Raw genomic sequence first — 48,179 nt, 5'->3', positions numbered from 1 at the left:
ATTTTATCATTTCTATATCTTCAGGACTAAATGTCCTACCTGAAAATGTTCTATTAGTATTGTTCATGACTTGATTACCTACCTCCCCCAAGTCTACTATACAATACTAATCTTGTACGTGTCCAACCCGGTTTTGCGAAAATATTTTTTTGCTACTCTCTATAACTCTTGTTTTCTCTTTCTTTTAAATTCGTGCTTCATCTCTGATGAAAAAATTGAAGATTTTTTGAAGATTTTTGTATTGACATATTTCATAGCCTGTGTTAAATTATCTTGTAATAATATTTTATTACACTATAATTGATATTAACAGCAAAGGCGCTGTGCGGATTTGCACTCAGCGCTTTTACTTTTATATTTTTAATTAGAATTGGGGGAAGTTTAATATGGCACAAGACACTACCTACAGGCTATTTATACCACCAGGGTACAAACCGAAAATGGGTATACTTGAAACAGAAAAAGCAATCAAAGAGCTAAAGGATTACTTTGAAACGGCACTGGCACAGGAACTGAATCTAATTCGTGTTTCCGCACCTCTTTTTGTTCTGCCCGAAACAGGCCTCAATGATAACTTAAACGGCGTAGAAAGGCCTGTGACCTTTGACATCAAATATCACAACGGGAAAACAGCAGAGGTTGTACAATCTCTTGCCAAATGGAAACGTTATGCATTAAAACGTTATGGAATTAAAGAAGGTTATGGACTTTATACCGATATGAACGCAATTCGCAGAGATGAAATTACCGATAACCTGCATTCGATTTATGTTGATCAGTGGGACTGGGAAAAGATTATCAGCAAAGCCGATAGGAACATAGATTTTCTAAAAATGATAGTAAGAAAAATATATTCCGTATTCTTAAAGACCGAATCCCGCATAACTTCAATGTTTCCACAGCTTGACTCATACCTGCCCAAAGAAATTACTTTTATTACCTCTCAAGAGCTGGAAGACAGATATCCCACACTTGAGCCAGCAAAAAGAGAAACTGCGGCAGCAGAAAAATATGGAGCAATTTTCATCATGCAGATAGGAGGAAAACTTAAATCCGGTATTCTCCACGATGGCAGAGCGCCCGATTATGACGACTGGTCACTAAACGGCGATATGGTATTTTACTATCCTGTGCTGGGCAGAGCATTCGAGGTTTCATCTATGGGTATAAGAGTGGATGAAAAATCTCTTGTTTCACAGCTTAAAGAAGCAGGCTGTGAGGAAAGGGCACAGCTTCCCTTCCACAAGGCGTTGCTTGAAGGAGAACTGCCTCTTACAATAGGAGGAGGGATAGGACAGTCAAGGCTATGCATGTTCTTCCTCAACAAAGCACACATTGGTGAAGTTCAAGTATCCGTTTGGCCTGATGATATGGTTAGCCAGTGTGAAAAAGCAGGTATAGCACTACTATAGTTCTCTTATAACTCTAGTAGAGAAGTACTGTAAAATAGTATACATATAGGGGCGCATTTTATTTTTATGAAGAAAATGCTTCCAGTAACTAAATGCTCCAAGTCTTAAGAGCCTGTAAATTCACTTCGGGGCAAATCAAACTTGCAAAATAATTTGAATGGAATTTAATAATATTTCAATGTAATTATTTTGCTCATACAGTTGATTTGCTTATCCCTCGTCGGATTAACAGGCTCTATAAGACTTTCCGCAATGTTACTTCCAGCATTTTCTTCAAAATTTGAAAATGCGCCCTACATATAGAGACGAGGTACTATAAAATAGTATATGGATTAACATGGAAGACAGAGAATATGTTTACATTTTCTCTGTCATTCCATCCTCAACCTATAACTTTTGAACCATGGCTTTTCTTTCAAAAGTATAGTAGGTATATGATATTGGACCTTCAACCCTTTTTTCGTAGGTTATAATAAAATCATCATGGTTAAAACTTGGGAAATAGGCATCTCCTTCAAAATATTTGTCAATTACCGTTAAGTAAATATATTTTGTATATGGCAAAGCTTCTTCATACAATTGAGCTCCGCCGGCAATAAATACTTCCTTTTCATTTTTTAGCAACTCAAAAGCCTCTTCAAGTGAATTTACAGTCATACAGTTTTCGGCAAAAAACTTTTTTGTTTTTGAAACAACAATGGTGGTTCTGTCTGTTAACGGCTTGCCAATCTCTTCAAAAGACTTTCTGCCGATTATTATTGTTTTACCAATTGTAAGTTCCTTAAAGCGCTTCTTTTCTCCTGGAATATTCCAGGGAATTCTTCCGTCTTTACCTATTACATTATTTTTTGAAACAGCAGCAATTATTGATATAATCACGCTTGTTACCTCCGAATTACAATATACGGCATACCCTTCTTGCTTTTCATAATTATATATTCTAATTATATATTCTAATTATATATTCTATATAATTATATAAGAATAACAATAATTTATCCAAATATTTAATTAAAGCAATAATGTATCATTTTATTGCTACCTTATAGCAATATATACAATAACACTATAATTATGCAAGATTGATTTGGTAAACTTGCATAATTATAGTGTTTATAACCAATATAACTAATTCTTATTGGTCTTTTTGCAATTTTTAGTTTGACATATTGCATATTTTGTGTTAAACTGGATTTATAATTAAATTTCAGCAAAGGCGCTGGTGGATTTTCCACCCAAGCGCCTTTTTTATAAGAGCAAAAAGTGCAATACCCAAATTGATAAATGCAAGTTAATCTTAAAACATTATTTTAAGAAAGCGAGGAGATAACACAATGAAAAAAGTAGAAATCATAATCAAACCGGAGCGTCTTGAGGAATTAAAAATCGTATTACAGGAATGCGGAATAACAGGGCTTATGATTAGTAATGTTATGGGATATGGGAACCAAAAAGGGTTTACCGCCCAATATAGAGGAACAACCTACACAGTAAACCTTCTTCCTAAAATCAGAGTTCAAACAGTAACAAGTGATACTATAGCTGAAAATATCGTAAAAGCTGTATGCAGTAAATTAGCAAAAGGCGATGTCGGCGATGGCAAAATATTTCTCTATGATGTTGCCGATGTAATAAGAATACGTACAGGAGAACGTGGAGAAAAAGCGCTCTAATAAACTTCGGTAAATATCAGCAAAAATTATTTCATTTCTATGAGAGATTGAAAATGTAAATGAAAGGGTGATTATTTATGAGTTTGGATTTTAACTATTTGAATATTTTGTGGACTTTGATTGCAGCTGTTCTTGTTTTCTTTATGCAAGCCGGCTTCGCAATGGTGGAAACCGGCTTTACCAGGGCAAAAAATGCCGGCAATATTATAATGAAAAACTTTATGGATTTTGCAATAGGTTCTGTTCTGTATTTTATTATAGGATTCGGGCTTATGTTTGGCGATAGTTTTCTTGGGCTTTTTGGTACAAATGGATTTTTTAACCCGGATAAAATTACAAACGTATCCCAGTTTTCCGAACTTACTCCAGGTGTATTCATATTTTTTCAAACCGTATTCTGTGCAACTTCTGCTACTATAGTCTCAGGTGCCATGGCAGAACGCACAAAATTTATTGCTTATGTGATTTATTCAGCAGTTATAAGCCTTCTTATTTACCCTGTCGTAGGTCACTGGGTATGGGGAGGCGGCTGGCTGTCCACTTTAGGATTTGTAGACTTTGCAGGCTCTACAGTAGTTCACTCCGTAGGTGGTTGGGCGGCACTGGTAGGTGCATCCATGCTCGGTCCTCGTATAGGCAAATATAACAAGGACGGCACAATAAATGTAATTCCCGGTCACAGCTTAACACTTGGCGCACTTGGTGCTTTCATTCTTTGGGTAGGATGGTTTGGTTTTAACCCAGGTTCAACTCTTGCTGCAAACGAAGAAATCGGCCGTATAGCAATGACTACCAACCTTGCTGCCGCTGCAGCCGCTTGTTCTACAATGACTATTACCTGGTTCAAATATAAAAAACCCGATGTAGGAATAACTCTCAACGGTGCGCTTGGGGGACTTGTTGCAATCACTGCGGGATGCCAGGTTGTTACCATGTGGGGTGCTATTATAATCGGCATAATGTCCGGTTTTGTTGTTACGTTTGGTATTGAGTTCATTGATAAAGTATTAAAAGTTGATGACCCTGTCGGGGCAATTACTGTACATTGTTTGAACGGTATTGCAGGAACCCTTTTTGTAGGATTGTTCGCAAACTACAAACCGGGAACAGCTAGCGCCATACTAGGTCTTTTTTACGGTGGAGGATTCAATCTTCTTGGAGTTCAAGCCCTTGGAGTTATCTCCGTTGCAGTGTGGACCCTTGTAACTACTTTTATACTTTTTACTGTTATTAAGAAAACAGTCGGTCTTAGAGTATCAAGGATTGAGGAGATCCAGGGACTTGATATTCACGAGCATGGCATTGAAAGTTATGCAGATTTTGTAAGCAGATTACAGTAAGTTACCGTAAGTTATTGTGGTAAAATTTTTTACTGTAAGCAAAGCCCCATGTTTACAATTAAAGATGTGTAGCCTTCCATTAGTTACTGTTGAGGCTGATGCTGCAAAGCATTGGTAAACCAAGGTGGTACCACGAAGCATAATCATAATACTCTCGTCCCCAGGATTATTCCTGGAGGTGGGAGCTTTTTTATAATTTGTTTGCGTGAACACTCCTGACTTCAGTCATGAATGAGATGAAACGCAAACTACTTGATTTTGTTCTTCCTATAACTATTGTTTTTACTATGTTTCAAGACTCATTATTCTTATAACAAGTTTTAAGATGAAAAAATATCGTAAATTTTATATAAAATCATTGAACATTGTTATTCATTTCTGTATAATTTAAATAATTCTAAATTTACTTTATGTAAACATTTATGATAAATAAAAAAACAAATAATTCTAAATTTGACTGGAGTGAATCATATGCGTCTTATAGATGGAGGTGTTACAGCCTCTGAAGGTTTTTTTGCCGCAGGAATAGCATGCGGCATTAAGAAAAACGGAAAGAAAGATCTAGCAATAGTCTGTTCCGAAGATATTGCAGCTGCAGCCGGTGTTTTTACTACAAACATTGTAAAAGGTCATTCATTACAAGTAACCATGGAACATATAAAAAGCGGTTATGCTACTGCTATTGTTATAAACAGCGGTAATGCCAATGCCTGTGTTGGCGAGCAGGGTTACAGGGATGCAAAAGAAATCGCTGAAATAACCGCGCAATATCTTGAATGTATGCCCGAAAATATTCTTGTCGGCTCCACTGGTGTAATAGGAGTGCCTTTAAATATGGAAGTTATTCGTCCCGCTATTGAAGACCTTGTTTCCAACATGTCACCTGATGGAGGCCATGATGCTTCAGAAGCGATAATGACTACCGATCTTATTTCCAAAGAAATTGCCGTTGAATTTAAAATACAGGGAAAACCTGTAATAATCGGCGGTATGGCTAAAGGTTCCGGAATGATTCATCCGCAAATGGCTACAATGATTGGCGTAATTACAACAGACGTCAATATATCAAGAGGACTTTTAAATAAAGCTTTAAGCGAAGTTGTAAACCATACATTTAACAGGGTTTCTGTTGATGGAGATACAAGCATCTGCGACATGGTAATTATTATGGCAAACGGAATGGCCGATAATTCCCCAATAATAAATGAAGATGGGGACTATAAGAAATTTAAAGATGCTCTCAACTATGTATGTACTGAACTTGCCCGGATGGTAGCAAAAGATGGTGAAGGAGCAACTAAATTTGTGGAAATAATTGCAGAAGGTGCAGCCACTGAAGAGGACGCGTACAAGATAGTAAGCGCAGTTGCAAAATCACCTCTTGTCAAAACCGCTTTGTTTGGTGAAGATGCTAACTGGGGAAGGATTCTTACTGCAGCAGGATATTCCGGTGCAGTCTTTGACCCTGAAAAGATAGACATTTATATAGGGGATTTGCTGGTGTGCAAAAATGGAGCTGCTGTGGGTTTTGACGAAGCCAGGGCTAAAAGCATACTTCAGCAAAAAGAAATTGTTATAACCTTAAAACTAAAGGAAGGTAAATTCTCCGACAAAATGTGGACTTGTGATTTGTCATATGACTATGTTAAAATAAATGGAAGCTACAGAACTTAAGTCACCTTTTTGGCTTTTGTAAGAAGTATTTTATGAATTATTTTGTTGATATAAATAAAAGGGGCTAAATAGCTAAATATTTTTAAAAAAATTGCTTATTTATTAGCCCCTTTTTATGGAAACATCTTCATAAAATAGAACAGCAATTAGTTATCAATCGTTTTTCTATTCACTTTTCGAATTTATTTATAATAGATAGTATAATACCAAAAAACTTTACCTCAAAACAAAAGTTTCAAATAAAAAAAGTAAAGCTAAAATGCACATTAATTAAGTTATACATAGATTTTTACTGAAAACAAAAAATATTTTATACTAAGGTATTGTATTTTGTAATAATCGTGCTAAAATATATCATATTCAGTTAAATAACGAGTTTTTGTGAAGGAGGTTGATAATGTAAAAATGAAAAAGAATAAAATAAAATTGTATGGATTCAATAACCTGACAAAAACCTTATCGTTTAATATGTATGATATCTGCTACACAAAATCGGTGTTAGACAGAAATGCTTATATTTCTTATATCGATGAACAATATAATGCTGAAAGGCTCACAAATATTTTAAAACACGTTACAGAAATTATTGGGGCGAATATACTAAATATTGCCAAACAGGATTATGACCCCCAGGGAGCCAGTGTTACAATACTTGTATGTGAAGAGCCTGTAAGTGTTATTTCAAATAATGATTATATTTCTCCGGATAAAAATGATTCTAATAGTAGTATCCTAGACGGTAATGGAACTAATAATATAAAGTGCGAGGCAGTAGTGGCCCATCTGGATAAAAGCCATATTACAGTCCACACTTACCCTGAATACCATCCTGACGGCGGTGTTTGCACGTTCCGGGCTGATATTGATGTTTCAACTTGTGGGAAAATATCCCCCCTAAATGCTCTTAACTACCTTATCAGTAGCTTTGAAGCGGATATCATGACTATTGATTACCGCGTTAGGGGTTTCACAAGGGACATAACCGGCAGGAAAATTTTTAACGACCATAAATTTAATTCCATACAAAATTATATTTCGGAGGATGTTCGTAACCGTTATTATATGATAGATGTAAATGTTTACCAAGAAAACATTTTTCACACAAAGTGCAAACTCAAAGAATTTGATCTTGACAATTACCTGTTCGGTTTCTCTAAAAAAGACATCCATCCTGGAGAAGCAAAAGAAATAACCCGCCGCTTACTCAAAGAAATGGATGAAATCTTTTACGGACAAAATATGACCAATGATTATTAGCGGACTGTCCTGAACCGGTGTACCCTGCAAAGCAATGCAGGTACACCGGAAGCAGGTTACATATTAGCTGCTTAGCTGCCTCTCCTCTTCGTATAGTAAGTATGAAGCAGTTCATGGGATCTATGTCCAAGAGGTTCCTTGAGAAATTCTTCGTAAAGTTTCTTTATAAATGGGTTTTCATGGGACTTTCTGAATTCTTTTCCTTCATCCTCCTTATATATTGCCTCCATCCTCTTTTTTCTGATTTCATCATTGGTGGGTCTAGGCTGGCCTCCCCCGCTGATACAGCCTCCAGGGCAACCCATCACTTCAATAAAATGGTACGGTGATTGGCCTTTTGCCACCTCTTCCATCAGTTTTTTGGCTCCTGCAAGGCCGCTGGTTACAGCCACTTTTACCGTTACGCCATTAAGGAATTCATATTCATCCAAAGGGTCCTCTATTTTAATTTCAGCAGTCTTAATTTGCTCCAATCCCATAATAGGGGTTACGTGGAGCTTATCGAAAGGGAGCTCTCTTCCGGTTACAATTTCATATACAGTCCTTAAGGCAGCTTCCATAACACCCCCGGTGGTTGCAAAGATATCTGCCGCTCCTGTTGAAAGCCCTAATGGATTGTCAAACCGGCTGTCTTCAAGTGTTTTAAAATCAATACCCGCTTCTTTTATCATTCTTGCAAGTTCCCTTGTCGTAATAACCGCATCTACATTAGGTACACCATTATTCACCATTTCAGGTCGGGTAATTTCAAATTTCTTGGCGGTACAGGGCATGACAGAAACTACGAATATGTTTTCAGGGTCTACACCTATTTTGTCTGCATAATAAGATTTTACAAGCGCTCCCATCATCATATGGGGCGATTTGCATGTAGAAATGTGGTCAAGTTCATCAGGAAAGTTGTGTTCCACATATTTAATCCAACCAGGACTGCAGCTTGTAATCATGGGAAACACGGCATGACCTCCCGAAAAGGCAAGCTTAAGCCTTTGTAGAAATTCGTTGCCCTCTTCTATTATCGTCAGGTCAGCAGTGAAATTTGTATCAAAGACATCATCAAAACCCATACATTTAAGGGCAGTTACCATTTTTCCGGTTACAAGAGTACCAGGCTCATATCCGAATTCTTCGCCCAGGGCTGCTCTTATGGCGGGAGCCGTCTGTATCACAACTCTTTTATTTTTATCATGCAAAGCTTCCCACACTTTCCCTATGGAATCTTTCTCCTGCAGCGCCCCCACAGGGCATACAACAGTACACTGCCCGCAGTAGGCACAATTTACTGAATTTAAAGGCAAATCACCGGCAGGAGCTATAACAGTCTTGAATCCCCTTTGCTGGACATTCAGTACGCCTACGCCCTGTATTTCATTACAAACGGTTACACACCTCCGGCACAAGATACACTTTGAAGTGTCCCTGGTTATGGAAGGTGAAGAATTGTCAATCTTCATCTTGGACTTTTCACCTTCAAACCTTGACTCGCTTATTTGTATAACCTCACCCAGCTTTTGCAATTCACAGTTTTGGTTTCTTGCACAATTAAGGCAGTCTTTTGGGTGGTCGGAAAGCATCAGTTCATATATTAGCTTTCTTGCCTTCCTTACCTTTTCCGTATTAGTCCTTACAACCATTCCTTCCCTTACTGTTGTTATGCACGAAGCCTGAAGGGTTTTTGCCCCCTCTACTTCAACTACGCATATCCTGCAGGAACCAACCTTATGAACACCCTCCAGGTAACAAAAACTTGGGATTAATATATTATGTTGTTTTGCAGCCTCAAGGATTGTAGTACCTTCTGGCACTGAAATCTTCTTGTTATTTATAATTAAATTTACCATAATTAAACCCTCCTGTCACATCTTAAGCACCTCATGGCTTCAGCAATAGCATTTAATTTATGGAATCCAACCGCAACTTCATCAAAAGATTTCTTGCGCTCTTCGGGAGCAAGGTATTTCATGGGGAACCTTTCATGCTCAACTATTTCCTCTTCACCCGAAGGTTTTGGTATTTCTATGTCTTCTCCGGTATTCAGGATCCCATTGCCGCCCAGGTATATATCTATGGATTTTGCCGCTTTTTTTCCATCGGCAATAGCCGTAATTACCACATCAGAACCCCTTACTACATCTCCGCCGGCAAACACGCCTTTCATCTTTGTCATCAGGGTCTCGCTATCAGTGACAAATGTACCCCACTTTGTAACCTCAACCTCGTCTTTATTTATAAATGGCAAATCCGAATATTGGCTTACAGCGGGAATTACCATGTCAACTTCAATTATGAATTCCGAACCCGGAATTGGTATTGGCTTTCTCCTGCCGCTGGAATCAAACTGTCCCAGCCCCATTCTTATGCACCGGACTTCTTGTACCCTATCTTTTCCGGTAAACTCCACGGGCGCTGCATAAGGTATGATGTTTATACCCTCTTCAATTGCATCCTTCACTTCCCTTTCATCCGCAGGCATGTCTTCTATGCCTCTCCTGTACAGGATGGTAACTTCTTTCGCTCCCAGCCGTACTGCGCATCTTGCTGCATCAATAGCCGTATTTCCTCCGCCTATAACAGCGACCTTGGCACCGACTTTGACATTCCTTCCTAAGTTTATATCCCTCAAGAATTCAAGGCCATGGTATACACCCTTCAAATCTTCGCCGGGGATGTCCACCCTTCTTGAGAACTGTGTTCCTGTCGCAATATATATTGCATCATGCCGCTCCTTGAGCTGGTAGAAGCTGATATCAACACCCACTTCAGTATTCAGGTGTATCTTTACTCCAACCTGCTCTATCAATTTTATTTCATGCTGAAGTATATGCTTTGGAAGCCTGTATTCCGGTATCCCAAAAGCAAGTATCCCTCCTGCAACACTTTGTGCTTCATAAACTTCTACATCGTAACCAAGCCTTGCAAGATAGTAACCGCAAGTCAGTCCTGAAGGTCCTGCACCAATAATACCGACGCTTTTGCCCTTTTTGGGGAATACTAAATCCATATACGGTTCTTCATGCATCATTACATAATCGGCAACATATCTTTTTAAATCGGCAATCGAAATAGGTTCATCAAGCTGCGCTCTTCTGCACCTGCTTTCGCACGGATGTGTGCAAACCCTTCCACATACCGCCGGAAAAGGGTTTTCCTTTCTTATAAGGTTGTATGCGTCCCTTATCCTTCCGGCAGCTATTAAAGCAATATACCCCGGTACATTTACTCCAGCAGGACATGCATTCTGGCAAGGAGAAATAAACAAATCAGCGCATACTCCTGCACGGCAATATTTATGCTTTATATGTTCCTCATATTCTTCCCTGAAGTTCCTAATGGTACTAAGCACAGGATTCGGCGCAGTCTGGCCCAAACCGCAGACGGCAGCCTCTTTTACCATATACCCGATTTCTTCCAGAAGCTCTATATCTCCTTCTCGGCCTTCTCCTTTTACTATCCTTTCCAGAATCTCCAGCATTCTTTTTGTTCCAAGCCTGCAAGGGACACATTTCCCGCATGATTCATCCTGTACGAATTCCATAAAGAACCTCGCCATATCAACCATGCATGTATCCTCATCCATGATTATTAGCCCGCCAGAACCCATGATAGTTCCTAGATTGGTAAGGGAATCATAATCGATTTGAGTGTTCAGGTGCTCTCTGGTTAAACACCCACCTGAAGGGCCTCCGGTTTGGGCGGCTTTAAACTCTTTCTTCTTTGGAATTCCTCCGCCAATGTTAAAAATAATATCGCCCACGGTTATGCCCATTGGCACTTCAACAATCCCGGTATTGTTTATATCTCCGGCAAGAGCAAACACCTTGGTACCTTTGCTTTTGTCTGTGCCATATTTTGCAAACCATTCGCTCCCCTTTAGAATAATTGGAGGGACATTGGCAAAAGTTTCAACATTATTGATAATGGTAGGTTTATCGAAAAGGCCTTTCTCAAATGGAAATGGCGGTTTTTGCCTGGGCTCTCCCCTGTTTCCTTCTATAGATTCCATAAGTGCGGTTTCTTCTCCACATACAAAAGCACCGGCACCAATCCTTATTTCAATATCAAAGTCAAATCCGCTCTGTAAAATATTTTCTCCCAACAACCCGGCTTCACGGGCTTTTTTAATTGCATCCTCAAGCCTCTCTACTGCAAGGGGGTATTCAGCTCTTACATACACATACCCTTTGCATGCCCCAATGGCATATCCGCCAATAAGCATACCCTCAATAACAGAATGAGGATCGCCTTCCAGTATGCTTCTGTCCATAAATGCTCCAGGGTCACCCTCATCTGCATTGCAAACAATATATTTAACACTGCCCTCAGCATTTAACCCTGACTGCCATTTTATGCCGGTAGGGAATCCTCCGCCTCCCCGGCCTCTTAATCCGGATTTTTTGATTTCTTCTACAACTTCTTCAGGAGACATCCCACTGAGTACCTTTGCCAATGCCATGTATCCGTCATTAGCTATGTACTCCTCAAGAGACGAAAAGGCTATATTACCGCAATTCCTTAAGGCGATTTTCACCTGGTCTTTAAAATAGTCTATATCTTTCAAGTATGGTATATATTCATTTTTCTTTCTATCAAAGTAAGTATTGTCTATCTTGATTTTACCGTTGACAAGGTGCGAAGACACTATATCCGGAATAATCGAAGGGTCCAGTTTGGTATAAAAAACTCCCCCAGGCATTACAAGCATAACCGGGCCTAAGTCGCAGGTCCCCATACATCCTGTTTCGGTCACAAGTACTTCATTTTGCATATTGTTTTCTTTCAAAGACTTAATCAGTGCTTCTTTAACAGCGTAGCAATTTGACGAAATACACCCTGCCCCTGAACATACCATTATTTTGTATTTGTACCGTCTTGTTTCATTAATGTAATTCTCCTTTATCTTTATCAAATCCTCTTTAGTTCTAATTAGAATAGTTTTTTGGCAATTATCCTTATTAATTTCCTCACCCATATATTCCTCTCACCCCAATCCATTAATAATACTTTTCAAGAATGGCCTCCAGCTTATCAGGATTAACCTGTTTATAAACCTTTCCATTTATTGTAATGGCAGGTGCAAGCCCGCACGCGCCCATACACCGCATGACTTCAAGGGTAAACTTTAAGTCTTCAGTTGTCTCCCCCACCTCAATTCCAAGAAGCTGCTTAAGCTTTTCTAGTATCTTCTTTCCACCTCTTACATAACAAGCAGTCCCAAGACATACCCTGATTGTATTTTCTCCTCGCGGTTTTGTAGAAAAAAATGAATAGAATGTCACAACTCCATAGACTTCCGACAGAGGTTTCCCAAGTTTATCAGCTATAAATTGCTGAAGTTCCATTGGAAGGTATCCGAAAATTCCCTGCGCCATATGCAGAATTGGTATTAAGCTGCCTTCTTTGTCCTTATACTCATCAATAATTTCACCTATCCTGGCATATTTTTCCCTGTCGGTTTCCTCTTTGCACTTACATAGTGCTAAATTATTATTTCTCATACAATCCCCCCATAATAGAAATTTTATGTCATGCTTAAATTGTTTGTATTATATTTAACATTGTTTGTATTATATTTAACATTGTTTGTGTTTTATTTAACAATATTAAGCAAAATTATAAAGTGTGTATGTAGTCATTTATAAATCAAGCTCCTCCTACACACCCTAAAAACATGCAAAATAATTAAAACTACTATCGTAAGTTAGTTATTACGTCTAAATTGTTAAAATTATAACATAGTTATACTAAACTGTTAAAATTATATCATACTTATTTATAAAGAATCAATAAATTTTGGGGAAAAATTGTGTTTATTTATAATAAAACTCAATGATTTTACATGGATTTAACATATAGTTAATACGACATTAACCTTCAATACATAAGCTGGATTCAGAAAAAAAATACTAAACTTTGTTTAAAGTTAGGGGGTATAAACTTATGAAAATGAAAAGAATATTAAGTATTTTAAATGGGAAATCCATTCTGAATGTAAAGCTAATATCAATTCTGGCCGCTGTAATAATTACATCAACAATTCTATTTGCCGGCTGTGATTTATCAAGTGAAGGCAGTAAAGAAAATACTAGCCAAAAAGGCACTCTTGAAATTATCGGTTCGACATCTGTACAACACCTTGCGGAAATTATGGCAGAAAAATTTAAGGATAAAAATCCCGATGTGGTAATCAACTATCAGGGTGTAGGTTCAAGCAAAGGAATACTTGCAGCTAAAGATGGCACAGGGGATATAGGAACATCTTCCCGTGAATTAAAAGAAGAAGAAAAAGGCTGGGGACTTAAAGAGTATGTGATAGCAAAAGACGGTATTGCCATTGCAGTTCATCCCGACAACCCTGTAAAAGAGCTGACAACAGAACAGGCAATTAAAATATTCAAAGGCGAAATAACCAACTGGAAAGAAGTTGGAGGCAGTGACAAAAAAATAGTAGTGTTAAGCCGTGAAGCAGGGTCAGGTACTAGAGGGGCTTTTGAAGAGTTATTAAAGATTGAAGACCAGGTTGTCAAAGAAGCTCTGGTTTTTGACGGCAATGGTCCAATGAAAGCTGCAATCGCAAGCAACCAAGATGCTATAGGTTATGTATCTTTCGGTTTCATTGATGGCTCAATAAAGACGTTGATAATTGATGGTGTAGAACCTTCAGTAGATAATGTTCTTGCCGGTTCATACCCGTTATCAAGGCCTTTTATAATGTTAACTAAAGGTGATGTACAAGGGCTGGCAAAATCATTTGTAGATTTTGTATTAAGTGATGAAGGGCAGAACATTGTAGAAGAAGAAGGCTATATTCCTGTCAACAAGTAGTAATAAGTAAAACAGGAGGAAATTTAATGAGCGTAACTAAAAACCTCACTGCAGTAAAAAAGAATATAACAACAGACAAAAATGAAGATAAATTTAACAGAAAAGGAAGAAAAACAGTTAAAGAAATTGTAAAAGAAATAATGATTGAAAAATTGCTGTTTTTCTGCGCATTTGTTTCTCTTTTATCTCTTATCCTCATAACAGTTTATATTTTAATTAAAGGAACCCCTATAATATTTAAAATAGGGTTCTTTAATTTTGTCTTCGGTAGGGACTGGAATCCAACTCCTGCAAATGGAGATGCGTCATTTGGAATTTTACCCATGGTTGCAGCATCCCTACTTGCAACTCTCGGTTCAGTGTTTGCAGGTACACTTATAGGAATATTTACTGCAATTTTCCTTTCCGAAATTGCGCCGGTTGTTATTGTTAAACTGTTTAAACCTGCTATTGAGCTTCTTGCCGGTATACCATCAGTTGTATACGGTTTTTTCGGCCTTGTTGTTATTGTCCCTTTAATCAGAACACACCTCGCTCCCCCAGGCAACAGCCTGCTGGCTGCTATCATAATATTAACTTTTATGATACTGCCTACAATAATAAACATATCTGAAACTGCTATCAGGACTGTACCCGTTGAGTACAGGGAAGGCTCCCTTGCCCTTGGAGCAACTCATATCCAGACAATATTCAGAGTAATACTGCCTGCTGCCAGGTCCGGGATTATGGCCTCAATAGTACTTGGAATGGGCAGGGCAATAGGAGAAACCATGGCAGTTATTCTCGTGGCCGGAAATTCGACATTAATGCCAAAATCACTTTTAAGCCCTGTCCGTACTCTTACAGCTAACATTGCACTTGAAATGGGTTATGCATTTGGCGAGCATGAAAATGCCCTTTTTGCCACAGGAGTTATTTTATTCCTTTTTATTATGGCATTAAACATAATATTTAACGTTCTTGTAAGTAAGACGGGCAAAACAGGCTGCAAAACAGGTAAAATAAACAAAGTCATCAAGGAAAGCAAATAAAAACAAATAGAAATTTAAACCCTAAACTAAAATGCGAAAGAATTCAGGCAGGTGTAAAACATGACAAAAAGAAAAATAGATAAGCTGCTGGAAATAGCTTTGTGGTCATTTTCACTTGCAGCAATAGGCTTCTTGCTGTGGTTACTGATTTATATTTTTATAAAGGGATTCCCTCATATAACATGGGGATTTCTAACTTTGCCGAACAACACCAGGCATGATGGAATATTTCCCATGATAATAAATACCCTTTTTATAATAATTGTATCCCTTGCTGTTTCTGTTCCCATAGGCATTGGTGCCGCAATATATATGGTGGAGTATTCAAAACCGGGGAAAATAATAAATACAATTCGGTTTACAGTTGAAACATTGGCTGGAATCCCTTCCATACTTTACGGTTTGTTTGGCTTCATATTCTTTGTAACCATACTTAAATTCGGCTTTTCAATACTTGCAGGAGCATTGACATTGAGTATAATGGTGCTCCCAACAATTATCCGCACTACCGAAGAATCTTTAAAAGCAGTGCCCAACTCTTACAGAGAAGGCAGCCTTGCCCTTGGTGCCACAAAGCTCACCACTGTAACAAAAGTTGTTTTGCCCTGTGCCATACCAGGCATCCTAACGGCAGTAATACTTAGTACAGGCCGTATTGTAGGTGAAACTGCAGCTGTTTATTTAACAGCAGGAATGGGAAAAAATATTGCGAGAAATATAATGAATTCAGGAAGGACTCTTTCGGTCCACCTCTATATCCTAGCTAAAGAAGGCATATCTTTTGAAAAGACATATGCCACCGCTGCCGTGCTTGTGATCCTTGTAACATTTATAAACATGGCAGCCTCTTTGCTTACAAATAGAATAAATAAAGGAGTTAGAAAATAGATGGACGTATGCAGTGAAACAAAAACAAAAAAAATAAATACAAATAACAATGCAATTAAAATCTCCTCACTGGGCTTGAACCTCTTTTATGGGAATGTGCAAGCTTTAAAAAACATAAATATGGATATTGAAGAAAATAAGGTTACCGCACTCATAGGCCCCTCGGGTTGCGGAAAATCAACTTTCATTAAATCTCTTAACAGATTGAATGACCTGATACCTAATGTTACAATAACGGGTAAAGTATTTCTTGATGGTCATAGTATATATGACGAAAATTATGATGTTGTAAACTTGAGAAAAAGGGTAGGAATGGTATTTCAAAAGCCCAATCCCTTTCCAATGTCAATATATGATAATATTGCCTATGGTCCCAGAATACACGGCATTAAGAATAAGTCCAGACTTGATGAGATTGTTGAAAGGAGTTTAAGAAGCGCCGCTCTCTGGGAAGAAGTAAAAGACCGGCTTAAACATAGTGCTTTGGGTATATCGGGAGGCCAGCAGCAAAGACTCTGTATTGCCAGGGTACTGGCTGTAGAACCCGAGGTGCTGTTAATGGATGAGCCCACTTCGGCCCTTGATCCTATATCCACCCTTAAAATTGAGGATTTAATCCATGAATTAAAGGAAAAGTATACTATTGTCATTGTCACCCACAACATGCAGCAGGCCGGCCGTATTTCGGACAAAACCGCCTTTTTCCTCAACGGTGAGGTTATAGAATACGGAGATACTGAAGAAATATTTAGCAAACCAACTGATGTCAGGACAGAAAACTACATTACAGGGAGATTTGGTTAATAAAATTAATACAAAAAACATTGTACGGGAGGGTTATTATGGTAACAAGACATTCATTCGATACCGAGTTAAAAGAATTGCACATGGAATTGATTAAAATGGGCAGCCTTGTGGAAGAATCCATTGAGAAAACAATTCTTGCGCTAAAAAAACAAGACATCAAATTGGCAAAAAGAGTTTTCTTAGATGATGACATTATCGACGACCTTGAGCAGAAAATTGAAAGGAAATGCCTGCACCTTATAGCTACCCAGCAACCCCTTGCCAAGGATTTGCGTTCAATAGGTACAGCGCTGAAAATCATTACAGACATGGAGAGAATAGCCGACCATTCAGCAGATATTGCGGAAATAACAATACGCATGGCAGGAGAAAAATATATAAAACCTTTGATTGACATACCTCTAATGGCCGAATTAGCTAAAAACATGGTAAAAAAGTCGCTTGACGCCTATGTAAAACAAGATATTGAGCTTGCCAAAGAAGTGTGCTCTGACGATGATGATGTTGACAACCTTTTTGCAAAGATAAAGCTGGAGCTCATCAATATAGTGAAAAATGAGCCTGACTCCATTGACCAGGTAATAAATTTCCTGTTTATTGCAAAATACCTTGAAAGAATGGCTGACCACGCAACAAATATAGGGGAGTGGGTTGTATTTAATGTGACGGGAGAACATGAACACCTTGCAAAAATACTCCATAAGGATGACGCAAAACGGAATCCATTTGCAGACATTGAAATTTGAAGTTTAATTAAAGAGCTTGTTCTGTTAAAATATTTAATAGGTATAAAATTTAAAGGGTATAAAATATTTGAATATCAATTTTTGAATATTAATATGAAAGTATTAGTTTTGCACTAAAGTATTATTTTAAACTAAAATTTTTAAAAGGGGTTTTTATGGAAAAAGAATTGATATATATATTGGAGGATGATATCCACATCCAGCAATTGATTAAGTATAATCTTGAATTAAATGGTTATAGGGTTTCCCTGTTTGATAAGGGCGAAGACCTTTTAAAGGAAATCGAAACATCCCTCCCTGGTCTTTTTATACTTGATATTATGCTTCCAGGCATAGACGGGCTTGAAGTATGCAAAATCATCCGTAAAAACAAAAGGACAGCCGGCATCCCTGTAATTATGCTGACGGCGAAAAGTGAAGAGTTTGATAAAGTATTGGGGCTGGAACTTGGAGCGGACGACTACATTACAAAACCTTTCAGTGTGCGGGAACTTACTGCCAGAGTCAGAGCAGTTTTGCGGAGGGTGAACAATGTTTCTGAAGGGGAAAGCAGTGAGAGTGTGATAAAGTACAAAGACATTTGTATATACCCTGAGCGCCGTGAAGTATATAAGGGCGGCAAACTCCTTGATATGACCTTAAAGGAATTTGAACTTTTAAAAATTCTTTTGGTTAATAAAGGAAAAGTGTTGTCCAGAGATTTTTTGCTTGATAAGGTTTGGGGTTTTGATTACTATGGAGAGACCAGGACAGTAGATGTGCACATAAGGTATTTAAGGCAGAAGATTGAAGACGACGATGCCAACCCGGAATATATTGAAACCGTAAGAGGTATAGGTTACCGTTTTAGAGATAAGTGACTGTTCATCAGAGCAAAAAAGTTAGTATAACAAGCCAGTTATAGTACAACGAACCAGGAAATAAAGTATAAGGAGCCGGTATGAGAAAGAAAATATTTTCATATTACTCAATATTAATATTAATATGCATGTCAATTACAGGAATTTTTACTTTTTATCTGACTCGGCACTTTTATAAAACTGAAGTGGAAGAAAGAATGAAAAGCTGCGCTCTACTTATTCGTCATCATTTACTAGAGGAACTCCACAATGGCGAAGCTGTTGATTTTAACGAAGCTGCAAAGTTCTATTCGGAAGTCCTAAACTCTGAAGTGTCAGGCCAGAATAAGATAAGGATTACATTTATTGATTCCGAAGGGAGAGTCCTTGGCGATTCTGAAGCAGACTACCATACCATGGAGAATCATTTGAACCGGAAAGAAATTCAGGAAGCCATTCATGGCAGTATGGGAAAAGACATTCGTTTTAGCAATACTCTTAATATGGATTTTCTTTACATTGCATTTCCTGTAAAAGAAATAAAAACCATAGTAAGGTTATCAGTACCACTTACACAGATACAAAAAATATACAGCATCATCCTGAATTATGAATTTCTGGGGCTATTGGCAAGTATAACTCTTACTTTAATAGTAACTTTAAGATTTTCAAGTTCCATTACGGACCCTATAGATGAACTTATTCTGAAATCCGGTGAGATTTCTTCAGGCAACTATAAGGTGCGGGCAGAAATAAAATCCCGGGATGAGATTGCCCAATTGGCGGAGACCTTTAACAATATGGCTTCTCAACTTGAAAAGACAGTATACGATTTAAAGGATAGGAATCTTAAGATGGATACAATATTAAATAACATGACTGACGGGATTATAGCTGTAGATAAAAACAGCACGGTAGTATTAATAAATTCGGTGGCATACCGACTGTTTAACATCTCTTTTTCTGAAGAGGAAGTAATTACCGGGAAAAAATTCGTGGAAATTGTCAGAAACACTCAAGTTAATAAGATGCTGAACGAAACTTTAAAAAACAGGGTTGTTTTGTCCGAGGAAATTAACATGGGCTATTCAGGCAATAAGGTATACAGAATAACTACGGTACCTGTTCAAGCAGAGTTAAAAAGTGAGCAAATTGGAGAAAACGATGAAAGCTTTATTTTCGGCGAAAGCACATTTTCAGAATTTAGTCATGGAGCCGTTATATCCGTGCAGGACATAACAAATATAAAAAAGCTTGAACAGATTCGTACTGAGTTTGTATCCAATGTTACACATGAACTGAAGACGCCTCTCACTTCAATACGGGGTTTTGTTGAAACTTTAAGGAACGGTGCAGTCAATGATAAAGAGGTTGCTGATAAATTCCTTGAAATAATTGATATTGAAGCTGAAAGGCTGTATACATTAATTAACGATATTCTTCAGCTTTCAGAGATTGAATCTCGTAAGAGTGATATAAACATTGAGACCTTCAATATCAAACATACAATTGACGAATGTGTGGAAATATTAAAACCTGAAGCGGATAGAAAAGGAATTGTCCTTCAAACCGAGAATGTTGACGATAAGCTTTTAATGAATGCAAACAAGGACAGGATTAAGCAAATGCTAATAAATCTGGTTGATAACGGTATAAAATACAATATAACCGGCGGCAGTGTATTTATTTCAGCGTACAGGGAGGAAGGCTGCCTGATTATAAGGATCAAAGATACAGGTATAGGAATACCGGAAGAACATCTTCCAAGGATTTTTGAGCGTTTTTACCGGGTAGATAAGGGTAGGTCAAGAAGCATGGGCGGAACCGGGCTCGGCCTTTCCATAGTAAAGCATATAGTCAATCTTTATAACGGGGATATTAATGTTAGAAGTCAAATTGGGCAAGGAACGGAATTTATAGTCCGTTTCCCGTATAAATAATCTTCTCGGTAAATGCCGAACATTTATCCTTTCAATTGCACCATGCTTCTGTGATACTACTCTGTAGACAAATTTTCATTTTATAATTTTATATTCGTTTATACAATTATACAATTCAATTTAATTGTCTAATCCCATTTTTACAGGTGCAGCAAGGCTCATTACGGTTTCTTTAAAAACCAACTCTCCATTCTCAACATCAACAATAATATTGCTTCCTTCTTTGAATACACCCCTCAAGTAAAGTTCAGACAGCTCATCTTCAATATATCTTTGTATTGTTCGTCTTAATGGTCTGGCTCCAAATTTCGCATCATAACCTTTTTCGAGTAAAAATTCTTTTACTCTGTCTGTAACACTTATGGTCATACCTTTTTCTTTTACATTATCTTCAACTTCTTTTAGCATAAGCTCTACAATTTGCCTTAACTCATCTTTATCAAGCTCTGTAAACACAATTATTTCATCAAGACGGTTTAAGAATTCCGGTCTAAAAGTTTCCCGTAAGACTTCCTTTACCTTTCCCTCCATGTCCTTATACTGGTCTTTACCAAAACCAATACCACTCGACTTCAAAGTTGTTCCTGCATTAGATGTCATTATTATTACTGTATTCTCAAAACTTACTGTCCTTCCCTGGCTGTCGGTTAATCTTCCATCTTCAAGTATCTGCAAGAGCATATTGAACACATCGGGATGGGCTTTTTCAATTTCGTCCAGCAATATAACCGAATAAGGTTTTCTTCTGATCTTTTCAGTTAGTTGTCCCCCTTCATCGTACCCAACATATCCAGGGGGAGAACCTATCAGTTTCGAAACAGAATGTTTCTCCATATATTCAGACATATCCAGTCTTATCAGTGCCTCTTCACTTTCAAATAATTCCACGGCAAGGGCCTTAACAAGTTCAGTTTTCCCAACCCCGGTCGGACCTACAAAGACAAAGGAACTAGGTTTTTTCTTTCTTCTGAATCCTGCCCTGTTTCTTCTTATGGCCCGTGCCAGGCTGCTTACAGCCTCGTTTTGGCCTATAACCCTTTTATGAAGTCTCTCTTCAAGATTTAAAAGCTTCTGGGTCTCAATTTCCGTTATCCTTTGCACCGGAATACCGGTCCATGCTTCAACAACATAGGCTACATCTTCCACTGTAATCTCAATATCCTCGCATTTTTCCTCTATGGCCTTAATCCTTTCCACAAGCTTACATTCTCTAACTTTCAAGTCTGCCGCTTTTTGATAATCTTCTATTGAATCTGCAGATACTGCATTTTCTTTTTCTTCCTGGACTCGCGCAAGCTCCTCTTTCAGCATTTCGAGCTCCACAAGAGTTTTATTGTTTAAATTAACTCTTGAACCTGCTTCATCAATTACGTCAATAGCTTTATCAGGAAGATATCTGTCCGTTATATACCTTTCAGACAAGTATACGGCCGCCTCTATAACCTCATCAGGTATTTTTACGTTATGGTACTTTTCGTAATAATCCTTTACTCCTTTTAATATTTCAATACTTTCCTCAATTGAGGGTTCATCCACAATAACAGGCTGAAAACGCCTTTCAAGAGCTGAATCCTTTTCAATATATTTTCTGTACTCATCCAGGGTTGTTGCTCCAATTACCTGGATTTCTCTTTTTGCCAGGGCAGGTTTTAATATATTTGCAGCATTCACTGCCCCTTCTGCATCTCCTGCTCCTATAATGTTATGCAATTCATCAATTACAAAAATTATATTCCCTAGAGCTTTTGCCTCCTCAATTATGCCTTTCATCCTGGCTTCAAACTGTCCTCTAAACTGTGTGCCGGCTACAATTGAAGTCAAATCAAGCAAATACACTTCAGAATTTAACAGCTTTGCAGGTACACTCCTGTTTGCAATTTTTAATGCTAAACCTTCCGCTATGGCGGTCTTCCCTACACCCGGTTCTCCTATCAAAACAGGATTGTTTTTTGTCCTTCTGTTCAAGATCTGGATTACTCTTTCAATTTCCTTTTCTCTTCCTATTATGCGGTCAATATCCCCTTCCTTAGCCTTCTCAGTAAGATTGATCCCATACATATCCAGGTATTTTTTCTTTTTGTTGTTTTTTCTTTCCTGTGTTTTAGTACGTGTCGTATTTTTGAGCTCTCTATCCTCAAATTTTCCCCGTCTCCTTCCATCAGACGGATTTTCATCCTGGCCGGTATTCCTGGGAAATGCTTTATTAAAGAAATTGAAAAACAAATTCCCCATTCCTCCTGGATTATGGTCAGGAGCTTCTTCAATTAATTTATCTATATCAATATTCTCAAGAAAACCGCTTACCTGGTTATTTAAATTCTCTATATCCTCATCAGTCATGCCTGTCTGCTCAATAAGTTGGTTAATAGGTTGAATCCCCTGTTTCTTTGCGCATGACAGGCATAAACCTTCCTGGGTCTGTCTGCCGTTTACTATTTTAGTTATAAAAACTACAGCAATATTTTTGTTGCAAGCAGTACACATCATCATACTTATCATCTCCTAAATATTAGACATTATAGTATATCACATAATCATACCTAAAGTCTAGTTAAATAAAAGGTCTAAAAAGGCCTTTATATGCCCAAGTACGTTAAATATACCTATTTAATTTATTTTAATTAACTTTAATTAATTAATTTCCATAAAAAATACTATTTATCAAGTATCTTACTAAGGAACTGCCCGGTATATGAAACTTCCAATTTTGATACCTCCTCAGGCGTGCCTTCTGCAACTATATAGCCGCCGCCATTTCCTCCTTCCGGACCTAAATCAATTATATAATCCGCTGTCTTTACAACATCCAGATTATGTTCTATTACCACTACAGAGTTACCGGCATCAACCAGGCGCTGCAACACATCAATAAGTCTGTGCACATCAGCTATATGAAGCCCTGTTGTAGGTTCATCAAGTATATACATTGTCCTCCCTGTACCCCGTTTTGAGAGTTCGGTAGCCAACTTGATTCTCTGCGCTTCCCCGCCCGAAAGGGTAGTGGAAGGTTGTCCTACCTTAATGTAACCCAGTCCGACATCAAATAGGGTTTGAAGTTTTCTTTGAATTTTGGGTATGTTCGCGAAAAACTCTAATGCGTCTTCCACTGTCATATCAAGTACATCCGATATATTCTTCCCCTTGTATTTTACTTCCAGGGTTTCCCTGTTATACCTCTTACCTTTGCAAACTTCACATGGAACATACACGTCAGGAAGAAAATGCATTTCTATTTTAATAATACCATCACCGTTGCACGCTTCACACCTTCCACCTCTTACATTAAAACTGAACCTTCCGGGTTTGTATCCTCTCATTTTTGCCTCTGTAGTAGAAGAAAAGACTTCCCTTATATGGTCAAATACACCTGTATAGGTAGCAGGGTTTGACCTGGGCGTCCTTCCGATAGGCGACTGATCAATATTTATTACTTTATCAAGGTGCTCAAGGCCAAGGATTGCATCATGATCTCCAGGTTTCAGCCTTGCCCTGTTTAGTTCGACAGCAAGCCTTTTATACAGTATTTCATTAATCAATGAGCTTTTACCTGACCCTGACACTCCGGTAACACAAGTAAAAACCCCTAAAGGTATTTTTACATTTATGTCCTTTAGATTATTTTCCCTGGCTCCTATTATTTCCAGCCATTTTTCGTCAGGCTTACGTCTTTTCTCAGGAACCTCTATTCTCTTCTTACCACTAAGATATTGTCCTGTAACAGATTCTTCACATTTTTTTATTTCTTCAATACTACCGGCAGCCACCACATACCCCCCATGGAGCCCCGCCCCCGGGCCAAGGTCAATTATATGGTCTGCAGCATACATGGTTTCTTCGTCATGTTCTACAACAATTAAAGTATTTCCTAAATCCCTAAGTTTCTTCAATGTAGCCAAAAGTCTGCCATTATCCCTCTGATGTAGGCCTATGCTTGGTTCATCAAGTATATACAGGACACCCATCAATCCTGAACCTATTTGTGTTGCGAGCCTTATCCTTTGGGCCTCTCCCCCTGATAGAGTACCGGCAGACCGGGAAAGGGTTAAATAATCCAGCCCCACATCAATAAGAAATCCTAATCTTGCATTAATCTCCTTCAATATCTGATGGGCTATTAGTTTCTGACGTTCAGTAAGCTGCAAATTACTTAAAAAAGCTTTTATTTCATATACCGGCATACATGTTAACTCATAAATATTTTTACCTCCAATAGTTACTGAAAGACTCTCTTTTTTCAACCGTGCACCTTTACACTCAGGACATGGCGTGCTGCTCATAAAACTTTCATAGTATTGCTTCATACTTTCTGACTGGGTTTCATTATACCTTCTTTCAGAAATATTAATTATCCCTTCAAATGCTGCCATGTAATTTCCGCTTCCGTAATCCCTTTCATATTCTATCCTGATTTTCTCTCCACCTGTACCGTATAATATTATGTCCAATATATGGGGAGGCAGCTTCTCAACAGGTATATCAAGGCTAAATTGATAGTACTTTGCAAGGGCTTCAAAAATCATTCTTGAATATCCGTCTCCATTTTCCAGATTCCAACCGTTTATTACTATTGCACCCTCAGCCAAAGACCTGGATCTATCGGGGATAATCAGGTCAGGATCCATTTTTAGCAGAACCCCCAATCCTGTACATACAGGACAGGCACCAAAGGGATTATTAAAAGAAAACATCCTTGGTGTAAGTTCTTCTATGCTGATACCACAGTCACTGCAGGCAAAGTTTTGGCTGAACACCAGTTCTTCCTTGCCTACAACATCCACCCGCAAAAGCCCTCCGGACAATCTTAATACGGTTTCTATTGACTCTGCAAGCCTTTTCCTGATGTCAGACCTTACCACCAGCCTGTCCACTACTATTTCAATATTATGCTTTTTATTCTTATCAAGCTTTATCGGATCATTTACGTCAAATACTTCCTTGTCAACCCTTACCCTTACAAATCCACCCCTTCTGGCATCATCAATTAGTTTACTATACTCGCCCTTCCTTCCCCTCACAACAGGCGCCAAAATCTGGATTCTTGTTCCTTCTTCCAGGGACATTATTTGGTCCACCATCTGGTCTACCGTCTGCTGGGATATTTCTCTTCCACAGTTGTAACAATGGGGAATGCCAATTCTTGCATATAAAAGCCTTAGATAATCATATATTTCCGTTACCGTACCAACTGTTGAACGGGGATTCCTGCTGGTGGTCTTCTGGTCTATTGATATGGCCGGGGAAAGCCCCTCTATATAGTCCACTTCAGGTTTTTCCATTTGTCCTAAAAACTGCCTGGCATATGCAGAAAGGGACTCTACATATCTTCTCTGTCCTTCAGCATATATGGTGTCGAAAGCCAGGGAGGATTTCCCTGAACCGCTTAGTCCCGTAATAACCACAAACTTGTCCCTTGGTATTTCCAGATCAATGTTTTTTAAGTTGTGTTCTCTTGCCCCTTTTATATAAATGCTGTTTCTTACCATTATTATTCGCACCCCGTATTTCCCTCAGCTTTAGCTTCAGCTTTAGCTTTAAATTTACGTTTTCTCCATTTCTGTAAATTTACAGTTTCTCTATTCCTGTTTTCAACTTCTCACTTATAAACTCTTACTTTTGAACTCTTCTTTTAGCTGAGTAATTCTATCTCTCAGTTGCGCTGCCCTTTCAAACTCCAAATTTTTTGCCGCAGCCTTCATTTCTTTTGTCAGCCTTTCAATAATCCTCTCCAAATCTTCCTTACTTAAAGCACCGTCTTTTCTGTTCTCTTCAATTCCTTTAGTCCTTTTAACTCCTACCTCTTCTTCAATCCCGTACTTTCCCTTATCTTCTGCAACCCTGGTAGCTTCTATAATATCTCTTATCCCTTTTTGGATGCTTTTAGGAGTAATACCGTGTTTACGGTTATACTCCATCTGGATCCTTCTTCTCCTGTTGGTCTCATTAATTGCTCTTCTCATGGATTCAGTAACAATATCGGCATACATTATTACTTTACCTTCCACATTCCTTGCAACTCTTCCTATAGTCTGTATAAGAGAAGTTTCAGACCTCAGGAAACCCTCCTTATCAGCATCCAGTATAGCAACAAGAGACACTTCAGGCAAGTCAAGGCCCTCTCTTAGTAAGTTTATCCCAACAAGTACATCAAAAACACCCAGCCTGAGATCTCTTATAATTTCCATACGTTCAATAGTATCAATATCAGAGTGAAGATACTTTACTTTAAAACCCATTTCTGTAAGATAACCAGTTAAATCCTCCGCCATTCTTTTTGTAAGGGTAGTTACCAGCACACGCTGATTCTTTGCAGTCCTTTTGCTGATTTCGTCCATAAGGTCATCTATTTGCCCCTCGACAGGCTTTACAACAACTTCCGGATCCATTAACCCCGTAGGCCTTATTATCTGCTCAACTATTTGTGCTGAACATTCTCTTTCATACTGTGCAGGTGTTGCACTTACATATATCACTTGGTTGATTTTTTCCTCAAACTCCTCAAATTTAAGAGGTCTGTTATCAAAAGCTGAAGGAAGCCTGAAGCCATACTCAACCAGGGCTTCTTTCCTTGATTTGTCCCCATTATACATGCCCGCTATCTGTGGTACTGTCACGTGGGATTCATCAATAATCAACAGGAAATCATCGGGGAAATAGTCAATTAATGTATAAGGAGGACTTCCGGGCGCCCTGCCGCTCAAATGCCTTGAGTAGTTCTCAATCCCCTGGCAAAACCCTATTTCCCTCATCATTTCAATATCGTACCTTGTTCTCTGTTCAAGGCGTTGGGCCTCCAGCAGTTTTCCCTGTCCTCGAAGCTCTTTCAGACGTTCTTCCAATTCTTCTTGTATGGAAACGAGAGCCCTTTCCATTTTTGCCCGTGTGGTAGTGTAATGGGATGCAGGGAAAATTGCAACATGAGACCTTATACCTATTATTTCACCTGTAAGTGGCTCAATTTCAGTTATCCTTTCAATCTCATCACCAAAAAACTCTACACGGATAACGCGCTCGGATGAAGATGCCGGGAATATTTCCAACACATCTCCCCTGGCACGAAAGGTACTGCGTTTGAAGTCAATTTCATTTCTTGTATATTGTATTTCCACCAGTTTTTTTATTATCTCATCCCTGTCTTTACGCATTCCCGGTCGCAAAGAAAGCATAAGCTCAGTATAGTCCTCCGGGTCTCCAAGGCCGTATATGCATGAAACACTGGCTACAATAATTACATCCCTTCTTTCAAGCAGAGCAGCAGTAGCAGAGTGTCTCAGTTTGTCAATCTCATCGTTTATGGATGAATCCTTCTCAATATAAGTGTCTGTGGAAGGTATATATGCTTCAGGCTGGTAATAGTCGTAGTAACTTACAAAGTATTCAACGGCATTATTTGGGAAAAACTCTTTAAACTCACTGCAAAGTTGGGCTGCTAGAGTCTTGTTGTGGGCAATTACCAGGGTAGGCTTCTGGACCCTCTCAATGACATTAGCCATGGTAAAAGTCTTGCCTGAACCGGTAACACCCAGCAATGTCTGCTTCCTGTATCCTTTATTTATACCCTCTACCAGCTTTTCCACAGCCTCGGGCTGGTCGCCCTGCAGTTTAAAATCCGACACAATTTTAAATTCCCGCATATAGCTACCTCCGAATAGACAGCTTTTTTATTGACTCAATATATTATACCATACTTAACAATACCTGCAATCAATTACAATTGATTGGGTGTAATTAAATTTGAAGAAATATATCCCAGAAACATAAGTGTTACTTCTACATCCGAGCATCCGAGCTTGATGCCATCCGCCATCTGTTGTTAATTTCAGGAATATGTATTCAGGCGTTATTAAAAAATTAACAGGTTTGTACAATCCTATAAAAACTGGCTTGAAAAAAGTCTTGGAATAAAATTATATGCAGAATTGATTGTACCATAAGCTATTTTGTCAAGGCTAAAATGAATAAGCAAAGCTTGGCCTTGACAAGAAGTAGGCCTCTCTCCGTCATTAAGCATTTTTAGAATCATCAGTTTCTTATCTATAAATTCCTTCAACAATTCTCTTAAGTTATCTTTGCTATATATTAAACTTGTCTTTTTATTCAAATATTCCTGGATTTCAAGGAATGACCGTATTTCACTGCAATAGACATAAATGTCTTTTTTTAACCGCCAAATATAATCTTTATGTGTGGAAACCGTTCTTTGAGTTCCCGGGCAAAAACAAGGGAGGAAACCTGTGCTCCGACTTTACAAGAAAAACCCGCTATGGCAATATCTTTCCATGGTATGCTATCCAAACAGTCATTAATATACCTTGGAATAGAGATATTAATAATATTCTCCAACTCTTCTTTCATATGAATTAATTTGTTTACCAGGTTCAAATAGTGCTTGCCTTTAGAAGAAAGGCCCTCTATAAGTCCGGTAAAATTTGTATTTCTCTGTTTGGGCAAAAGGTCCCTGAAAAGAAATTGTGAAAAAAGCCATTCGCCAATATAAAACATTTTGGATGATATGATTTCATATGTGTCTTGTTTTAAATATTTTACAAAACGCAGGTTCAGGTAATATACCCTAGCTGAAATACCTTCATCTTCCAAAACTCTTTTTAACAACCCAAGGCATAACGATCCCCTGTCAATTACTCCCCACGGCATTTGCAACAAAGCTACCTGTTCCACTTTCAATCCCCCCACTTCGTTTAACCTCGTTTTCATGTTCTTTCCAAGCATTATTCGCTTTTTATTAAAGGCTTAACCAACTTAACCTTATATTCGTTGTATTTTAATAATTTAGCCAAATCAACAGCTCTGCTGTTATTTCGCAACATATCTGCCACAATAAACTTAATATTATGCTCAGCAGCCCATATTTCAACTTTTTTAATTAATTGTTGGAATAATTTTGCATAGCCTCTATAGCCGGGTTCAATATAGTAATGTGTTATGTAAAGGTAGTCGTCTACAAAAAACTCAAAATCCTTCTTTCGCATCCATGCTTCAATAAAACCGACAACTTTTTCATCTGCCGTTGCTACATATATTATGCATTCCTGCATTTGCATATATTTTTCAATCATATAGTCTCTTTCAACAATAAAATCTCCCTTATAATAAGGGTCTTTATCCAATTGGTCGTCCGCAAGCTTTCTCCAGAGATGTTTCAAACTCTCAGCATCACTTAAGCTTGCTTTTCTTACATTTAACTCCATATAACACACAGCACCTCCAATCAGCAAATATAACAGATTTACTACTCCATACAAGCTCTATAATATTCATTTAGAAATTCAACCCATTCCTTCTCAAATTCATCTTCTGTAGTGTTGAAGATTTTTCTAAAATCAGAAGGATTTCTAATCAGTTCGTTTAGTTTATCAAAACCATATCGTTTTATTATATATTCAACAATTGTGTATGCAAAAATAAACCCGCTTTGTCCAATAAAATCCGATTCAAGTTCATTAATAGTCGGTATTTTCTTTCTTGAAATCATATTTGCCAATATTACTTTATGTTTATTATCCATTTGTTCTGCTTCAAATAGTGCTAAGCCTTCATCCAGAAATCTCCACACACCCTTGCAATTGACCTTTTTTACAAGGGTATGGGTAAATTCATGGACCGCAGTCTTTAGTATGCTGGCATAGTTGTGTACCGGACCCGGGTTTAGCGGCGATACAATACAGATTAACCCAGACTGTGCCGTCCCTACCAGCCATTCGGGCGAATCGGCGTCCTCCATAACTTCTTCATGAAATGTTTTTATATCGGGATATATTTTTACCTCAACTTTTTCTTCCAGTGTTAAGTTTAAATCATGCAGAATTTTTTTACAATTATATTCAAGTATGCCGGATAAGTTTTCTAGACATATCACATCCTTCTCCATACAAAAGAATTTAAAGTGCTCTGTTTCTTTTCTGGATTCCAGTAAATCGGTTTTTCCCATACAACCACCCATTCTATAGACTCTCACTTTTAATTCTGCTTTGTCTGTACTTCAGTTTTAGGAACTTCTCGATATTGTACTTATATTGCATACAGCAGCCTTCTGTATTAGTCGGTGCAGTATCCTTTATAATCATGTTGCGCAAACATCCACCCATACATATAGGCAATATCCTGCAATTTTTACAGTTTTCATTATCTATTGGGGAGGTATCCATCCATTTTTCCAGATTTTCATTCCATTCAAAGGGTCTGTCTATTTTGCCGAAAGATTCATCAGGGTTCCAGATGGTATATGTACATTTATGAAGTTCTCCTCTCGGTGCTACAACAACATGGTTTGCCAACAAGGCGGAACATGCCCCTCTGTCTTTAGCTGGCAGAAAGTCTATTTTTATTTTTCTTTTAACAGCCTGTTCAGCAAGCTCATAAAAAATCGCGGAAAATTCAAAGGTGGACAATGCCCTGCTTTTAACAGCATCGATTGAATAAGGGTACGCTTCAATCCTAACTATCTCCATTCTGATTTTCTCCGCGACATTTGATTCTTCTAATATATCCAAAAACCCGGAAAACTCCTTTATATTGTCCCTGTCAACTGAATACCTGACACATACATTCATAATATCCGATATATCAATTATATTACTCATAATGGTCTGGAATGTATTTCCCCCGTTTCTCAAAGGTCTCCTGGCGTTATGGCCTTCCGCGTAACCGTCAATTGTTATGCATGCCTCTTCCACGCCACATCTTCGCAGTTCTGAAGCCACTTTTTTATCTAAAAGATACCCGTTCGTAAAAATAATTGAAAAATAGCCAGCCTGCTTTTTGGATAGAATATCCTTAACCGCATTAGAAATATAATATATTATATTTAGTGCAAGCGTAGGTTCGCCGCCAAACCATGTTATTCTTAGGATACCTTTATTAGGAGAAAAGTCATTTATATACTTTATTATGTGATCTGCAGTATCTCTGGTCATACGATATCTATCCTTGCAAATGCCTTCATAGCAATAAACGCATTTGAAGTTGCAGTCAAGTGTCGGCACTATGGTCATGCTCAGCATGTTACTTTGTTGAAATCTCATATGGTACTGTTTTTTTTTGAGTATATCAATTTCATCTATACTATCCTCAATAAGGAATCCACCTTTTTTAAATTGGTTAATGGCATAAGACAGCTTTTTGTCATCTTCATCGGTACCATTATACTCATCCATCAAATGCGGATTCGAGCATACCTTGAGAAACTGCCGGTAGAGTTCCCTGTCAATACATGCAAAAGCCCCACTAAGAGCGTTATATGCAAGTATCACTCCATGGTCGTCCTCAACGAAAAAGTTATAACGAGACATTTTCATACCTGGACCTCCTTTTTACAAGTGCAGAAATTCATAATCCTTCTCTGGTCAATTACATTTTCTGCATACCTGTCTTTCAACTTCTTATACAATTTTTCCATCTCAGGATATGTACAGTATTCAGTATAGGGACACTTGTTACACTCAAAGCAATCCAACCTCCCACAGTTTTTAAAAACGTCATTAGGATTTCTCATACCGGAAAAAACCATTTTTACAATATCTTCCGGATACATTTTATTCAAGATGCCATAAATCCTGTCTTCTTGATCAATTCCTTCCACACGTGCACCAATATAGTCCCTGATACAACTGTAATATGCAAGGCTTCTTTCTCCCAAATCCACAATAGATGATTTTAAAAAACGGTCCATTGCATCATAGGCTTTTCTAAACTGTCTCATCTTGTAATAAGCAGAGCATATGAACAAATCCCTCTTTATTTTATTCCAGGGGAAATTCATACTGAACGACCTATGCAGAGGTTTTGTTATTGAATCATAAGGACTGTACTCGGCAAGATTCATATAATCAATTACTTGCTGCAACTCCTCGTTGCATGCCTTCTCAAGATGCATTAATACAGAAGATGCGCTCTTTCTTCCTGTTATAATATTGATTGAATGAAGGTTCGAATCATTTACCTCACTGAAAAATGGAACAACCACATGAAAGCTGGGAAACTCAAGAAAAGATACATCCCTTATAAGTATATCGTACCCTTTACCCTGTATAATATTGATAAGATATGACAGCATTTCCCCGTTGCTGCCATTTCCGCAGTATTCGAATTCAGAAAATCCATAATTACAGTCTTCACCGAAAAATCTGGCAGGATAATAGCCACAACCAAAGCAAAATATATTATCTTTATTCTTGAATTTACTAATTTCGGTATTTTCAAGGTATGAAAATTTTACCATCCAATCCAAATCATCCATTCTTCTTCCCTGCATCAATTCTGTCATACCCCGCTCAAGTGCGATTTCAAATATAGGATGGGCACCAAATTTTACAAAATATGTTCCACGCTTTTTATCTAAAAAGATTATTCCTATACACGGAAATCCCTGTCCTAGTGAACAATCCTTGATAACAAGCTTAAATGGCCCTCTGCTCTCCAGTTCTTTTATCATTTTGTAAAGGTGGGTACAGTGTTCCATAATATAAGATTCAGGGATGGTTGGAGGTACGATTCCATCACTAATAATTTTAAAATTTACATATCTCTCTATTGTTTCGGAAATGCCCTGGACAAGAGCTTCTTCAACCGTATTTCCAGCACACATACCATTTGAGCCGTACCTGCTAATAAGCATAATTGCAGGAATGTAATTTATGCTGTTTTCAGTAATATTTAGGTAAGGCAAAGCAACAAAATCCGGCCTATCACTGCTTAAATAATCTGCCATTTTCCATCTCTCCAGAAGAGATTTTTTCTCATTTATATCTTCAGCTTCAAAAGTAAACACCTCAAGCCATTTCTCACTGTTATGCAATATTTCATCAATACTTACATACTTCTCGTCCGGAGCAAGATAAAAGTCTCTATATTCCAGTGCCTCCTTCCTCATTGCCTTAGTGTACTTGAATACAACAAAATTCTGCAGTCTTTCAATAAGCTCGCCATATGCACTGGCAAGAGCATATTCACAGGAAGTTCCCTTGCCGTTGGAAAACAAGCTGGTCCCCACGATGGACAGGTTAAGGGAATAATACCCTTTCACGTCTTGTTTCCATTCTTCCTTAGTCAAAATACCGAGATGGTACAGAATATTCCTTACATTATGGATTGTCTCTAACGGACTACATTCTTTATATCGTGTTGCATAACCATATTCTTTCACATTCTCCCTCCTTTTTCTATAAATATATGTGATTATGCAATTTAAACTAATTGGCTATCCAGTCTTTTTAACATCCTTATACTGTTTGTATAGTATCTTTAATAATTCAGGCATATTGTATTTTAAATGCGAACAGTGATTTTGCCGATTGAGAATATTGTCCTTTACAAGTATCTTGCGGGGACACCCTCCCATACAAAGTGGAAGAACACTGCAGTTACGGCATTCTTCATTCTTGAATACATCCCAAGCCAACCACCTGTAAGATCCGTCCAGAAGCTTAACTTTTTGACCAATCCGCCCTACGCATTCGGAATAGTTACCAATGACATCCCAGCATTTGTACAGGCATCCGTCAGGTCCAATCAGCATCCCCATCTGTGAAATGGATGCGCATTGTGACTCATAGCTTTTAGGTACTACATCCGTACCCACTCTTCTGTCAACCAGCATTTCTACAAGCCTTACATAAACCTTTGAAAACTCTTCCGGGTCGAATACAGCGTTATTGACCTGCCGGCACAGGTATTCACGCGGCTGAAGTGGAGCAATGCTTAGTACTATTCTGTTTCTAATTCCTCTTTCCTCCAATATATCCAGGAAAGTAGGAAACATCTCTACATTATCCTTTCCGATGTTGGTCAGTACCGATATCATGAAATTATAGTCCATTTTTTTAATATTATCTACTATTCTATCAAATGTTCCTTCTCCGTTTTTAAGGCATCTCACACGGTCATGATACTCCGGCGGACCGTCCAGCGTGACTTGTGCTCCGTCGACACCATATTTCTTAAGATTGGTTACTACCTCTGGAGTAAGTAGGTATCCATTAGTTAGAATTGTAGCATAATACCTTGATTTTTTCTTTTCAGTTATTTCCATAAAAGCATCAGAAAGACGGTAAATGGTATCAACAGCAAGCAACGGTTCGCCTCCGAACCAAGTAACTTTAAGAGCACCATATGGCTCCAGGTTTTCATCCACATATTTTATTATTTTATCCTCAACTTCTCTGCTCATATATTCACACTTTTTTTTGTCGCTTTCATAACAGTATATACAACTAAAATTGCAGTCCATAGTTGGTGCTATTGTCAATCCGATACGTTTATAATCGGAAAATCTTCTTATTATATCATTTAATCTCAAATAATCATTTTCATTTAAATCATCCTCTACTATGAAACCTCCTTTTTTATAATCCATAATAGCTGCAGCTATATGTGGGTCTGATTCATCAATATTCTCTTTCTCACCTTGGGTTGTTATTTTTTGAAAAACATCGTACAAGTCTTGATCAATTTTTACAAACGTATTTTTTAAAGTGTTATATAAAAGAATATCCCCATTACCTATATCGGTTATGATATTAAACCTAGAAGCTTTCATTCTATTTTTACCCCCTTAGTTAATGGCTTTACTGAGAACCATTGTATGCAGAAATTGAGGAAAGCCTTTTATGTGCAGCTTTTAGCATTTCCCTAATTGGAAGTTTAAATGGGCATCTCTCTTCACAATGACCACACTGTACACATTTTAACGCGTTTTGTCTAATATGGCTGTATTGTTGGACAGGCCAACCTGTACTTCCATATTTATGTAAATACTCATCCAGTCTTAAAATAAGAGGAATATCAATATGCTGCGGGCAGCATAAGCAATAACCACATCGGTGGCAGAATTTTTCCCTTTCTAAACCCAGACTGTCAATTTCACTAATAATATTGACAATCTCCTGGTCTGAAAAAGGTTTAAACGTTTCTTTGAAAGTAATATTTGCTTCGAGTTCCTCTATGGTCTTTACCCCCGCAAGTATAGATGATATATTGAAGGATAGTACAAATCTCAAAAGTGTCCTGGTAACAGTGCCGGTATATTTATTCAAAACTGCAAATATGCTACTGTCTTTTTCAAGGAAAGCCCCACCCCCGAAAGGTTTCATACCAAGAATACCTATATTCATTTCTTGAGCAAGCGGAATAAGTTCAGAAAGGGCTTCCCTTTCTACAATATTAAACAAAACCTGCACAGTATCGAATTCACCTGTCTTTATAGCTTTTGTAAGAACAGTGGGTGAGTGGCCTGTAATACCCGTATACCTGATTTTACCCTGTTCCTTAGCACGTTTCAATGCTTCACAGGCGCCATCAGGTTCCAATACCCTGTCAAGCATTTCCAGGCTATCGATCTGATGCAACTGATATACATCTATATAATCCGTTTTTAAGCTGGTAAGACTTGCATCTATATCTCTCATTGCACCTTCTTTTTTTCTCTGAGGTGTCTTAGTAGCAATACAAAATTCATTTCGCTTTTTCTGCATAACAAACCCAGCTTTTTCCTCACTATTCACATATGCTCTCCCCAGTTCAATAAGGTTTATTCCAAGTTCATTGGCTTTCATTATTATCTTTACAGCCTCTACATTAGAAAGAGCTGGGAAATAAAGCCCTCCGAGACCTATAAACGATACATCCAGATTTGTCCGACCTAGCTTTCTATATTGCATTTTCATCTTTCCTCCATCTCTGCAGCATCCTGCAATTTAATTTTATGGCCTCATTTATATAAAATTTTAACGGTATACAACGGACATCTTTATGTAAATCATCATTCTGAACAACATCATACAAAGGACATCCTCCTCCCATACATATGGGAAGTATATTGCACTTGCGACATTCTTCCTGTGAAAATGGACTCCATGTATTCCATATGATATATTTCTTGTCGTTTTCCAGAGAACTGTTATCTTTTAAAAGATTTCCCACACATTCATTTTTATCCCCTATAAGCAAAAAACATCTGTAGAGATCTCCTTCTTCCGAAATGCCAAAACAACTATCTGTCATACAGGGAGAAATACTTATTTCAGGAGATATGTCAATCTTCGGCCTGAAACCACTCTCATAAACCAGTGGATAAAGTTTGGAAAGCCTGTCCCCAAATTCTTTACTACTTAGACCGTATTTCTTGATAAACTCAAAGCAGTGTGAAGTAAACGGCATTACATGCGCCAGTTCAATAATAGTAGTTCCAGGCAAATTACATTGTCTGAGAGAATCAAGCAGGCTTGTAATATTATGGCTGTTCGCATTCGTTGAATCAAGATTTACCCTTAATGCTACATCCATTTTTGCTGATATATCTTTGAGATTTTTCATAATAACATCAAAAGTTCCAGAACCGTTAATCAAAGGTCTTCTTTGATTATGCACCTGGCGCGGACCGTCCACTACAATCTGAGCTATACGTACACCATACTCATACAGTTCTTCCGCCATATCTCTGTCAAAAAGATATCCGTTTGTAAAGATGGATGAAACATAAGCTATGCCTAGTTCTTTTGTAATTTTCATTAATCCTTTTGAAAGGCGAATAATAACATCAGGCGCAAGTGTCGGCTCACCTCCTGTCCATACAATGTTCAGAACTTTTCTGCTTCCGATTCTTTTTTTTACAAACTCCAGCAATGCGTCCTGCACCTCTTCCGGCATTTTATTATTTCCACAACCTTCATAGTAGCAATATTTGCAGGCAAAATTACAAGCACTTGTAGGAACAATATATAACCGAAATATCGAAAAGGATGATTTATTATTTTCATACCGCTGTTTCAGGCATTTAAGTTCATCAATACTGTCTTCAACAATAAAACCGCCTTTCTTAAGCTGAACAGCCAGGGTATGTATTTCAGGGTCCGCTTCGTCCTCTTTATATCCAGTATCTATTATTGCTTTATAGATATCATAGCTTTTTTTATCCATAGTGGCGAGTGTTCCCCACATACTGTTATAAAATAGGATTGACCCGTCATCCTGCTCTGTCAGAATATTAAACATTGATGCTTTCAAGCTACTCCCTCCCTTCAGCCTATCTTTTTCATAAGCCTCCGCTGCTTATACATAATTTTTATCAACTCCGGCATGCAGTATCTTATATGATTACAATGGTCCATTGAATTAACAATTTTATCCTTCACAAGGGATTTGCGCGGGCAGCCACCCATACAAAGTGGCAGGACATTGCATTCATGGCACATCTTATTTTTAAACATATCCCATGCCAGCCACTTTAAAGATCCATTCAATATTTTTATATCCTCGCCGATTTCTCCTACACTTTCTAAATGATTTCCTATAACATCCCAGCATTTGTACAGCTTTCCGTCAGGACCTATAAGAAATGCGTCTTTTTTTGTAGATGAACAGTGTGCCAAATTATTATTTGATATTACTGCCAGTGGTACTCCTCTTTCCACTGCCATATCCACAAGCCTGACATATACCCTTGAAAACTCTTCAGGAGTAAATGTAGCATCATTGACTTGACCGCATAAATACTCATGAGGTTCAACTTCTGAAATACCCAGCGATATTTTATTTTTAATCTTGTACTCCTCCAGCTTGTCTATAAATACCGGAAAGGAATCCACATTTTCTTTTCCTACATTCATCCTTATTGAAATCATGAATTCTTCGTATATTTCTTTTGCTTCCCTGATATTGCTTAATATTCTGTCAAACGTTCCTTTGCCGTTTTTGAGCCGTCTTACGCTATCATGGTATTCCGGTGCACCATCAACCGTTATTTGTGCCCTTGTAACTTTGTATTTTTTTAGATTTTCAGCAACTTTCCGACTTAATAAGTACCCGTTAGTGATAACCATAGAGTCATACCCGGCATTTTTATCACCAGTAATTTTTATAAACGTTTCTGAAAGGCGGTAGATTGTCTCAAGTGCCAGCAGTGGTTCTCCACCATACCATGTAATGGAAAGATACCCGTCATCCTCCAAATGTTCCTTCACATAATCAATTACTTTATTCTCTGTTTCCCTGCTCATATATTTGGGTTCTTTGTGATTCTCATAGCAGTATACGCAATCAAAATTGCAATCCAGGGTGGGCGCTATGGTTAATCCAAAATTTTTACTGTGTGAGAATCTGCTTTGAACATCAACTACCTTAATATAATCAACTTCGTTCATATCATCGTCTATTATAAAGCCTCCCCTTTTAAAATCCGCAATAGTTGCCAATACCAAAGGATCCAACATATCAATTGCATCTTCTCCACCCTGTAATGTAATTTTTTTGTACGTTTCATATGTACTTTTATCAAGTTTGACAAGGGAATTCCTAAAACTGTTGTACAGAAGTTTTTCTCCATTTTCGGTATCCACAAAAATATTGAATACGGAAGCTTTCATCAAGTCTACACCATCCTTTAACATAAGTATTATATTTTGAATTACACTTTGTCTTTATAAAGCAGAAAACAGAAGTTTCATAACTGTCATTAAGCTACATTAATAGCAACTGCTATATGCCGTCATGCTGCAATAACAGGGCGTTTTACTTGGGCACGAACACATATGTGAGGGACAGTGCCCGGATATGCACCAACAAGTAGTATTCTCAGCTTCATCAACAATTTCATTCGGCTCGATAATCCATTCCATAATACTGACCCCCTTTCTTGCATGTATAGTTTATATTAAAGTTAACAGAAAATGTAATAAAGATTTATATAGACAGGTATGAACACCTCTGTTTCTGCCATACTTTGTCTCTGCTTTCTGTTTTAACAAATTTCGCGATTGATTCCACATGTATTTATTCAGGGAGCTGGTTATTTATGAGTGGCTCAATTGAATTTGAATAAATGAGTATGCTTTTTATAAATATTGCTGTCATATAATTCTGATTATTGAATTAATCATTCTAACATTAAGTTCCAATATTAAAATCAAGAACTAATAGAAAATCAGATAGTTTATAAAGGGCCGCTATGCCTTAAGGGCTCTCTTTTAAGAGAGCCCCCCTTTATTTATAGTTTTTATTTACTTACCATTATTTACTTACCAGCCTATATCATCTCTTCCTGCTGCTTTCTTGGCAACATATTCCGTTAACTCATCGATACCTGCCTTTTTATACGTTTCTCTAACAGCATTTAGTATTTTTAAAGCTTCTTCGTCAGTAGGTACATATATGGCTCTTATAAATTCATCCCTATAGTTAACTAGCGCAACTGCATCTCTAAATTCCTGAATTTTCGGCCAATCCTCCTGAAGAGCGTTAGCACCAATCTTGTCAATAACTACAATTGGAGCTCTAGCAGCAACTTCCTCCAGCCATTTGTCATATTCGGTTTTTTCTTCTTCCGGTTTCGGCCACTTGGTATATGCAAGAATAAATTCGCGCATAATTTGTATACCCGAATCTCTTAATGCATTGGGGTCGCTGTCCATTTTTTGTTTCCATTCAGGTAGCCACTTTGGTTTTCCGTTTACAATTTCATAATGTACACCCTCAATACCCCAATAAGCAAGCATTTGTCCTTCTTCACTGTTCATAAAATCGAGGAACCTTAAGACATCTTCCGCCTTTTTGCTAGTTGCACTTATAAAAGTTACGGCACCTCCACTTGCACCTTTCCTCTCAACTTGTGTTTGAATATTTCCACTCTTATTCTTAAGAGGCCCAAGAAATTCGTACTTCATTTCAGGATTGGTCTTGTAAAGTGTCTCTTTACACTGATCAACGACACTATAGGCATGGCAGCCAACAGTAGCTAGTTTACCAACAGCCATTTTTTCTTTAGCCATCGTATCAGTATTGCTGAAAGCTTCAGGGTCAAAAAGACCTTCTTTCATAAGTTTTCTCATAAACATAAGCTTCTCTTCTTCATCTTTTGAGAAAAGATAATGTATTATCTTATCGTTTTCTTTTCTATAACTCGAAAGGTAATAATCTGACCAGGAATAAAGGTACGTTCGATAATCCCAACCGTTATGCAATGTACCTCCTGGAAATACCGGTTTACCATTTGCGTCTTTAAAGTTGCCCGCCTTAATTTTTTTCAAAAGTTCATATAGTTTCTCAGAACTATCAATCTCTCCAGGTTTTATATTCAGAGCTTTAAGGATATCTCCGCGAGCAAAAACTCCGTATCCCCAATTGTCCAAGTCTTCAGGCGAAGCAGGAGTTCTAAGCATAAAATATGTTTTGCCTCCAAGCTCAGGACGTTTTAAGTGAAATTCCAGAAATTCTTTAGAGACAAAAGTATGCAAATTGTTTTTAATATTTGGGTACTTGTCAAGGTAAGGATCAAGTGCTAGAATCTGTCCTTCCTGAGCAGCTTTTACAAGGATCTTGCCTTCTCCGTCATTCGAACCCCAGAAAGGTGCATATACAAAATCAGGCAATACACCCGAAGCAAACATTGTATTGAGTTTTTCTGTTTCCGGGATAGTTATTGATTCCATTTTAATTGTTATTCCTGTGAGTTCTCGAATTTTCTTTGCTACTGGATTATTTACCTGATCTTGTGGAAAACCTGCACCACCTCCACACCAGCAATGCAGCCAAGTAAGTTCAACCTCCTTTTTCTCCGTTTTTGCTGCTTCGCCTTTAATTGTCTCTGGTTTAGTTGTATCCGTTTTACTGCTATCACCTTTGCACGCAGCCAATCCGGATGTAAGTATTATAAGTGAAACAAAAAGACAAAGTAGTTTAATTGATTTAAGCTTTTTCATACTTTAATACCTCCTAGCATAATTTTTTTTATCAAAAAGGCATAGCGGCCTTTTATTAACTATCTGAAATTAACTACTAAGCTTGCTATAAAAGCTATGGTTTTATTTCTTATTCCTTAAGAGAACCTATCATAACTCCCTTAACAAAATACTTTTGGAGAAACGGGTATACACATAGGACTGGAGTAACAATGAGTATTGTAAATGTCACTCTTAATGACTCGGGAGTTACACCTCTAATTCGCATGGCTTCTCTTGCGTGCTGCACTGTTGAAGTTTCAAATGCCGTGGTACTCTCCTCAAAACTAGCCTCCGCTAGCAAGTAGCGAAGAAGCGTGGCGGCTGGCCTAAGCTTTTGCTCGTGTATAAAAAACTCACCTGTAAACCAATCATTCCAACAACCTACACTAACAAAAAGGGCTATAGTAGCAAGAACCGGTACGGACAAAGGCAGCATTATTTTAAAAAATATCACCGGATCGCTTGCTCCATCTATTCTTGCTGATTCCGGCAAACTTTCTGGTATAGTATCAAAGTACGTTTTAATAATAATCGCATTAAAAAAACTGTATAAAGAAGGCACTACAAGAACCCAGTAAGTATTGAAAATACCTAATTGTCTGTAAAGTACATAAGTAGGTATCAGTCCTCCGGAAAATAGCATAGTAAAGAAGAAAAAAAACACAATATATTTTCTCCCGGGAAGCCCTTTCCTGGATAATGCATATGCCATCATTGCTGTTAGCAGTACAGCTAGTATGGTTACGACAATCGTCCTGGATACTGAAACCAAAAAGGAGCTTAGAATCAACGGATGTTGGAAAGCTTTCTGATAGTTTTCAAGAGTGAATTCACGAGGAAAAAGGTAAATTCCTCCTCTCATAGCATCATAGCCATCGTTGAATGAAAGAACCAAAAAATATATAAAAGGGTATACTGTTGTAACTGCAAGTAATGTAAGTAAAGAGTAGTTAATTACCATATATATCTTGTCTGACATAGTAGCTTTTCTTGTACTCATGTATCTTTCCTCCAAATCGTAGCCTTTGTTTTCATTTATTGCCTACCAGAGTGAAATTTCGGTGTATTTTCTTGAAAGATTATTTACAGTTATAATAAGAACCATTGACACAAAAGATTTAAATACTCCAATTGCTGTTGCATATGCAAATTCACCCTGACGTATACCCCTCTTTAAAATATATGTCTCTACCACCTCTGAGACACTTAAGGTAGGAGGAGTTTGCATTAGATATATCTGTTCAAATCCGGCATTCAAAATGTTACTCAAGGACAATATAAGTAGTATGCCTATGGTAGGAGCAAGGCATGGTAAAGTTATTTTGAAAATCTTACTCCACCTTCCTGCACCATCAATTTCTGCCGCTTCGTATAAATTAGGGTCAATACCAGTTAATGCTGATAAATATATTATTGATCCCCAGCCGACACCTTTCCATATATCGCTCATAACAACCAAAGGGTAAAACAGGGACGACTGTCCCATGAAAAATATCGGTTCTTTTCCCAGCTGATATCGTATATCATTTAATATTCCGGCACTTGGAGATAGAATTTTTTGCATCAATGAAACTACCACAACCCAGGAAACAAAGTGCGGAAGATATGAAACAGTTTGTATTACACGCTTAAACCTATTATGTATAACTTCATTCAACATGAGTGCTAGTACTATCGGAGCAGGAAATCCAAAAATTAATTTTAATATACTTATAGCTAGGGTATTTTTTATAACTGTGTAAAATCTAGGATCCAGAAGAAATGCTTCGAAGTATTTAAAACCTACCCATGGGCTCCCTAAAATGCCTAAATTATATTTAAAATCTTTAAAAGCTAATAAAACTCCATACATTGGATAGTACGCAAATATCACGTACCAGATAATAGCCGGCAGCAAGAAAAGGTATATATGTCTAAAATACCATATTTTTTTTATATATAAACGTTTTTTATGTAATTTAATTGACGTTCTCAAAACACTTACAAGCTCGTTCCTCATTATTGTTACTAGCCCACCTCTCTAAAATATACCTTATACATTGATATAAATTTATGAAATACTGAAATATTACCCTATCAACCATAGGATAATTATAATTGAAAAAAGTACTAGTGTATATGGATTAAACTTTGATTCTTTTTGGACAAAACTTTGTTTTGTTTTTGATCTTTCTTAATACTTTAAAAATCGGGACTTGAATTGATCCTTATTTAAATTTTCAATTTCAGAGCATTCCTTACTCAAATTTCTATATTCTCCTGGAGTCATTCCAATCACTTTTTTAAATATGCGGTTAAAATATTGCTGATCCTGATATCCCACACTATACGAAATATCGGAAATCGTCAATTCTGTCTCCTTTAATAATTTACAAGCCCTTTCAATGCGAATTTCCATTAGATACTTGGTAATATTTTCCCCCGTTTCCTGTTTGAAAAGAAAAGAAAGATAATCGGGGTTAATAGCATATTTCTTTGCCAATTCTGCGACTGTTATTTTACTGGCAAAATTTTTTTGAATAAAAGCTTCTATATCTTCAATAATTTTTTTACAGTCAGCTCTAACTAATTTTTTATCTTTTAAAGTATCGACAATCTTTGAATAAAGGTAATCAACAATTTGGCGTGAGTTCTCAAAAGAGTCAATGACTCTGCCAGATAAAAATTCAGAATCTGTTAAACCTTTGATATCAAATCTATTGCAAACTTTCAAGAGGCTGCTGATTACCTCGGAATAGGCCAACCTTATATAAATTCCGGGTATGTCCACGGCTTCTTTAGATGAAAAAATATCATTTAAAACATTTTGTATGCCATTTAAATCATAAATTTCCATACATCTCTCTAAAAGTTTGAACTTATGCTTAGAAATAGAAAATTGGGAGTATCCATTGATTTCTTCATAAAAAAATATTTGATTGCCCCCTTGAATCAGTCTCCGGTCAAAGGCAATAGAGGCTTGCTTATATATTTTATTTGACAGCTTACCTTCAACCCCACTTACCGCAATCGTTATAGAAATATTTAAGTACTTCTGGATAAAAGAAAATGCATTTATAATAAATTTTTTGCAGGATCTCTTAAGCTTATTCTCATCACTGTCATAAAAAAGTAAAAACAACTGATTTACATCTTTTAGGTTATCGACAAAAATTTTGCCGCAATCAAAATCAATTTCATTTAATATGTTTTTGATGGAAAACTTAATAAGCTCCAAATCTCCCACTTTAAAAGATGACTGATAAAAACTCGAGCTATCTACATGGAGCAGTGCAAGAATATAACTGGTATTTTGATCAACGTTTGGTAAGTTGATTTGCTGTAACAAAATCTCTTCTTCAAGGGTCTGGGAGGAAAAAAATATCTGGTTAAGAATTTGTTCCTGGCGTACACTTTCTCTCTCTTTCTCAAAAAGTAGAACTTCCCTGGCATTTTTTTCAGCTTTTCGATAGTTGGAAATTTCTTCTGTCACTCTTCTCATTATTTGTGCCAGTTTTTTATCATCAATTGGTTTTAGGATGTAGCCACTAGCACCCATATTCAGCGCTTGTTCAGCATACTCAAATTCGGCATACCCACTGATTACGATAAACTTCATTTGAGGGTACTTTTCACGGCAGTTTTTAATGAGTTGTATTCCATCCATAACCGGCATCCGAACATCGGTAATAACAATATGTGGACGTTCCGACTCTATCATAGCCCATGCTTCTTTTCCGTCAGAAGCTTCCCCAATCCAGGAAAACTCGATCTTGTTGTGTACAAGTTTAGCAATTATACCTCTTCGAATCAGTTTTTCATCATCTACAATCAATATTTTATACACTTATACCTCCCCTTTACTTTCCCTATAATAAGGTAAGGTGATAGTTACTCGCGTACCAACATTTAATTGGCTCTCAACCGAAACACCATAAATATCTCCATATACTATTTTAATCCTTGCGTTCACATTCTTCAACCCTATGCTTTTCTTTACTTGCTCTATTTCATTATTATCAATCTGATTGATATACGCATTCAGCTCTTCTACTTTCCCTGGAGGCATTCCTACACCATCGTCTTCGACAGTCAAAAACAGCACGTTATCATGAACTGTACCGGAAATTAAGAGATGTCCCTTTTCTTCTTTTCCATCAAGACCATGATTTAGGGCATTTTCTATAATCGGTTGCAAAATAAATTTTAGCACCTTACATTCTGACAATTCCTCGGGAATATTATATCGTACTTCAAAACACCCTTCAAACCGCATCTCTTGTATATAAATATAGTTCTGTATATGGTTAATCTCTTCTTTAAGAGACACAAATTCGTTTTTTTTCATATTTATGTTATATCTGAACATATCTCCTAGTTTCTGACAAATGTTGCATATATCAAAGCAATTATGGATAGCAGCAATTGCACTGATACATTCTAGTGTATTGTAGAGAAAATGTGGATTAATCTGGAGTTGTAGCGCATTTAGCTCAGCTTCTCTTTTTTCCAGCCGTTGAATGTAATTCTCATTGATGAGACTTTTTAGTCTTTTCACCATATTATTAAATTTTCTATCTAACAGTCCCACCTCATCATTCCCTTCGATAACATTTGTAATTTGCAGTTTTCCTTCTTCTACCATTTTCATTTTTTGAACGAGTAAATGGAGTCTTTTTGTAAATAATTTAGAAAACATTAAGGCTAGACTAACAGAGATTATTAAAATAACAGTAACAATAAGAAAGATAAGCATGCTAAGTGCTCTTATCTCTGACTCCACTTTATCATAAGGGAAGAGTGCAACAACCTGCCATCCATAAGGAAGAATATTCTTATTGACTACAATTTTCTTTTTCCCACCATCTCTGATTAGACCATTTTTAACTTTTCCATTAAGTATGTCTTGATTATTTAGGATGTTATCAGCACTGTTTATGTTATCATTGAATATAATATTTCTTTCTTGATCTAAAATTAATATCTCCATGGGATTTTTTTCAGACATTTCCTTTGCTAATCTGAATATTTCATTTGCCTTTAAACTTACTTGTACAATACCTAGATGTTTAGTAAAATCACCTTCATTTATGTTTATTATCGGTCTTATTATGGATAAAAGCCTGAAATTATTTATTTGAGATGTATGAAAGAAATAATTGTAGAAAATCTTCTTTTGTTTGATATTTTTAAACCATTCCTCATCTTTAACATGCTCAATATTTCTCAATAACATACCATCCAGGGGCAAATCTGTATTGTATGTATACAAAACAATCAGGTAAATATCTTCTTCATTTTTCTTTAGAAATACACTTGTTATTTCTTTCCTTAATTTGTTAATTGTCTCCATAATATTCATAGGAGTAATTTCATTTTGCCTTGACATAATATCTTGTACTACTCCGTTTTCAGAAATAGCATCTGCCATACTACGATACAAGTTTAGTTTATAATTTACATTTGCTATATATTGTTCCACTACTTGTTCATAAGACGAAAGAATCTCACTTTCAATTATCTTCTGAAAATGAAAACAATATGCAAAAGTTAAAAATATGAAAGTAACCGTCACAAAAAAAACTATAGAAAAAATGTATTTCCGTGACATACTTGTATTATTCGCTATTCTCTGAAGTAGATTTTTCATTCGGGTTTTTATAATATCACTTCCTTTTATGGATAAAAATGTAAACCTCCGGGCTCTTTCTAGCTTTCCCGTCTCGCATTGAGATTTTAAAAAATACTTATAAGAACCCTTCTCTATTAAAAAAAGTTTACTATGCTTACACAGTTTTTATGATTACATATAGGTAGCATTTTTTTCTATTTTATCACATACATACGAATTTTTAAACCGGATTTATAATAAATTTTATGATTTTTATTGTTACAGTTGTCCCTGCCCCCTGTTTACTATCAATATTAATTATTTATTAAACAGAAAACGGAGAAAAGCATAAAAAAGTTCAGGTAATTATTTTTCTTGACAATATACAAAGTTTGTATATAATATTTGTATAAATTACTTGCATGTAATGTTCAAATACAATATTTAGTACAAGTCTTGCATTTATGGGGTGATATTTGAATGCAGAATGTTACTGTTAATCTTTCATTTAAAAAAGATTTACTGGAGAAAATTGATAAAGTAGCCAAACAAGAATCCCGCTCCAGGTCAGAGCTTATAAGGGAAGCAGCCAGACAATATATAGAAAGTAAAGAACCACCAAAAATTAAATATGAGTATCTTGATATAAACCCGGAAAAGCGTGAAGCTGTTGAAAATTACGTCATGGAAATAGTCAGTAAATATGAAGATTATGAAGGTGAGAGATATACCTACAAAGATTATCTGCAATGGCCTGAAGATGAGAGATGGGAACTTATAGATGGTGTTCCATATAATATGAGTCCTGCTCCTTCAAAAAGGCATCAAGAAATTACTGGAGCATTGTTTGTAGAATTTTATAATTATTTAAAAGGTAAACCTTGCAAAGTTTACATTGCTCCTTTTGATGTGCGTATGGCTGGTGAAGGAGAATCAGATGATGAAGCTTCTACAGTTTTACAACCTGATATTGTAGTAATCTGCGACAGATCAAAATTGGATAAAAGAGGGTGCAAAGGAGCTCCCGACCTTGTCGTAGAGGTTATTTCACCGCATACGGTAAAAAAAGATATTATTAGAAAATTTGACTCTTATGAAAAGTTTGGAGTTAAAGAATACTGGATTATAAGACCTGAAGAGGAAACAGTTACAGTTTTTAAGCTCAATAAGGAAAATAAATATGGACGTCCGGAAATATACTGTAGGGCTGATAAAATTCAAGTTGGGATTTTTGATGATCTAATAATATCACTGGAAGATATCTTAAGGGAATAAATAGAAAGTGGTCTGCAATTTGCTGATTTTCTAAGCTAACTGCGAAGTTGAAAACAACTGTTATAGTAATATTACAGGGTACTAAAAAAAGACTTTACCCCAAAATTTAACGAAGGAATGCATATTAGAAGGAGATTGATAAAATAATAACGAATTTTC

Annotated in this window: 35 protein-coding genes and 1 pseudogene; 14 read left to right on the top strand and 22 right to left on the bottom strand. The window is 37.1% G+C overall.

Annotated elements, in window-relative coordinates; all coding sequences use genetic code 11:
* Positions 1-386 precede the first annotated feature (386 nt).
* Positions 387-1,412: an aspartate--ammonia ligase gene (locus tag HPY74_04060; protein ID NSW89853.1), complete on the top strand. Its 1,026-nt coding sequence runs from the start codon at positions 387-389 to the stop codon at positions 1,410-1,412.
* A 387-nt stretch (positions 1,413-1,799) separates the two neighbouring features.
* Here the strand turns inward: HPY74_04060 and HPY74_04055 are convergent, their stop codons facing one another.
* On the bottom strand, positions 1,800-2,288 hold the full coding sequence (locus HPY74_04055) for a dihydrofolate reductase (GenBank protein NSW89852.1): 489 nt from the start codon (positions 2,286-2,288) through the stop codon (positions 1,800-1,802).
* Between the two features lie 458 nt (positions 2,289-2,746).
* On the opposite strand from HPY74_04055, the gene HPY74_04050 reads away from it, so the two are divergent.
* The 4 genes from HPY74_04050 (at position 2,747) to speD (ending at position 7,356) form a co-directional block, all read left to right on the top strand.
* The gene (locus HPY74_04050) at positions 2,747-3,085 is read left to right on the top strand and encodes a P-II family nitrogen regulator (protein NSW89851.1); all 339 of its coding nucleotides are present in this window, start codon (positions 2,747-2,749) and stop codon (positions 3,083-3,085) included.
* A gap of 77 nt (positions 3,086-3,162) precedes the next feature.
* A complete protein-coding gene (locus HPY74_04045) occupies positions 3,163-4,425 on the top strand; it encodes an ammonium transporter (protein NSW89850.1) in 1,263 nt (420 codons plus the stop codon).
* Between the two features lie 471 nt (positions 4,426-4,896).
* Positions 4,897-6,099, top strand: a complete 1,203-nt coding sequence (argJ, locus tag HPY74_04040; protein NSW89849.1) for a bifunctional glutamate N-acetyltransferase/amino-acid acetyltransferase ArgJ — start codon at positions 4,897-4,899, stop codon at positions 6,097-6,099.
* A 405-nt stretch (positions 6,100-6,504) separates the two neighbouring features.
* Positions 6,505-7,356 carry an adenosylmethionine decarboxylase gene (speD, locus tag HPY74_04035; GenBank protein NSW89848.1) on the top strand — a complete coding sequence of 284 codons (852 nt, stop codon included), beginning with the start codon at positions 6,505-6,507 and terminating at the stop codon, positions 7,354-7,356.
* A 71-nt stretch (positions 7,357-7,427) separates the two neighbouring features.
* On the opposite strand, the gene HPY74_04030 is transcribed toward speD, so the two are convergent.
* From HPY74_04030 to HPY74_04020, 3 genes are read right to left on the bottom strand one after another with little or no spacing between them, the layout of a single operon-like run.
* Positions 7,428-9,197, bottom strand: a complete 1,770-nt coding sequence (locus HPY74_04030; protein ID NSW89847.1) for an iron hydrogenase small subunit — start codon at positions 9,195-9,197, stop codon at positions 7,428-7,430.
* Positions 9,198-9,199: 2 nt separating this feature from the next.
* Positions 9,200-12,325 (bottom strand): NADH-quinone oxidoreductase subunit NuoF, encoded by a 3,126-nt coding sequence (gene nuoF / locus HPY74_04025; GenBank protein ID NSW89846.1) that lies wholly within the window; start codon positions 12,323-12,325, stop codon positions 9,200-9,202.
* Between the two features lie 22 nt (positions 12,326-12,347).
* Complete coding sequence (locus HPY74_04020; protein ID NSW89845.1) at positions 12,348-12,851, bottom strand: NAD(P)H-dependent oxidoreductase subunit E; 504 nt, start codon at positions 12,849-12,851, stop codon at positions 12,348-12,350.
* Between the two features lie 448 nt (positions 12,852-13,299).
* On the opposite strand from HPY74_04020, the gene HPY74_04015 reads away from it, so the two are divergent.
* From HPY74_04015 to HPY74_03985, 7 genes are all read left to right on the top strand, one after another.
* A complete protein-coding gene (locus HPY74_04015) occupies positions 13,300-14,178 on the top strand; it encodes a phosphate ABC transporter substrate-binding protein (GenBank protein ID NSW89844.1) in 879 nt (292 codons plus the stop codon).
* A 26-nt stretch (positions 14,179-14,204) separates the two neighbouring features.
* Positions 14,205-15,209 carry a phosphate ABC transporter permease subunit PstC gene (gene pstC, locus HPY74_04010; GenBank protein ID NSW89843.1) on the top strand — a complete coding sequence of 335 codons (1,005 nt, stop codon included), beginning with the start codon at positions 14,205-14,207 and terminating at the stop codon, positions 15,207-15,209.
* A 60-nt stretch (positions 15,210-15,269) separates the two neighbouring features.
* Complete coding sequence (gene pstA, locus HPY74_04005) at positions 15,270-16,097, top strand: phosphate ABC transporter permease PstA (GenBank protein NSW89842.1); 828 nt, start codon at positions 15,270-15,272, stop codon at positions 16,095-16,097.
* A complete protein-coding gene (locus HPY74_04000; GenBank protein NSW89841.1) occupies positions 16,098-16,901 on the top strand; it encodes a phosphate ABC transporter ATP-binding protein in 804 nt (267 codons plus the stop codon).
* A gap of 38 nt (positions 16,902-16,939) precedes the next feature.
* Positions 16,940-17,650 (top strand): phosphate signaling complex protein PhoU, encoded by a 711-nt coding sequence (gene phoU / locus HPY74_03995; GenBank protein NSW89840.1) that lies wholly within the window; start codon positions 16,940-16,942, stop codon positions 17,648-17,650.
* A 155-nt stretch (positions 17,651-17,805) separates the two neighbouring features.
* Positions 17,806-18,510, top strand: a complete 705-nt coding sequence (locus HPY74_03990; GenBank protein NSW89839.1) for a response regulator transcription factor — start codon at positions 17,806-17,808, stop codon at positions 18,508-18,510.
* Between the two features lie 80 nt (positions 18,511-18,590).
* Positions 18,591-20,429, top strand: coding sequence for a HAMP domain-containing protein (locus HPY74_03985; GenBank protein ID NSW89838.1), 1,839 nt, complete (start codon positions 18,591-18,593; stop codon positions 20,427-20,429).
* Positions 20,430-20,549: 120 nt separating this feature from the next.
* On the opposite strand, the gene HPY74_03980 is transcribed toward HPY74_03985, so the two are convergent.
* From HPY74_03980 to HPY74_03895, 18 genes are all read right to left on the bottom strand, one after another.
* Complete coding sequence (locus HPY74_03980) at positions 20,550-22,919, bottom strand: ATP-dependent Clp protease ATP-binding subunit (protein NSW89837.1); 2,370 nt, start codon at positions 22,917-22,919, stop codon at positions 20,550-20,552.
* A gap of 164 nt (positions 22,920-23,083) precedes the next feature.
* The gene (gene uvrA, locus HPY74_03975; protein ID NSW89836.1) at positions 23,084-25,912 is read right to left on the bottom strand and encodes an excinuclease ABC subunit UvrA; all 2,829 of its coding nucleotides are present in this window, start codon (positions 25,910-25,912) and stop codon (positions 23,084-23,086) included.
* Between the two features lie 114 nt (positions 25,913-26,026).
* Positions 26,027-28,060, bottom strand: a complete 2,034-nt coding sequence (gene uvrB, locus HPY74_03970) for an excinuclease ABC subunit UvrB (GenBank protein NSW89835.1) — start codon at positions 28,058-28,060, stop codon at positions 26,027-26,029.
* A gap of 526 nt (positions 28,061-28,586) precedes the next feature.
* Positions 28,587-29,105, bottom strand: a complete 519-nt coding sequence (locus HPY74_03965) for a hypothetical protein (GenBank protein NSW89834.1) — start codon at positions 29,103-29,105, stop codon at positions 28,587-28,589.
* A gap of 50 nt (positions 29,106-29,155) precedes the next feature.
* Positions 29,156-29,635: a GNAT family N-acetyltransferase gene (locus HPY74_03960; protein ID NSW89833.1), complete on the bottom strand. Its 480-nt coding sequence runs from the start codon at positions 29,633-29,635 to the stop codon at positions 29,156-29,158.
* Between the two features lie 41 nt (positions 29,636-29,676).
* A complete protein-coding gene (locus HPY74_03955) occupies positions 29,677-30,375 on the bottom strand; it encodes a hypothetical protein (GenBank protein NSW89832.1) in 699 nt (232 codons plus the stop codon).
* Positions 30,376-30,388: 13 nt separating this feature from the next.
* Positions 30,389-31,741 carry a radical SAM protein gene (locus HPY74_03950; GenBank protein NSW89831.1) on the bottom strand — a complete coding sequence of 451 codons (1,353 nt, stop codon included), beginning with the start codon at positions 31,739-31,741 and terminating at the stop codon, positions 30,389-30,391.
* The gene (locus HPY74_03945) at positions 31,738-33,588 is read right to left on the bottom strand and encodes a YcaO-like family protein (protein ID NSW89830.1); all 1,851 of its coding nucleotides are present in this window, start codon (positions 33,586-33,588) and stop codon (positions 31,738-31,740) included. The genes HPY74_03950 and HPY74_03945 overlap by 4 nt, the downstream gene beginning before the upstream one ends.
* 54 nt (positions 33,589-33,642) lie before the next feature.
* Entirely contained in the window at positions 33,643-34,980 is a 1,338-nt protein-coding gene (locus HPY74_03940) for a radical SAM protein (GenBank protein ID NSW89829.1), read from the bottom strand.
* Between the two features lie 28 nt (positions 34,981-35,008).
* Positions 35,009-36,100: an aldo/keto reductase gene (locus HPY74_03935; protein NSW89828.1), complete on the bottom strand. Its 1,092-nt coding sequence runs from the start codon at positions 36,098-36,100 to the stop codon at positions 35,009-35,011.
* On the bottom strand, positions 36,090-37,445 hold the full coding sequence (locus HPY74_03930; GenBank protein NSW89827.1) for a radical SAM protein: 1,356 nt from the start codon (positions 37,443-37,445) through the stop codon (positions 36,090-36,092). The genes HPY74_03935 and HPY74_03930 overlap by 11 nt, the downstream gene beginning before the upstream one ends.
* A 14-nt stretch (positions 37,446-37,459) precedes the next feature.
* Positions 37,460-38,803, bottom strand: a complete 1,344-nt coding sequence (locus tag HPY74_03925) for a radical SAM protein (protein NSW89826.1) — start codon at positions 38,801-38,803, stop codon at positions 37,460-37,462.
* A 99-nt stretch (positions 38,804-38,902) separates the two neighbouring features.
* Positions 38,903-39,055: a hypothetical protein gene (locus HPY74_03920; protein ID NSW89825.1), complete on the bottom strand. Its 153-nt coding sequence runs from the start codon at positions 39,053-39,055 to the stop codon at positions 38,903-38,905.
* A 399-nt stretch (positions 39,056-39,454) separates the two neighbouring features.
* Positions 39,455-41,134 (bottom strand): extracellular solute-binding protein, encoded by a 1,680-nt coding sequence (locus HPY74_03915; GenBank protein NSW89824.1) that lies wholly within the window; start codon positions 41,132-41,134, stop codon positions 39,455-39,457.
* Between the two features lie 109 nt (positions 41,135-41,243).
* Complete coding sequence (locus HPY74_03910) at positions 41,244-42,155, bottom strand: carbohydrate ABC transporter permease (protein ID NSW89823.1); 912 nt, start codon at positions 42,153-42,155, stop codon at positions 41,244-41,246.
* 42 nt (positions 42,156-42,197) lie between these two features.
* Positions 42,198-43,154 carry a sugar ABC transporter permease gene (locus HPY74_03905; GenBank protein ID NSW89822.1) on the bottom strand — a complete coding sequence of 319 codons (957 nt, stop codon included), beginning with the start codon at positions 43,152-43,154 and terminating at the stop codon, positions 42,198-42,200.
* A 174-nt stretch (positions 43,155-43,328) separates the two neighbouring features.
* A complete protein-coding gene (locus HPY74_03900) occupies positions 43,329-44,981 on the bottom strand; it encodes a response regulator (protein NSW89821.1) in 1,653 nt (550 codons plus the stop codon).
* The gene (locus tag HPY74_03895; protein ID NSW89820.1) at positions 44,982-46,616 is read right to left on the bottom strand and encodes a sensor histidine kinase; all 1,635 of its coding nucleotides are present in this window, start codon (positions 46,614-46,616) and stop codon (positions 44,982-44,984) included.
* Positions 46,617-47,225: 609 nt separating this feature from the next.
* Here HPY74_03895 and HPY74_03890 point away from each other — a divergent pair.
* Positions 47,226-47,384, top strand: a pseudogene (locus tag HPY74_03890) (ribbon-helix-helix protein, CopG family).
* A 45-nt stretch (positions 47,385-47,429) separates the two neighbouring features.
* Positions 47,430-48,020, top strand: coding sequence for a Uma2 family endonuclease (locus tag HPY74_03885; GenBank protein NSW89819.1), 591 nt, complete (start codon positions 47,430-47,432; stop codon positions 48,018-48,020).
* Positions 48,021-48,179: the final 159 nt, after the last annotated feature.

It is taken from the genome of Bacillota bacterium, assembly GCA_013314855.1.
In the GTDB taxonomy this organism is placed as follows: Bacteria; Bacillota; Clostridia; order Acetivibrionales; family DUMC01; genus Ch48.
This window is presented reverse-complemented; position numbering and strand designations above follow the sequence as displayed.

What these genes read in the sequence shown, in the direction of transcription:
- HPY74_04060 (NSW89853.1), top strand. Translation starts at nt 387, where the DNA reads ATGGCACAAGACACTACCTACAGGCTATTTATACCACCAGGGTACAAA.
- HPY74_04050 (NSW89851.1), top strand. Translation starts at nt 2,747, where the DNA reads ATGAAAAAAGTAGAAATCATAATCAAACCGGAGCGTCTTGAGGAATTA.
- HPY74_04045 (NSW89850.1), top strand. Translation starts at nt 3,163, where the DNA reads ATGAGTTTGGATTTTAACTATTTGAATATTTTGTGGACTTTGATTGCA.
- argJ (NSW89849.1), top strand. Translation starts at nt 4,897, where the DNA reads ATGCGTCTTATAGATGGAGGTGTTACAGCCTCTGAAGGTTTTTTTGCC.
- speD (NSW89848.1), top strand. Translation starts at nt 6,505, where the DNA reads ATGAAAAAGAATAAAATAAAATTGTATGGATTCAATAACCTGACAAAA.
- HPY74_04030 (NSW89847.1), bottom strand. Translation starts at nt 9,197, where the DNA reads ATGGTAAATTTAATTATAAATAACAAGAAGATTTCAGTGCCAGAAGGT.
- nuoF (NSW89846.1), bottom strand. Translation starts at nt 12,325, where the DNA reads ATGGGTGAGGAAATTAATAAGGATAATTGCCAAAAAACTATTCTAATT.
- HPY74_04020 (NSW89845.1), bottom strand. Translation starts at nt 12,851, where the DNA reads ATGAGAAATAATAATTTAGCACTATGTAAGTGCAAAGAGGAAACCGAC.
- HPY74_04015 (NSW89844.1), top strand. Translation starts at nt 13,300, where the DNA reads ATGAAAAGAATATTAAGTATTTTAAATGGGAAATCCATTCTGAATGTA.
- pstC (NSW89843.1), top strand. Translation starts at nt 14,205, where the DNA reads ATGAGCGTAACTAAAAACCTCACTGCAGTAAAAAAGAATATAACAACA.
- pstA (NSW89842.1), top strand. Translation starts at nt 15,270, where the DNA reads ATGACAAAAAGAAAAATAGATAAGCTGCTGGAAATAGCTTTGTGGTCA.
- HPY74_04000 (NSW89841.1), top strand. Translation starts at nt 16,098, where the DNA reads ATGGACGTATGCAGTGAAACAAAAACAAAAAAAATAAATACAAATAAC.
- phoU (NSW89840.1), top strand. Translation starts at nt 16,940, where the DNA reads ATGGTAACAAGACATTCATTCGATACCGAGTTAAAAGAATTGCACATG.
- HPY74_03990 (NSW89839.1), top strand. Translation starts at nt 17,806, where the DNA reads ATGGAAAAAGAATTGATATATATATTGGAGGATGATATCCACATCCAG.
- HPY74_03985 (NSW89838.1), top strand. Translation starts at nt 18,591, where the DNA reads ATGAGAAAGAAAATATTTTCATATTACTCAATATTAATATTAATATGC.
- HPY74_03980 (NSW89837.1), bottom strand. Translation starts at nt 22,919, where the DNA reads ATGATGATGTGTACTGCTTGCAACAAAAATATTGCTGTAGTTTTTATA.
- uvrA (NSW89836.1), bottom strand. Translation starts at nt 25,912, where the DNA reads ATGGTAAGAAACAGCATTTATATAAAAGGGGCAAGAGAACACAACTTA.
- uvrB (NSW89835.1), bottom strand. Translation starts at nt 28,060, where the DNA reads ATGCGGGAATTTAAAATTGTGTCGGATTTTAAACTGCAGGGCGACCAG.
- HPY74_03960 (NSW89833.1), bottom strand. Translation starts at nt 29,635, where the DNA reads ATGGAGTTAAATGTAAGAAAAGCAAGCTTAAGTGATGCTGAGAGTTTG.
- HPY74_03955 (NSW89832.1), bottom strand. Translation starts at nt 30,375, where the DNA reads ATGGGAAAAACCGATTTACTGGAATCCAGAAAAGAAACAGAGCACTTT.
- HPY74_03950 (NSW89831.1), bottom strand. Translation starts at nt 31,741, where the DNA reads ATGAAAATGTCTCGTTATAACTTTTTCGTTGAGGACGACCATGGAGTG.
- HPY74_03940 (NSW89829.1), bottom strand. Translation starts at nt 34,980, where the DNA reads ATGAAAGCTTCTAGGTTTAATATCATAACCGATATAGGTAATGGGGAT.
- HPY74_03935 (NSW89828.1), bottom strand. Translation starts at nt 36,100, where the DNA reads ATGCAATATAGAAAGCTAGGTCGGACAAATCTGGATGTATCGTTTATA.
- HPY74_03925 (NSW89826.1), bottom strand. Translation starts at nt 38,803, where the DNA reads ATGAAAGCTTCCGTATTCAATATTTTTGTGGATACCGAAAATGGAGAA.
- HPY74_03920 (NSW89825.1), bottom strand. Translation starts at nt 39,055, where the DNA reads ATGGAATGGATTATCGAGCCGAATGAAATTGTTGATGAAGCTGAGAAT.
- HPY74_03915 (NSW89824.1), bottom strand. Translation starts at nt 41,134, where the DNA reads ATGAAAAAGCTTAAATCAATTAAACTACTTTGTCTTTTTGTTTCACTT.
- HPY74_03910 (NSW89823.1), bottom strand. Translation starts at nt 42,155, where the DNA reads ATGAGTACAAGAAAAGCTACTATGTCAGACAAGATATATATGGTAATT.
- HPY74_03905 (NSW89822.1), bottom strand. Translation starts at nt 43,154, where the DNA reads ATGAGGAACGAGCTTGTAAGTGTTTTGAGAACGTCAATTAAATTACAT.
- HPY74_03885 (NSW89819.1), top strand. Translation starts at nt 47,430, where the DNA reads ATGGAAATAGTCAGTAAATATGAAGATTATGAAGGTGAGAGATATACC.